We start from the raw sequence: 55671 nt of genomic DNA on the forward strand, positions 1-55671 counted from the left end.
CTTAATGGCAGAGTGCGACATCCTCATGAATGACCCGCGCCCTTAAACGCGCCGGTGCCCCGACATGGCGGCACCCCAGGCCCCCGGGGAATGGATACTTCCCCGGGGGCCGTCGCGCGCGAGGGCGGCGTCACGGTGACCCGCCGCCGGGCAGGGAGCCGTGCCAGTCCAGGCACACGACGGTGGCGTCGTCGGCCATGTGGCCCCGGCAGGCGTCCATCGCCGCGGTGACCAGGGTCTGGACGACCTGCCTGGGGTGCTGGTGGCCGGTGTCGCGCAGGAGGGCGGGAAGGTCGGCGGCCGCGGCTCCGCGTTCGTGCATGCCGTCGGTGAGCAGCAGCAGCCGGTCACCGGCGCGCGGATCCAGGTGCTGCACCCGGTAGGAGCCGGGCTCGCCGACGCCGAAGGGCAGGTCCACCTCCAGGGGCACCTCCGCGACCTTGTCCCCGCGCAGGCGCAGCGGCCAGGGATGGCCGGCGTTGACGAGTTCGACGCCGGTGCCGTTCATGCCGACGCGCAGCAGCTGCCCGGTGGCCAGACCGCCGCGACCGTGGTTCAGGACGGCCTCGTGGGCCCGGCGGGCCTGCTCGGCGATGCCGGCGCCCGAGCGCCGGGCTCCGCGCAACGCGTTGACCATGAGGGTGGCCAGCAGGGCCGCGTCGACGCTGTGGCCCATGGCATCGGTGAGGGAGACGTGCAACGTCTCACGGTCGAGGGTGTAGTCGCTGCCGTCGAGCCGGATGTGCTCGGCGTCCCGGCTGCTTCGCACGGCGCTCTGCTCGGTCACCCGCACGACTTCGCGTCCGATGAGGTCGACGATGAGGAAGGACACCCGCCGGGCTCCGAATCGCTCCCGCAGGTTGCGCGCCACGACGTCCAGGGACTCCATCGGGGCGGCGTTCTCCGCGGCCGCCAGCACCTCGGCCAGCTTCAGCCGTTCCTCAGCCATACCGCCCCCCTTCCCCCCTTTGGTCGGCCACACCCGGCGAGCGGTCCATGAGTCGACCTTCGCGCGGTCCCGTTTCCGCAGGTCCGGGCGACCGCCGAGCCGATCGGGGCCGGGCCTGCGCGGGACGGCTCCACGCCCCCACCGGTCGGGCCGGTCTCTTCGACGGTCAGTCCCGGGAGCACGAGGAGCACGAGGAGAGCGAGGAGAGCGAGCATCGGGGTTCGGCGGGCGATCGCACGATCCGTCCACGCGCCCCCGCGCGGTTCAGTCCTTCTTGCGTTGGCGGATGAGGCCCATGAAGCCCGGGCTGGGTTTGAACTTCGCCGTCCAGGTCTCGGCGATCTCCAGCGGTTCGCCGGTCTGCGGGTTGCGCCCGGTGCGTGCGGGCTTGTGCACGATCTCGAAGGATCCGAAGCCCGGGATCGCCACCTTCTCCTCGGCCGCCACGGCCATCTGGATCGTCTCCAGGATCGCATCGAGAGCCGCGGCCGTCTGCCGCCGGGTCAACCCGGCCTCGGCGGCGGCCTTCTCGATCAGCTCGCGCTTGTTCATTCGGACAGTTAACGCCATCGGGACCCGGTACATCGAGCCCCGGCCCGTCACGCGGGTCAGGACGGGCGCCCGCCGGACCCGGTCGGGGTGGCGGGCACCCGTCCTCGCTCAGCGGTCGGGCCAGGCGGCCAGCCGTTCCGCCTCGGTGTGCAGGGCCTCGACGAGGACGAGCTCCAGGCGAAGATCCTCGTCAACGAGGCCGATCAGGACATCCATCGAGCCTCCCTGATACAGGGACGCCCCGGTGGCCACGGAAGTTGACAGCCGTGACCGGCAGGACCCGGTCGTGACGCAAACTTGATCGCCGCGGTGGGACCGGCCGCGCGCGGCCGCCCCCCGTACGCCGGGCCCTACGCCGGGACCAGCTCGGCCAGGTCGACGAGCTCACCCACCTCGCGGATGCTCATGCAGTACGCCACCAGGACCCGCCGCCCGCCGACACGGCGGGTGACCAGCAGGCAGGGACCGCCGGACGCGACGATCGCCTCGACCTCGATGCCCTGGGGGCCTCGCCAGATACCCATGAGCTCGAGGCTACGGAGCGAGGGGTAAGGCCGGGGTAACCAAACGGGCATATCGTGATGCACAGTGTGAGGCCGGGATCTATCTCGCAGGCTCGTTGATGATTAATCCGATCGCCCTGGGTAACAGGACGCTGGAATTACCATCATCAGGGAGATAACACCATGGCTTTGCCCAAGCTCACCCCCGAACAGCGTCAGGCCGCACTGGTCAAGGCCGCCGAGACCAGGACGGCTCGCGCCAAGTTGCTCGCCGAGGTCAAGGCCGGCTCGCTCAGCCTGGAGCAGCTTCTTGGCCGTGAGGACGACATCGCCAAGCGCATCAAGGTCTCGCAGGCCCTGCGCGCCCTGCCCGGTGTCGGCACGGTCAAGGCCGCGCAGCTCATGGCGCAGGCGGACGTGGACGAGGCGCGCCGTCTGGGAGGCCTCGGCGCCCAGCAGCGCCGCAAGCTCATCGAGGCCGTCGGTCGCTGAGATGCGCTCCGTCGTCCCCGCGGTCCCGCTCCCGGCACGAAGGCGGGAACGGGACCGCGGGCGGGCGGGCCCCGCCGTACGGACCGGGGGGAGATCCGTGCGGCGGGGCCTTTCGTCGACGACCTGGTCAGCGGGCTCGCGCGGGGAACCGTCCCATGCCCTGGAACTCGTCCTCGCGAGCCCGGTCCGGAGAGTCAGTGAGCCTCTGCGAACTGCTCCTCCTCCGTCGACCCCTTCAGGGCCGTGGTGGAGGAGTCCGGCGCGATGGCCGTACTGACCAGGTCGAAGTATCCGGTGCCGACCTCGCGCTGGTGGCGGGTGGCGGTGTAGCCGCGCGCCTCGGAGGCGAACTCGGCCTCCTGCAGCTCGACGTAGGAGGTCATGCCGTCCTCGGCGTAGCCCCGAGCGAGGTCGAACATCGAGTGGTTCAGCGAGTGGAAGCCCGCCAGGGTGATGAACTGGAACTTGTACCCCATGTGGCCGAGCTCGCGCTGGAACTTGGCGATGGTGGAGTCGTCCAGGTGCTTCTTCCAGTTGAACGAGGGCGAGCAGTTGTAGGCGAGCATCTGGTCGGGGTATTCGGCCTTGACGGCCTCGGCGAACTCACGGGCCACGTCCAGGTCGGGGGTCGAGGTCTCCATCCACAGCAGATCGGCGTGGGGGGCGTAGGCCAGCCCGCGGGCGACGCAGGCGTCCACGCCGTTGCGGACGCGGTAGAAGCCCTCGGCGGTACGGTCGCCGGTGGTGAAGGCCCGGTCCCGGGGGTCGACGTCGGTGGTCAGCAGCGTCGCGGCCTGTGCGTCGGTCCGCGCGATGACCAGGGTCGGCACGCCCAGCACGTCCGCGGCGAGCCGCGCGGCGCTGAGGGTCTTGATGTGCTGGGAGGTGGGGACGAGCACCTTGCCGCCCAGGTGGCCGCACTTCTTCTCGGAGGCGAGCTGGTCCTCCCAGTGCACCCCGGCGGCGCCGGCGGTGATCATCCCCTTCATCAGCTCGAAGGCGTTCAGCACGCCGCCGAACCCGGCCTCGGCGTCGGCCACGATGGGCGCCAGCCAGTGCGGCGCGTTCGCGTCGCCCTCCGACCAGGTGATCTGGTCGGCGCGCAGCAGCGCGTTGTTGATGCGGCGCACCACGGCCGGGACCGAGTTGGCCGGGTACAGGCTCTGGTCGGGGTAGGTCTGGGCGCCGAGGTTGGCGTCGGCGGCGACCTGCCAGCCGGACAGGTAGATGGCCTTCAGCCCCGCCTTGACCTGCTGCACGGCCTGGTTGCCGGTGAGGGCGCCCAGCGCGTGCACGTAGTCCTCGGTGTTCAGCAGTCGCCACAGCCGCTCGGCGCCGAGCCGTGCCAGGGTGTGCTCCTCCTGGACCGAGCCCCGCAGCCGGATCACGTCCTCGGCCGTGTAGGTGCGCTCGGTGTCCTTCCAGCGAGGGTCGGTCTCCCACTCGCGCCGCAGCTCGTCTGCGGCTCCCTTGAGGCGATCATTCATCGGTGAACTCCTTTTCGTCCCCTGGGTGCCTTGCTCCGAGTGTGTGCGTCCTGCGCACACCTGAACAGTCGGATATGTCCGAAAAAAATACTATTTTTCTTTAGCGGTCAATACCGGCGGGTATTCGACAGAGAATAAAGTGGGAGTTTTCTCTATGGACTAGACCAATCAATGGACTAGACCACTGCCGGGCCCTGTCGGGGGCGGTGAACCCCACATAGTGAAATTTTCTCGAAAATTTCGTTTACCATCGTGTCATGGCATCCTTGGTCGGTGAAGAACCGCTGTCCTTGACGCAGGAGCTCGATCTCATCGCCTTCGGGCAGCGGCTCAGGCACCTGCGCAAGCAGCGTGGCCTCACCCTCGCCGACCTGGGCGGACGGGTGAACCGCGCGCCCAGCCAGCTCTCCCTGCTGGAGAACGGCAAGCGCGAGCCCAAGCTCTCGCTGCTGAAGTCGCTGGCCGCCGCGCTCAACGTGCCGGTCGAGGAGCTGCTGCGCAGGCAGGCCCCCAACCGGCGGGCCCAGCTGGAGATGGCCCTGGAGGAGGCACAGCGCGACCCGCTCTACGCCGGGCTCGGCCTGGCCCGGCTGAAGGTCTCCGCGCGCGTCCCCAACGACGTGCTCGAACACATCCTCGGCCTGTACGAGGAACTGCGCTCACGCCAGGCCAGGGGGACCGCCACCCCCGAGGAGGCGCGCGCCGCCAACGCCGAGCTCCGCCGCAAGCAGCGCGAGCAGGGCAACTACTTCGCCGAGATCGAGCAGGCCGCGGCCGAGGCGCTCGCCGCGGTCGGCTACCGCTCCGGGGCGCTCTCGCAGAGCACCGTCCAGGCGCTGGTCGCCCACTTCGGCTACACCGTGCAGACGGTCCAGGACCTGCCGCGTACGGTGCGTTCCATCTCCGACCTGCGCAACCGGCGCATCTACGTCAAGCACGAGCAGGTCGGCATGCACACCCCGCGCACGATCCTGCTGCAGACCCTCGGCCACCTGTCCCTGGGCCACCACAAGCCGCGCGACTTCGCCGACTTCCTGCGCCAGCGGACCGAGGCCAACTACTTCGCCGCCGCCGTCCTGGTGCCCGAGGCCGCGGCCGTGCCGTACCTGCGCGAGGCCAAGAAGGACCGGGCGCTGAGCGTGGAGGACCTGCGCGACGTCTTCGCCGTCTCCTACGAGATGGCCGCGCACCGCTTCACCAACCTGGCCACCCACTTCCTCGACCTGACCTGCCACTTCGTCCGCAACGACGCGGGCGGGATCATCTACAAGGCGTACGAGAACGACGGCATCGTCTTCCCCGCCGACGAGCAGGGCGCGATCGAGGGCCAGCGCATGTGCCTGCGGTGGTCGGGACGCCAGGTCTTCGCCCTGCCCGACCGGTTCTCCGTGCACTACCAGTACTCGGACTCGCCCACCGGGACCTACTTCTGCGTCGCCCACGTGGACCCCTCGCGCGAGCGCGACTTCGCCATCACCCTCGGCGTCCCCTACCGGGAGTCACGCTGGTTCCGGGGACGCGAGACCACCGCCCGGACCAGGTCGGACTGCCCCACCGGCGACTGCTGCCGCCGTCCCCCCGCCGAGCTGACCCAGCGCTGGGAGGGGTACGCCTGGCCCTCGGCGCGCGGCAACTCCCACGTCCTGGCCGCGCTGCCGCCGGGCTCCTTCCCCGGCGTGGACGAGGCCGACGTCTACACATTCCTGGAGCGTCACGCCGCCGGCTGAGCACGCCCGCCGCCCGCGCCCCTCACACCGACGGCGGGACCGTACGGTGCAGCCTCAAACCCGGGTGGCCGTGGAGCCGGTAGGGGCCGGCGTCGCCGGGCGAGCGCCCGCGCATCGAACGCAACACCTCGGCGGCGGCCTCACCGGCGAGACAGCGCCCGTAGAACTCGCGCGCCAGGTCGTCACCGCCGGCCGGCCAGAGCGGGGCGACCACCGCGCAGGCGCCCGCGAGCAGGAAGGCCTGCGCGTCCCCCGGCTCCTCCAGGAAGACGAACGGCGCACCGGCCAGGTCGCGTCCCAGCACCTCGGACGCGGGACCGCCGGCGGCGAAGTGGACGACGTCGGCCCCCTGCTCGAACACGTCCAGGACGTCACCCAGCGCGGGTGAGACCCGCGTGGCCCCGTACTCCGTCACCAGCGGGTGCGTCCGGCCCTCGTCGCACACCACCACGACGCGGTCGGCCCGGGCGGCGGCGGGAGGGGGAAGCTCGGGGCGCCGGCCACCGAGCGGCCAGCGGCCGGTCACCGCCTGGCAGCTCAGATGGCTCGGGATCGACGGGTCGTAGGGGTGTTCCAGCGCGGCCAGCTCCCAGGGCACGTGCGACTCCTGGGAGAGGAACAGCACGCTGGGGCGCCGCGGCGCCACCCGGGCGGCCACCGCGTTCAGCAGCTCCCAGAACCCCCACGGCACGCGCGAGCCGATCTCCCGCCCCAGGTCCTCCGACAGGCGCCCCTGGCCGGTCAGCCGTCGGCCGAACTCCGAGGCCCGCACGCCGAGGTCGCAGGGCTCCGCCCGGTCGGGGGTGACGAAGTGCGGCGACAGGTAGGTCCACCAGAGCCGTCCCGGCTCGTCGCCGTGCACGACGACCGCCGTGACGTCCGGCGCCTCTCCCGTCAGGGCCGGGCGGACCCGGGTGCCCGTGACCGGCCCGGGGGTCTCCTGCCGGCCGAGCCTGCCGGGCGAGTCGTGGATCGTGATCGACCCCAGGCCGAACCCGGCGACCTGGCCGCCCACCGAGCAGATCGCCTGGATCTGCCGGGTGATCTCCGGCTCCTCCTGGGCCGGTGCGACCAGGTTGACCGTCGCCCGCGGGTACGGCGACGCCGCGTCGGCGCGCAGCCGCACCCGCCACCCGCCGGGAGCGTCGAACCCCTCGGCGACGATCTGCACCTCCAGCTCGACGGGCTCGGCCGGCGTCGCGGTGCCGGCCGAGCCCTGCGCGGGGGCCACGCCGATGGAGACCTCGACGCCCCAGCCCGCGACCGCCTCGGCGGGCGCCTCGATCAGCGGGACCGCCTCCCACGGCGGCCCCGGTGTCCCCTGCGGCCCGGCGGGCGTCTCCCTGCGCCGCTTGCGGAACGCCCCGGTCAGCCGGTCCAGCACCGAGGACCCCCGGCCCCCGGCCGATGCCGGGGGAGGGCCGGACGGTCCCTGCTGTCCGGGAGGCCCCTGTCGTTCGGGAAGACCTTGCTGTCCGGGAGGTCCCTGCGGGCCGGACGGTTCGTGCGAGCCGAAGAGCCCGGCCGGCGTGGGCGACGGGGGCGGCGTGGGCGGCGTGGGCGGCGGGGGCGGCGGGGGCGCCGCGTGGGCCGGGGGTCCCGGGGGTCCCGGAGGTCCCGAGGGGTCCGTGTGCGCCGGGAACGCCGGGAACGCCGGGGGTGACGCGGGGGAGGCTCCCGGCGGGGGCGGGGAGTCCGCCGTCTGCCCGGGACGCGCCCAGTCGAAGCTCATCGCGCCGGTCGACGGCATGAGGTCCTCACCGGTGTGCCCGGGGCGGCCCCACCCCGCGGGAAGTCCGCCCGGCTCCGGGAGCCCGTACCCGCCGCTCCCGCCCGCTCCGGGCCCCGTGACGCCACCGGCCCCTGCGCCGCCCGCGCCACCGGTGTCGCCGATGCGATCGGTGCCGTCGGTGCCACCGGTGCCGTCCGTGCCGTCCGTGCCGGGGAGCAGCCAGTCGGGGGTGTAGGAGGCGGTCGAGGGCGCGTCCAGCGCGTCCGGGCCGCGCGGGGCGGCGCCGGGAGGCTCCGTTCCGCCCGCTCCCGCGCCCGCGAACCCCGAAGGGGTGAGCCCCGTGACGCCCCGTCCCGAAGGGGCGAGCCCCGTCCCGTCCGGTCCCGAAGGGGCGGGCTCCGCGCCGGGTCCGTCGCCGGGGCCGGTCCCGGCCGGACGGGAGAGCAGGGGGATCACCTGCTCGGCGGTGAGACCCCGGTCGAGGCTCAGCAGCGCGGTGAACCGGTCCCAGGCCGGGCCGTACTCGGCGATCATCAGGATGACCGCGTCGGCCAGCCGCTCGGGAGGCCGGGTCCCCGCCTCGGCCAGCAGCGGATCCAGCCGCCCGCGGAGCCCGTCGGCGGCACCGCCCATCAGACTGTCGAGCTCGTCGCGGACGGTACGCGCCGCCCGCATCACGACCACCGGGTTCATGCCGTCCCCCCTCGTTCCGGACTCGACAGATCCTCCCACCTGTACGGGGGAGGTGGGAGCCCGGTGCCCGTGCCGAATCAGGCCACATAGGGTGATACCCCTAAGGAGCCGAGGTGATGGAAAGGACGGGCCGTGCTGCCTGAGGTCGAGGCATGGCTACACGCGCGCACCTCGTCCTCGGGTGACCGGCCGCTCGCGGAGCTGCTGGAGGCCAAGGGGGGGACGACGGTCAGCGTCGTGCTGCCCGCCCGCGACGAGGAGGAGACGGTCGGGGGGATCGTCACCGCGATCCGGCGCGACCTCATGGACGCCGTGCCGCTCGTCGACGAGCTGGTGGTCATCGACTCCCGATCAGTCGACGACACCGCCCGGCGGGCCGCGCGGGCCGGGGCCACGGTGATCGCCCAGGACGAGATCCTGCCCGACCTCAAACCGCTGGACGGCAAGGGCGAGGCCCTCTGGAAGTCCCTGGCCGCCACCTCCGGGGACCTGCTGGTCTTCATCGACGCCGACCTGCTCGAGTTCCGCACGTCCTTCGTGACGGGCCTGCTCGGCCCGCTGCTCACCGACCCCTCGGTCGTCTACGTCAAGGGCTGTTACGACCGGCCCCTGCAGAACGTGCAGAGCGGGGGCGGCCGGGTCACCGAGCTGGTCGCCCGCCCTCTGATCAACCTGCACTGGCCGCTGCTGGCCGGGTTCGTACAGCCGCTGGCGGGGGAGTACGCCGGGCGCAGGTCGGTGCTGGAGGCGGTGCCGTTCGTCACCGGGTACGGGGTGGAGCTGGGCCTGCTGATCGACCTGCTGGACCTGGCCGGGCTGGACGGCCTGGCCCAGGTCGACCTGGGCCGCCGGGTCCACTCCCACCAGTCGACCGAGGCGCTCGGCCAGATGGCCGCCCAGATCCTGCAGACCTCCTGGTCGCGCCTGGAACGCCAGAACATGATGATCTCCCTGCACCGGCTCTCGACCGGCCTGGCCCAGTTCCGCCGGGGCGCGGACGGCCACCAGGTGAGCGTCCGGGACGTGGCCGTCGCCGAACGCCCGCCGATGATCACGGTTCCCGCCTACCGGCCGTCCCGCTGACCTCACGGCGAACCGTCCTCCTCGCCTCCCCCGTGCCCTCCCCGTGCCCTCGCCGCTCACCGGACACCGCCGTCCGCTCCGGTTGCGCGAGGCGCCGCGGCCGTCGGTAAAGTGAAGGTGTTACCGGCGGTAACGCACGCCAAGGAGGAACGGACGATGAGCGAGAGCGGCTTCTGCCCGGAGCTGAGTGACGACGTGCGCGAGGTGCGCGACTGGGTGCACGACTTCGCCCGTTCGGTCGTCCGCCCGGCGGGCGCCGAGTGGGACGAGCGCGAGGAGACCCCCTGGCCCGTCATCGAGGAGGCCGCGCGGATCGGGCTCTACTCCCTCGACTTCTTCGCGCAGCAGTGGTTCGAGCCGAGCGGGCTCGGCCTGGCCGTCGCCTTCGAGGAGCTCTTCTGGGGGGACGCCGGCATCGGCCTGTCCATCACCGGGACCGGCCTGGCCGCGGCCGCCCTGTCGGCGAACGGCACCCCCGAGCAACTGGGGGAGTGGCTCCCGCAGATGTTCGGCACCCCCGGCGACGTCAAGCTGGGGGCGTTCTGCGCCTCCGAGCCCGACGCCGGCTCCGACATCGGCGCCATCCGCACCCGGGCCGTCCGCTCGGGCGGCGACTGGGTCCTGAACGGTGTGAAGACCTGGGCCACCAACGGCGGCATCGCCGACGTCCACGTCATCGTCGCCTCCGTCGACCCGGCCCTGGGCACCCGCGGCCAGGCCTCCTTCGTCGTGCCGCCCGGCACCCCCGGCCTGTCGATGGGACAGAAGTTCAAGAAGCACGGCATCCGCGCCTCGCACACCGCCGAGGTGGTCCTGGACGACGTCCGCGTACCGGCCTCGTGCCTGCTCGGCGGCGAGGAGAAGCTGGAGGCCAGGCTCGCCCGCGTCCGTTCCGGCGAGCGGGCCGGGGAACAGGGCGCGCTGCGGACCTTCGAGACCACCCGCCCCTCGGTGGCGGCCATGGCCGTGGGCATCGCCCGCGCCGCCTACGAGTACTCGCGCGACTACGCCCGCGAGCGCGAGCAGTTCGGCCGCAGGATCGGCGAGAACCAGGCCATCGCCTTCCTGCTGGCCGACATGGCCACCCGGGTGGACATCGCCCGCCTGATGACCTGGCGCGCCGCCTGGATGGCCCGCAACGACCGCGCGTTCGGCCAGGCCGAGGGGTCCATGTCCAAGCTGGTCGCGGGCGAGACCGCGGTCTGGGTCACCGACCGCGCCATCCAGATCCTCGGCGGCGCCGGTTACACCCGTGAGCACCCGGTCGAGCGCTTCCACCGCGACGCCAAGATCTACACCATCTTCGAGGGCACGAGCGAGATCCAGCGCCTGATCATCGGCCGCGCGGTCACCGGGCTGCCCGTTCGCTGAGACCTCCGGTTCACGAAGGCCTGTCCCGGCCTCGACCGGCTCTGGCCGGTGCCGTCGGCCCCGCGCGTCCGGTGACCGGCGCGTCCACGCCGGTCACCGGACCGCGTCGGCCGAGTGCCGGCCGGGTGGCGGGGGCTCAGGCGATCAGCAGGCGAAGGCCGAGCTCGGCCGCGCCGAGGCCGGCGAGGTCCCGGTTGCGTTCGGCCCACCGGCCGGACGCGAGGTCGTCCCGGAGGCCGCGCACCGCGCGTCGCTCGGCGTCCGGACCGACCCTGGCCCAGACCGACACCCCGCGACGGACGTTCTCGTCCAGGTACGACTCGGGCCGGCGCCAGTGGGCCTCGAAGAAGCCGTCGGCGCAGTCCCACGGGACGGGGACGGGTTCCGTCCGGGCTCCGATCGCACCGGCCAGCTCGGTCATCGAGGGCCGGCCTGCGACGAGGTCCGCGACCTCGGGCAGGTAGTCACGGGTGAGCCAGAACCGGTGAAGCCAAGCGGCGTCGTCGGTGTCGTGCGTGAACACCACCACGCGGCGGGCGACCCGCCGCATCTCGCGCAGGCCGGCGACCGGGTCCCGCCAGTGGTGAACGGAGGAGACGGCCATCGCGGCGTCGAAGGACAGGTCGTCGAACGGCAGGCTCTCGGCGGATCCGACCAGGCACGGCGCCGCTCCGGGAGGGCGCTGGGAACGCATGAGGGCCGACGGTTCCACCGCGAGGACGTGCCGGCCGGAGGGCTCGTAGGACCCGGTGCCCGCCCCGACGTTCAGCACGGTCCGCGCGTCGCCGAGCGCCGCCCAGATCCGCGCGGCGATGCGCGGTTCGGTGCGCCGGGTCACGGTGTAGGTGGCTCCGATGGTGTCGTACAACTGCGCGCCGGACATCGAACCGCCCTTCTGGCCGTCGTGGCCTTTCCCGCGCCGCGGCCGTGACCCGGGTGGCGGGACACCGCTCGATCGTCGTCTCACCATACCGATCGGCCATGGACGAGGGTCATCGCTGTTCCCGGGGAGGGTCTTCGCCGGTCGCGTCCCGCATCCCGGTACGGTCGGTGTCCCGCATCCGGCCTTGATCGTTGCCGGCGGGACGACTAGCCTGATCGCTTCGCTGCCGGAAGGCGAGGCCGAGGCGGTCGCGTCACGCGGGAAGGGCCCGGCGGCGACAAGCCGTTCGGCCACGCAGCCATGGAGTTTGGGACCGACTGACGATGAGCGCGGAAGACGATTTCAGGCAGGTCGGCGCCGAGCTGGCCGACCTGGGGGTGCGGATCTCCGGGATGATGGGGAGCCCCGCGCTGAAGGACCAGGCGGGGAAGGTGTTCGCGAGCCTGCAGCGCGATGGCGCGATGGTGTTCCGGCTGGTCAGGGACACCCCCGAACACGCGGAGGCGCTCCAGCTGGCCGGGGCGTACCTCTTCGACCCCTCGGGGCGGGGCAGGGTGATGAAGGACTGGGTGGTCGTGCCCCACTCCTCGGCCGGGACATGGACGGATCTGGCCGAGGCCGCCCTCAGCCGCCCACGCTGAGGCGAAGGCGAGGGCTCGTACGGAGCCGCGATCCGCGTCTCGCGGAGCACGCGGGCGAACGCTTCGGCGGGGTCGAGCTGCGCGACGCCGACCTCGATCACCCGATCGTGCGGAGCGGGACGCGATCCCGTGGTCCCCACGACGGTGCGCCTCGCTGTTCCCCCGAAGCCCGGTGCAAACGAGGGTGCGCCTTCGCGTTCGGTGAAGGCCTTGAAAAACCTGCGGGCAACGGTGAAAACCATGATCAGATCAAGGTCAAGTACCTGGACGCGCCGAAAAGCCGAACCCCATGGTGGAGGGTAGCGCGTCGTCCCGGCCGGCATGCGATGCCGGAGGGCATCGCCGGCGGACGGCGACGGTAATAGAAAAGGCCGCAGCAAGACGCCCTCCTGCGATAGGGCGAGGAAGCAGGAACTCCCAAGGTTCGCCTTAACGGGGATCGGCTCTCCTGAGCCGCCCCTGGACGTCATTTCCTCGGATGGGGTTGCGGTTGCCGAGACGGCTTCATCAGGAAGGAAATGAGAATGCAGAGAGAACGTCTGATCATCGCCGGTCCGCTGATCGCCGCCCTCATGTTCGGGACGGTCGGCATCTCACAGGCCTCGGCCGTCCCCGCGTCCGTACGGGCCGGTGACGGTCAGGTGGCGGCGACTTCGAAGGTCGCGCCACCCGTGTGCACCCGCGCGTTCAACGGCGAGCTCAGGGAGCTGTGCTCGAGAGGCTGGAGCGACGGGTACGCGGACGGGTACGCCCAGTGCCGGAGGAGCGCGCAACAGCAGGGGCAGAGCTTTTCCCTCGCCCCCGATCTGCAGGACGCCGCATACGTGCACGGCTACAACGACGGCTTCCAGGCGGGCCTGTCCGCGTGCTAGTCGTTGCCGGAGCGCGACCGCACAGGGGTTCGTGATCCCGTGAGGGGTGCGCTCCGCGTGGCTGGAGGCGTATCACGAGTGGGGTCCCGGCCTCCACGAGGACGGATTCGGGCTGGGGGCACCCGGCGAGGTCGGCTCTCCGGACGGATTCGCGGTCTGGGTGGCACGACCGGCCGAGGAGTCGGATCCGGCGGAGCCGGTGGAGACCGGCCGGATGGGCTGCGTGTATCGATGGATCGTCGAGGGTGACCGGGTGCACGGCGGGATCGCGCTGCGGTACGGGCTTGACGACCACGTGCGGCGGTTCGGCCACATCGGCTGCGGCGTCCGGCCGTCTTCACGCCGGCGCGGGCCGGCCACCTGGGCGCTCGGCCGGGTGCTCGACGAGGCGCGGGCGCTCGGCCTGGACCGGATACCGATCGTCTGCGAGGCCGGCAACCTCGCCTCGGCCAGGACGATCGAGCACAACGGCGGCGTCCTCGAAGGCGTGCGGGACACCGAGCACGGTCCCGTACGACGCTACTGGATCGAGATCTAATATTCCGGCTCGCGTACCTGTGGCCCCGGGGGCCGTATTCTCGCAGGTTCACGCGCGATCTCGCCCGGCCTCACGTTCCCCGGGGCATTGTCGTGAAGATGCCTGCCCGCCCCGTTCTGTCCGCGAACGCGAATGACTAACGGCCGGGCGCACCTCCGGCATGCCGGGGCCGCGAGCGGAGATGCTCACATATCGTAATAGCGGACATGCGGAGTGTGCGGCCTATTTCATGGTCTTGACTCTGTTGGTCATGTGTGAAAATAATTGACAGTGATTTAGTCGCCGCCGAAATGTTTTAGATCGATCGAGAACCGTTTTAAAGGTCGATCGAATCGGGTGCCACCTGATTCGGGAATCCGTCCGATCCGATTCTTCTTTTCCGTGCCGCCGCGCAGGGCCCCGCTTCCCGTTCCTGTGAAGGAAATCTCCCCCATCCTGCCGTCGCACCAGACCTCGTCGCGCACTCGTGTACCGGGAATCCGCCCGTCGGAACGAGAAGCGCCGTCGCCGCCATGACGTCCCCCGCCGCCCCGGAGCGGGTTCCCGGCCTGGAATCCGGGAGTCGGCCGGCCTCCGTATTCCAGGCCGGGGGGACGGCACGGAAGATCTCACACGCCCGTGATCGGACCTCAGGTCACGCCCGCACCTCGTCGCCAGCCGAGTGTTTCTCCCGAACCAGCGCCGGAAGGGTCCCCCATGACCGAATCGATGTCGCTCTCGAATCCGCTCGTCGTCCCCGACCCGTATCCGCTCTATTCCACCCTCGCGGAACGCGAACCGGTTCACCGGTGTGAGGGCCTGAACGCCTGGGCCGTGATGCGGTACGACGACTGCGCCGACGTGCTGAAGGACGCCCGCTTCAAGGCCGAGCGTATGGAGGAGGTGCTGGGGTCCAAGTTCCCGGGCCGTCACCTGCCGCCGGACAGCATCTACCACCGGTTCACCAAGAACATCATGATGTACGCCGACCCCCCGCTCCACACCGCCCTGAGGAGGTCCACCCAGCAGGCCTTCACCCGTGCCGCGCACGACCACTACAGCCGGGTGATCAAGCGCGTCGCGTACGAACTGGTCGCGTCGATGCCCGATTCCGGCGAGATCGACGCCGTCGCCGAGCTGGCGTCCAGGCTCCCCGTGCAGGCCGCCGTCCATGCCTTCGGGGTTCCGGAGGAGGACCTGGAGTTCGTCATGCCGGTGGTGGACGTGCTCATGACCTACTGGTCGGGCCCGCAGGATCAGCCGGTGGAACTCGATCTCCTTCTCGATCGGCTCGAGAATCTGCACGTCTATTCCCTGGAACTTCTCCAGGGAAAGCGGGGGAAAGTCGTTCCGGAAACGGTCATCGCGCGTCTGGCGGCCGCCCAGGCGGAGAACGGCGACTCCACGCCGGAACAGACCCTGCACCAGCTCGTTCTGCTGATCATGGCGCTGTTCGCCCCCACCACCCCGGGTTCCCTCAGTAGCGGCATCCTTTCTTTCGCGACGAATCCAGGCCAGATCAGGCGCTTCCTGGAGGACGAGGCGTGTGCCGGGAACGCGGCCAACGAGGTGGTCCGGTACAACGCCTCCAACCAGTTCACGTGGCGCGTCGCCACGACGGACGTCGAGCTGAACGGTAAGAAGATCGAAAAAGGGCAGAACGTCGCCCTTTTCCTTGGTTCCGCGAATCGCGACCCCCGCGTCTTCGAGCGGCCGAACGAATTCGACCTCGACCGGAAGAACAGCGGGAAGCACCTTTCTTTCGGTACGGGACTGCATTCCTGCCTGGGAAGGCAGATCGCCAATCTTGAGCTCACGTGGTTCTTCACGGCACTGCTCACGCGCTTTCCGGGGATCGAGCCGGCGGGCACGCCCACATGGAACCCGAACCTGGAATTCCGGTCCCTGAGGTCCTTGCCGCTCAGGCTCGGCTGACCGGGGCGTTCGACCGCCCCGGCGCCGCGACCGATCCCCTCGGTGCCGGGGCGGCACAGACCGATCACCCGCGCCCGGCGGAGAAGGCCATGCCCATCGCCGCCTCGGCCCTGGCGATCCGGCCCGGGGTGACCGGGCCGTACAGGGTCCGCGGGCCGACCGGCGCCCGGGCGGCCGGCCGGCCGCTCGATCCGCCGCCACGTCGCGTTCACCCGTGCCACGAGACGGGCTCGCGGCCGGTCGCGCGTGCCCGCTCCGCCGGCGGGCCGATCACGGGGAGATGCGCCGGAGCGCGTCTCGCGCGAGGTCGCGTTGGCGCCGGTCCTCGTCGAACGCCCGCCAGCCGCCGTGGTGGGCGAGCCGCCGGTCGAGGGCCAGTGCCGCCCGCAGGGCGGGGATCGCGGCGGCGGCGGGCGGGCCGATCCCGGCGAGGTAGCGGGTCGCGGTCCGCATGACCGGCAGGGCCCTGCCCTCGGCGAGCGGCTCGACGACCCGGGTCAGCACCCGGACCGCGTCACGCCCGTCCCCGGTGACACGCCAGAGCGCCCAGGCGATCTCGACACGTTCGTCGTTCCACAGCGGGCGCTCGCCGGAGGCCGCCCCGTCGTGCCGCAGGAGGTCGCGCAGGTGATCCACGGCAGGGGCGGCGTCCGGGCCGATGGCGCCGAGCGCGGTCGCGGCCCAGCGGCGGGCGCCGATCCGCAGCATGCGGATCAACTCCGGTACGGCGGGCGCCGCGGCGGGACCCCATCGGGCCGGCGCCCGCATCAGGGGGATCTGCACCTGGCTGAGCCAGGTCCGCGACAGGGTGGCGCGGACGGCGGGGAGCAGCGCGTCGGACCATCCGTCCAGCCGGGCGAGCAGCTCGTCGAGCCCCGGAAGGTCGATCCCGTACGAGGACGCGTCGTAGCGCCTGGCGTCCGGCGGCCATGACGACCACCGGTCGGTGAGCCGGTCGAGCAGGCCGGCCTGGGCGCGCCGGTCGCCGGCCCAGGACAGGCCCCACACCGCCAGGTCACCGGTCAGCTGGGCCATCCCCTGGGACAGCGGTGTCCGGTCGCCGAGGAGGCCGGCCAGCCGGTCGCGGTGCGCGGACGCCGATCCACCGGCCACGATCAGGTGGACGGCGAAGGCGCGGACGATCTCGGAGGGGTCGTCGACGGACGAGACGTCCTCGAGGGCGGTGGCGTCGATGACGGTGCCGGGGTCGGAGACCGTCCGGCCGCCGCCGAACGTCGCGGCCAGCCGTATCCGGGGGTCCGGGTCGTCCCGCAGCGCGGCGAGCCGGTCGGACGGTTCGTACGCGGTCAGCCGGGCCACCGTGAGCACCAGGTCCCGGCGCGTCACCGGATCCGGTTCGACGGAGAAACGGGCGAGAAGCGCGGGAAGCACCGCGTCGGTGTGCGGGCCCGCGTGGGCCAGGGCGTACGCGGTCGCCCGCCGTACCCCGGCGTCGTCGTCGTCGAGCAACCGGACGAGCTCGAGCACGGCCGCCGCCCACGCCGAGAACCAGGCCGGATCGACGGGACACCGGTCGTGGATGAGCTCGGCCTCGGAGGCGTTCTCCGCCAGGATCGAGACGATCCGCGCCCGTACCGTGACATCCGGGTCCTCGGCCAGCTCGACGAGGAACGGCGTGGCCGCCGCCGCGGCCGTGCAGATCCGCTCGCCCGTGTGGAACAGCAGCCCGGCCAGTTCCTCGAGGGCGTCGGCCGCCTCGTGCCCCCCGGCGACGGCGCGCAGCAGGGCGGGCACGTCGCAGGCGGCCCCGTCGTTGTGCCGCAACTCCCCCCACGGGATCTCGTCCAGGCCCTCCATCACGGCCGTCCCGGCCCGGGCGGCGAGGTGCGGGGGCCGGACGCGGTCCGGCGGCTCACGACCGGGTGCGGGCGGCCGTGGTGAGGTCGCGCAGGCGGGCGAGGAACGCCTGCCCGTCCGGACCGGAGTCCAGCGGCAGCAGGTAGGAGCTCGCCTCGCCGTGCCCCAGCCACCGGGCGTGGACGAACACGCCGGCCTCGCCGCCGAACACCCGGGGGTCGGGAACCTCGATGACGGCGTCGGCCAGGCGCCCGCCCAGGCGTACTGACTCGCCGTCCACCCGGACCAGCACGATCACCACGAACGTGTCGGTGACCACGGCGGCGGCCCGGTTCTCCACCGCCATCGGCGCGGGTCCCGGCCTGCGGAAGAGGCCACGCCCCGGGCGCGGGATCGGGACGCTGTGCGTCTCGCAGCACATCCGCGCCGACTCGCGCAGGTCCCCGAGGAGGTGCTGCCCGGCGTAGCCGTCGAGGAGCACCTGCAGCCGCACGTCGAGGTCGTCGACCGCGCACAGCCGCGTCGTCCTGTCGTAGGTGGGTGTGATCATGCGGGGAGCCTAGGAGGGCGGACTTGACGGTCACTTGAATCGGGGCGGCCAGGGCGGGGACGCGCGCGGTCAGGGCGGGGGCGTGCGGGGGCGTCGCACGGCGTCGGCGACCGCCGCCGCCCCGGCGGGGCCGAGCGTGATCGTGTAGTGGTTGACGTCCTCCACCGTGGTCTCCACGACGCCGGGCAGCCACTCGGTGGCCCTGCCGGGGGAGTACAGCGGCGCGTCCGGCTGGTCCAGCATGCCTCGCGCCGCGCGCAGGAACACCGCGGGCACCGGAAGGGGCCGGGGACGTGCGCCGGGCGGCGCGTACACCTCGGGGGCGTCGGCGAGCGCGGCGTCGAGCAGGCACGCCGCCGCGAACCGCCCTCCCGTGCCCGCGGGGTCATGGCCGGGCGGGGAGTCGTCCCGCACCTGGACCAGGTCGTAGTCGGCGTAGGCCTCGCACGCCTCGGTCCAGTCGGCGAACGCCGGGTGCGCGCGCCACAGGTCCCGGTACTCGGCGCGGCTCGTGAAGGTCCGCCTCAGCCGCGCCAGCACCGGCCCCGTGGTGCGTTCGATCGCCTCCGGAACGCCGTCCGCGCCGGGCGGCAGGGGCAGGGGCGCGCCGCCGTCCACCAGGACGAGCCGGTCGACCAGGTGCCGGTGGCGCCGGGCGGTCTCGGCCACGACGAACCCGCCCATCGAGTGCCCGGCCAGCACGGCGGGCCTGCCCCCGTAGTGGTCGATCACCGCGGCGAGGTCGTCGGCGTGCGCCGCCATGCCGTACGGCGGGGGCAGGTCCCTGCTGCCCCCCCGGCCGCGCAGGTCGACCGCGACGAACCGGTGGTCGCGCCCCAGGTCCGGGCCGAGGAGCGTCCACGCCATGTGCGAGGAGGTGATGCCGTGGGCGGCCACGATCAGGGGGCCGCGGTCCCCCCACACGCCGACCCGCAGCTCACCGCCGCGGACGGGGACGCTCTCGCGCCGGTGACCCGGTTCACGCCGGAGGTGCGGTCCCTGTCCGTGGTCCGGCACGGGTCACCGTCCCGCCGTGCCGCTCGGGGCGCCGTTCTCCGCGGTCTCCACGGTACGGCGCAGCACGTCGGCGAAGTCGGTGGCGCGCTCGATGTGGGGGCTGTGCCCCACCCCGGTGTAGACGATCTCCTCGTAGGAGCCTCCGGCCTCGGCGTACCGCTCCAGCACCTCCCTGGTCTGGGCGATCATGGGCTGCGGCGGGTACAGCTCCTCGCCCGGCCAGCCGGGCACCGCGCCGAGCTTCCCGAGGTTGGCCAGGTCGAACAGGGACGCGTCCGAGACGATCACGTCGCTGTCGCCGCGCACCCAGGTCACGGGGGGCTTGACGGGGACCGCGACCAGGTCGTCGGCGACGTCGAACCAGCGCGGGGCCATGGCGTTGAGCACGCCGCGCCTGCCCGGGGCGGCGCCGGGCCACTCCTCGACGGCGACCGCGTCACCAGGGTAGTTGCCCTCGCCGGTCGCCGTGGACAGCACGGTGTCCAGCAGCATCTCCTCGTCCGCGCCCAGGCTCGCCGGGTCGGCCACGTAGCAGGTCCGCAGGATCGTCCGCGGGCTGGCCGGGGCGTCGGTGGTGCGGTCGCCGCTGGACAGGCGTTCCACGAAGTCGGGGTTGGCCGCGCCCGCCCCGCCCACGCCGAGGCCGTACGGCGACAGCGGCGCCTCCAGCACCAGGGCGGCGACCCGCTCGGGGGCGTCGACCAGCAGGTGCATCGCCACGCCGCACCCCATCGAGTGCCCGACCACCACCGGTCGCGTGCCCGCGGGGAAGAGCTCCCCGGTGTCCAGGAGCGCGATCAGGTCGTCGGAGAAGTCGCGCAGGCCCCGGGTGGCGTCGACGGGGGCGGTCTCGGTCTCGCCGTAGCCGCGCAGGTCGGGGGCGACGATGCGCCAGTGGCCGGGCAGCAGCCGTACCAGCGGCTCCCAGAACGCTCCCGACGAGCAGTTGCCGTGGACGAGCAACACGGGCGGGCCGTCGATCGGTCCGCGGACCAGCAGGTTGTGCCGGAGGCCACGCGCGGTGAGTTTCATGCAGGAAATCCTGGCAGGCGCATTCCACCGGGCAATGTGACCGGGCGCCACCTTTTCCACCGGACCTATGTCGGTCGCGGGGGCCCTGCGGGACCCCGAAGGTGCGGACCCGGTCGTCCCGCTCCCGGCTCCTTGTTCTATCTATCGATTATCGATATATTTTGATCGTTGCTCGATCGAAGGGAAGACGATGGGAAAACTGACGGTGCTGGCGTTGCGCGTCGTGCTCGTGGCGCTGATCGCGGGCTCGGTGTTCGTGCAGGTGGTGATGGTGCCGCTGCTGGCCCGCGACATGGAGGGGTTCAACGAGGAGTTCGCCTACCTGCGCACACCGCTGCTGGTGATCATCTTCCTGGGCGTGATGACGGCCCAGGTCGTCCTGGTCTGCGTGTGGCGGCTGGTGACGATGGTGCGGCGCGGGACCGTGTTCTCCCACGCCGCCTTCCGGTACGTGCACATCGTGATCGGCGCGATCGTGGTCGGCGCCCTGCTGGTGTTCGCGCTCGCGGTGCTCCTGGCGCCGGGCGAGCCGGTCGCGCCGGGTGTCGTCCTGCTGATCTGCGGGGCCTCCGTGGCGGTCCTGGGGGTCGCGCTCGTCGTGCTCGTGCTGCGGATGCTGCTCGCCCAGGCCGTCGCGCGCGACGTCGAGGCGGCGCACCTGCGGGCCGAGCTCGAAGAGGTGATCTGATGCCGATCGCCGTCGACATCGACGTGATGCTGGCCAGGCGGAAGATGTCGGTGGGCGAGCTCGCCGACCGGGTCGGGATCACGCCCGCCAACCTGGCGGTGCTCAAGAACGGCCGGGCCAAGGCGGTGCGCTTCACGACGCTCGCCGCGCTCTGCGAGGTGCTCGAATGCCAGCCGGGGGACCTGCTGCGCTGGGAGGCCGGGGAGGCCGGGGAGGCCGGGGAGTCCCGGGACGCCGTGGACGCCATGGACGGGTAAAGCCGGCCCCGGCCGGAGGCCCGGGATCGCGTTCGGCGGGACCCGGGCCCGGGATCGCGATCGGCGGGACCCGGGACCCGGGACCCGGGACCCGGGACCCGGGCCCCGGTCATGGGCGGAGGGGAGGGCGGCAGGGCGCGGCGGGCCGGTGACGGATCGCCCGCCGGTTCCGGTCTCCGATAGCGTCGAGGTCATGCGGCTTCATGTGGGGTGCGCGATGTGGACGCACAAGACCTGGCAGGGGCGCCTGCTGCCCCATCCGCTCCCCCCGGAGGAGCGCCTGAGCGCCTACGCGACCTGGTGCAACGCGGTGGAGGGCAACACGACCTTCTACGCGACCCCGGCGAGGAACACGGTGGAGTCGTGGGCGCGGCAGACCGGCCCCGACTTCCGCCTCGTGGCCAAGCTGCCCAAGACGATCACACACGGGCGTCATCTCACCGGTGCCGACGAGGAGCTCCGGTCGTTCATCGAGGCGATCGAGCCGCTCGGGCCGCGGGCCCACGCCCTCTGGGTGCAGTTGCCGGGCTCCTTCGGCCCGGCCGACCTCGGTGTTCTCGCCGCCTTCCTCCGCCGGCTCCCGGCCTCGTACCGGTACGCCGTCGAGGTGCGCCACCGCGCGTTCTTCGAGGACCCCAGGGCCGAGGGGCTCCTGGAGAGGGTGCTCTCCGACGCCGGCGCAGAGTGGATCCCGTTCGACACCACCGTCCTGTTCCGGAGCCCTCCGGTCAGCGCCGCCGAGCGGGAGGCGTGGGAGAGGAAACCGCGCATGCCCCGCCGCTCCCGCGCGCTCACCGACCGGCCGATCGTCCGCTACCTGGGCCGGGACGACACCGCGCGCACGGTCGAGGGCTGGCAGGAGTGGATCGACACGGTCGCCGGATGGCTGCGCGAGGGGCGCTCGCCGACGGTGTTCGTCCACACTCCCGACAACGCCGACGCGCCGACGCTCGCCCGCCGCTTCCACGACGAGGCGCGGGCCCGTCTGCCGGAGATCGAACCGCTGCCCGAGCCGCTGTCCGAACCGCGACCGGACGAGCCGCTGACCCTCTTCTGACCGGCCCGTCCCCCTCCCGAGCGGCCTGCCCCTTCCACCGGCCCGCCAGGGGGCGCCGCCACCGGTCGTTCACGGGCCCCGACGCCGTGCCCGCACACCCCGCCGTCGTGCTGTCGGTGGCGTCCGGCATGGTTGGGGTCCGTGACCCACTTCGTCTACCGCACCCACTACGAGGGCCCGCTCGGCAAGCGCGTCCGCCGTCTCCCCGACCCCACCGTCCTCGACTGGTTCCGCCGCGGCTGGCAGACCGTGGTGGAGGACCCGGCGGGAGACGCCCGCGCCTGGATCGAGACCGAGCTGGGAGGGGACGTCTACGGCCTGTCCTCGCTCTTCGAACGCGCCCGCGAGCACCGCGTCCCGGCGCCGCGGTCCTGGCGGGAACTCGCCGACCTGCTGCCCGAGCATCTCTACCACGAGGGCGACCTGCTGGTCGACGAGCACAGCGTGCGGGTCCACACCGACGACGACGAGGTCGAGGTGCCCTACTTCTTCTTCGACGACACCCTCGCCGCCCTGCGCCCGGAACGGGTGGCCTACCTGCTGCACGACGGCTGGCCCCTGCCCGACGAAACCGGGACGGACGGCGGAACCGCGACGGACGGCGAAACCGCGACGGACGGGGGCACCGCGACGGACGGGGGCACCGGGACGGACGGCGGGAACAGGACGGGCGGCGCCGGGACGGGCATCACCCACGCGGTCCTGCTCACCTTCTACGACAGCGAGAGCATCTGCTGGCAGCCCCCGTTCTCCTTCCCCGGCGTCAGGCTGCCCGCCCTGGCGGCGCACCTGCGCGCCACGACCGGAGGGCTCGAGGAGTGGCCGCACGAGCTGCTCGTCCTGCGGGCGCTGGTGGCGCCGGAGGAGGACGATCTCGGCCCGGCGCTGCGCCGGTGCAACCACTGGCCCTCGTACGACGAGGAGCTCCCACCCGAGCTGCTCGGCGAGCACGCCCCGGCCCACGCGTTCGCGCTCGGACGGCTGGGAGGCGGCCCGTCCGGTGACGGCCGCGACCCCGGCAGGACACTCCTGGAGAGCGGCGCCCACCTGGCCCAGATGGCGATCCACCTGAACGGCTACTTCGGGTACCAGCAGTGGTTCGTCTTCGACGACGTATGGGCCGGCCGGCACGGGGACCTCGCCGCCTCCCTGCTGCGCTACGCCACCGACTGGGACCCGTTCGGCCCCGACGAACCCGACGAACCCGACGAGTCCGACGAGAGCTGATCGGGGCGGCGTCCACGGTCCATGGCGGCCGACGGGTGCCCGGTTCCAAGGGGCCGGCCACGCCCGGTCCCTTGGAACCGGGCGTGGCCGCGTCTCAGCGGGGCACCGCGCGCACCCATTCGCGGTCGTCGTCCAGGAACCCGTCCAGGGTCAGCCCCGCCGCGTCGAGCTCGCGCCGCAGGCGGTCGTCGTGGAGGCGGCGGCTGACGAAGGTGTGGGTCCAGCGCCGCTCCCCGAGCGTGTACTCCATGGTGGCCTCCAGGACGTCGGGTTCGTGACGGACGATGTTCGTCATGCGGACGACCCGGCCGTCCTCGCCGACGCGTTCCGTCGGCTCGACGGTGTCGTACCACTCCGGGGGCTTGCGTTGCAGGACGACGAGGCCGTCGTCGGCGACGTGCGCGCGGCAGGTGCGCAGGAACGCGGCGCGCAGGTCGTCGTCGGCGGTCTCCACGACGAACGACATCAGCAGCACCAGGTCGAAGGTCCGGGGCAGGGACAGGGTCTGGATGGGGGAGCAGACCGTCTCGGCGCCGCGGATGTGGGCGAGCATCTCCGGGGACTCGTCGACGGCGACGACCTCGTGCCCGAGTTCCAGCAGGCGGTGGGTGACGCGCCCGGCGCCGGCGCCGAGCTCCAGGATGCTCGCGCCGGCGCCGATCGCGGAGTGGACGAGCTCGGGCTCGCCGCCGGGGGTGAGGGTGGCGTAGTGGTCGACCGCGGAACCGTCGGGGGTGATCGGGCCCGGTCCCGTGCCGTAGTAGATCCGTCGGGTAGTCATGTCCACATTCTGGACGATCGAGTGCGGACCTCGCCGGTTCCCGCGCAGGCCCGTCACCACCACCGACGGCCCCGCTCAGGTGCCGCAGGGGCGGTGTCGCCGTGACGTGACGGGCGCTTTTCGCCTGTTGGCGCGGTGAGCACTCGTCGCGCAGACTACGACAACCGGACATAAGTGTCCCGGTTGGGTGGAAGATCACATTCAGGGCCGTCTCCGGCAGACCGAAGGACAGCGCATGACCGACACCGATCAGTGGGACAACCTCGTCGACGTGCTCGTCGCGGGCTCGGGCGCGGCGGGACTGTCCGCAGCCATCGCAGCCGCCGATCGCGGTCTGGACGTCCTGGTCGTGGAGAGCACCCCGCGGTGGGGGGCACCACCTCCGTCTCCGGGGCGGGCTGTGGATGCCGGCCAACCCGCTCATGGCCTGCGTCGGCGTGCAGGACTCCGCCGAGGAGGCCCTGCGGTACATGGACGATGTCATCTGCGACGCAGAACCGGCCTCCTCCCGCGAGCGCAGGACGGCCTTCGTGACGACCGTCCCCGAGGTCACGGCCTTCCTCGACCGCAAGGGCGTCAGGTGGCGCAGGTCCCCCGACTACCCCGACTACTACCCGGACCGGCCGGGCGGCAAGGTGGGGCGCTCGATCGAGGCCGCGGCGTTCGACACCAGGCTGCTCGGCGAGTGGTACGCCGTCTCACGCGCCAAGGAGAGCAGTATCCCGCTCCCGCTGATGACCGATGACGTCTGGTTGCTGTCCCGGGCCTGGTCCACCCCCCGGCTTCGTCCGCGGCGCGCGCTTCGTCCTCCGCTCGCTCGGGGCGTACGGCATCGGCAAGCGGCCCGTCGGCATCGACGGCGCGCTCGCCTCGCCCCTCATGCACATCGTCCGCAACCAGCGGACCCTCGTCTGGCTGTCGGCGCCGATCGTCGACCTCGTCGTGGAGGACGGCGCCGTGGTCGGAGCGGTCGTCGAGAGGGACGGGCGGCGGCGCAGGGTCCGCACCCGGCGCGGCGTCGTCCTGGCCGCCGGGGGCTTCGCGAACAACACCGAGTGGCGCCAGAAGTACCACGGCGTACCCGGGCCGATGTGGCTGATCAGCGACGTCAGGCGCGCGCGCCGCTACCTCAACACCGCCCTCCTCGGCCACAGGAAGGAGTGGGCGAAGGCGGGTCTCCTCGTCGAGGCCCCCTCGCCGCACGCCCTGGCGACCGAGATCGGCGTCGACCCCGAGCGGCTGGACGCGACCGTCGAGCGGTTCAACGGCTTCGCCCGCATCGGTGTCGACGAGGACTTCGGCCGCGGCCGTACCGTCTACGACAACTACTACGGCGACCCCAGGGGCAAGCCCAACCCCAACCTCGGCGCGCTGGAGAGGGGTCCCTTCCGCGCCGTCCGCGTCCACCCGGGAGACCTGGGCACCAAGGGGGGCCTGCTCACCGACGAGCACGCCCGGGTGCTGCGCGAGGACGGCACGGAGATCCCGGGCCTGTACGCCGTTGGCAACACCACCGCCTCGGTCATGGGCCGCACCTACCCCGGTCCTGGGTCGACCATCGCCCCGGCCGTCGTCTTCGGCTACCGCGCCGCCCTGCACGTCGCGTCCCGATGAACTACCGACTAGTTCCACCCCAGAAGTACCGGATCAGGCACGATCAAGGCGGCCTGATCTGATTTCATTCCTGGAGGCGGCGGCAGGTCGGCTATCTTGCGCGGTTCGGCCGGACCATTAAGGGGCACCTCGAACAAGGCCACCTGCGTCCCCTGTGTCGACACGAACGCAATCTTCTCACCGTCCGGTGACGCCACGGGGGCGTAGTTGCGCCGATCGGTGTGCGGCAGGATCGCTGGCTTGCTCTCGGTCACTCTCTTCCCGTTGTCGCTGAATGTCATCGTGCTGAATTGGCCACCACCGTCGTAAGCGCACAGGAGAGTGTGACTCGAAAGCCACAGCGCGGGATACGTGCAGGGCACTACGGGCCCGCTCAGCTCCTCGCGCACGACACTGCCGTCAAGACTGCGCCACTCGGCCTGCGGTTGGTCTCTCAGCGCGAGGTACCTGCCGTTGAAATCGCCCTCGATGGCCCGCTGGCCGTCCGGGGACACCAGGGTCGAGTCGGCCTGAGTCCAGCGCGTCAGCCAGAAGCCGGAGGAATGGGGAACAGCCACCCCCGAGGATGATTCGCGAAAGGTGTGCCTGATCGTCGTCTGCCCGTTCTTGAGGTCGCGAGATTTGAGTTGCTTTGTCTCCTCGTCCCTGAACCACAGCTCGCCGGTGGCGGGGTGGAAGAAGGGATCGGTTTCGTTCGTGGCGGAGGAGAAGTCGTCCGTGGCCTGCGGTAACTGAGGCACCACCGCACCGTCGGCCAGCCGCAGGGCCATCACCCGCCTGCCTCCGGTCGCGGGGTCGGCCATGGTGACGGCGAGGTGCCGGAAGTCCCGGTCGAACAACTGGCGCACGAGGGGGCCCGCATACCTGCCGCGGCACCATTCCGTGCCCTTGGCATTTTCCGGAAGCTGCACGGAGGTTTGGGAGGTAATCTTCCCGTCGTTCACCGATATGGCCTGAAGAAGTAACGTGGGCGGTAACTGCCATTCAAGTTGGTAACAGCGCATCGCCAGCACCGTGCCAGGGGCGGCGAAAACGACAGGGGCCGTTGTCGACGGTTTTGCGGGTGGCGCGGCGGTCGATTTCGGCTCCTTCTCCGCTCCGCACCCCGCCGCCAGGGCGCAGGCGGCGATAACGCAAAGGGTGGCTCTGGCCAGATCGCGCATGTGATGGCTCCTAGGAAGTGCATTCTATTTCTTTGAGATGTTCGATCATCATCCAGTGATACTGGGGCTGGTTGCTGGGCGTACGAACGGCACGGAAAAGAATACCCTTCGTCCGTTTGTCGGAATGCTTTTCGTCATAAGTGATGAGTTGCTGCCTGGTCTTCTCTCTGAGAATTCCCGCCTGTGGATCCGGCAGGTGGTAGACGGGAGCCGAGTCGACGATCACGATGGCGCAATGCAGACGTCCCGCGACGGGCATCTGTGCGGGGTTCGGTGCTTGTGTCACCGTCTTCGGGGTCAGTGCGGCGTTGAGGAGCTGACTCACTCCGGCGGCGATCGCCGCGCTGACCGATGCGATGACGAGATGCTGCAGCCAGGGGCGGGCTGGCCGCGGTGATCGCTCCTCGGCCCGTATCCTCGCCCTGGCTCGTCGCGCCTCGCAGACCCGCTGACCCCACTCGCTCCAGTCGCCGCCCAGGTACACGATGATGTCGCGTACGGCAGGGTCTGGCGGGATGCTGCGGCCGGAAAAGAGGTCACCGACAATGGTCTTGCTGCGATGGATATCGTTAGCAATTTTGCGCATGCTGGGTGAATTGGCAGATTTGTGCAGTTCTTCGAGGTTGACATAGAATTGACGAAGAACATAGCTGTAATCGTACTCTTGTCCGGTTTGCACTGTTTGTCCGCTCTCGAAATCGCCGTACACCTGTGATTATGTCGCGATTCCGGCAATGGTGGTGATCGCCGCTGTCCGCGTCCTGTCCGCAACCCGTCCGCGGACGCGACATCCCTTGCCCGCAAGCTCGCCAGGACGTGAATATCGGGGTATGACCACACGCAGCAGAAGCAAAATCCTCTTCGCGGCTATGGCTCTGACACTCATCGCCACAGGGACAACGGCGGCGGAGGCGTCGGCGGCCACAGAAGGGGCATTCATTCCTGGATGTCGCATTTACCGGCCGGACCCGCACATAGTTGCCGACAAGCGAATCAGCGTAAGTTACTACTTCTCATGTAATAACCATAGAATTCGGTATGTAAAGGTCACATTAGTCTTGAGGCGCCACAGGGGCGGACTCCCGGACGCGGTCGAGACGTGGTACCAGTTCGACCGGTTCAAAAACCCCACGCAGGCCGGCATCAACGCGTCACTCCAGACGCCGGGCGCATGCCGGTCCGGCCAGCGATACCACGGAGACATCACCATCAACGTGTCTCTCGCCAGCGTTCAGAGCCGCACCATTTCCCTGCGCGGTCCCTCCATCACCTGCGTACATTGATCGACGCAGTCCGATGACCGCCAGGACGAGGGAGTGGCGCGGGCCGGACTTCCGCTTCGGCAAGACCCCCGAAAGCTACCCAGCGGGCATCCATCTACGTGGAGCTATCCGGTGGATCCAAAGTCATCCGAAGGCCCGAGATCCGTACAGGCCCGAGGGGATCCGGAGGGGCCGGTTCGTGGCGACGGACAGCAGCACGCTCTGCGCGCGGTGGTCGGACATGCCGCGCGGGTCCAGCAGGCCGTAGCGGTGGACCGTGACCTGGGAGGTGAAGGTCCAGTCGAGCTGCCACAGCGCCGGCCCGCCGGCGGGCCAGGAGGCGGGCAGCAGCCGTGAGGACGCGCCGTTGGCGCCGGCGAGCCGCTCGGGCAGCTTCCGCAGGTCGCCCATGGCGTAGGTGGTGTTGAAGTCGCCGGTCACGACGACCGGGTTGCGGTTGGCGTCGAGGTCGGCCCGCAGGCCCCGGAACTGCGCCCCGCGAGCGGCGTCGCGGGCCCGCAGGGCGACGTGGAACTCCGGCGTCAGCGGGTTCTCGTCCAGCATGTACTGGGTGGGGATGTGCACGTTGTAGACCGACAGGACGGACGCGCCGATCCGCAGGTCGGTGCGGAGCACCTTGGCCAGGTCGAACGTCGCCCGCCACGGCGCGGCCGGGCCCAGCGCCCTGGCCGGCCCCACCCGCGCGGTGGCCGTGACGGGGAAGCGCGAGAGCGTGACGAGCTCGCCGTCCACGGCCAGGTGGTACCCGGGGAACTCCCGGCGCAGCCGGGCCAGGTCGTCGACCCGCAGCGGCGTGTCACCGGTCCAGTTGAGGTACTCCTGCAGCGCGTAGACGTCGGCGTCGTGGGATCGGAGGAAGGCGTAGAAGCGGCCCGGGTCGTCGTGCTGGTGCCAGTACTCGGTGTTCCACGACAGCACGCGGAGCGCCCCCGCCGGTACGGGGCGGTCGCCGCGGACCGCCCCGCCGGGGTTGAGCCCGCTCTGACCGGCGCCGAGGACGAGCGAGGCGACCGTCAGGGCCGCGTACCACCGCCGTGCCCGGCCCGCGAGCGGCGTCCCGGCCAGCAGCAGGAGCGGCACCGCGAGGTAGACCAGCGGCGGCACCAGGTCCGGCAGCAGCCACAGCCAGAACCGGCCGGACAGCAGGTGGTGCAGGACGACGAACAGCAGCCAGGCCGCCGCCGCGCCGAGGAGCAGCCGGATCATCGCTCCGAGGGGCGGCCGACGGGGCGCACCGTCCCCGGACGCGGCCCGGCCCGTGTCCTCGGGGGCGGGGAACGTGGTGTCCCTCACGGTGCCGGTTCCCTCCCTGAGGTGGTGCCCGCCGTCTCCGCGCCGAGGACCCCGCCGGGCCGGACCGGCGCACGCGGCACGTCCGGCCCGGGCGGCCCCGGCACGTCGTAGATCGCGCGGAACCTCCCGGACAGCAGCCACTGCGCCACGCCGGTGATCACACCGCCCATGATGGCGAGGTTCACCAGGAAGTGCACGCCGACGAAGAACACGCCGAACAGCGGGCAGCGACGGGAGAACACGAACCGGTACATGCCCGCGTCGCAGGCGATCGAGACGGCCACCGCCAGCATCGGCACGGCGAGCGCGACGGGACCGTACACCAGGGGCAGCGGCAGGGTCGCGACCGCGAGCCCCGCCGCCACGGAGGCCCACGCCCGGGACGCGGTCTCGTACCCGCGGGCGAACCGCCGACTGCGGGCGTACAGGGGGACGCGGAACCGGCCTCGGTGGAACAGCTTGCGCAGCAGCGCCCCGAGCTCGCGGTCGTGGCCCATCCGGCCGCGCACCGCGGAGGTGATCACGATGGTGCGGCGGAGGCCCAGCCGCCGCCCGTAGTCGACCTCCTCGGTGTAGCGCAGCCTCGGGTCGAACGGCCCGGTCTCGGCGAAGACGTCCGCGCGGATCGCGAACATCGCCGACCACAGGAAGGAGACCTCGCCCTCCGAGCCGATCGACCAGTGGTGGTGCTGGAGCGCGCGGTAGTCCTCGATCCGGGTGGAGCGCAGCAGCGGTTCGGGGTCCTCGATCCCGCAGACCGCCCCCAGGCCCGGGTCGGCCTCCAGGCGCTCCACCGCGGTGGCCACGGCGTTGGGCGCAAGCGCCACGTCGGAGTCGACGAAGAACAGGATCTCGCCGGACGCGTGGGCGGCGCCGGTGTTGCGGGCCACGGCGGCGCCGCCGTTCACCGGGGTCCGCAACACGGTCACCCCCGCGGACTCGGCGATCCGCACGGAGTCGTCGGTGCTGCAGTCGTCCACGACCAGCACCTCCAGGGGGGAGTACGTCTGCTCCCGCAGGGCCGCGAGACACAGCGGCAGGAACCGCGCGTGGTTGTGGTTGGGAACGATGACGGTGACCGGTGGACGGTCCGCTTGCATGGCTCATCCCGCTTTCTGGCTCTGGTCGTGGTCGTGGTCGGGGCGCCGGTCCGGCGCCGGGTGCGGGGAGGGCGCGGCGGCCGGGGAGACGACCGTCTCCTGGAGGTGGTGGGTGGACATCCCCTCGGGCGAGCGCAGGTCGTAGCGGTGTACGCGCATGTCGTGCGAGGTGAGGGTCCAGTCCATCCGCCACAGCCGCAGTCCCGCGAAGGTGAGCGTCGCCGGGTAGGGCGACCGGCCGGCGCGCGCCGCGTCCGCCAGGTGTCCCAGCCGCCTCGCGTGCCCCGTGCCGGGGAGCATGTTGAAGTTGCCCGAGACGAGCAGCGGGTGCGGGTTGCGGCCGATGTCGGCGGCGAGCTCGTCGAGCTGGACGCGGCGCTCGGCGTCCAGCACCGCGATGGACCGGTAGAACTCCCTGCTCAGCGGGCTGGAGTCGAGGTAGAGCATGTCGTACAGGTGCACGTTGTACAGCGAGACGAGGCGCCCGCCCACGCGCAGGTCGGTGCGGAGGGCCGCGTGCCTCCACGAGGGCGCCAGCGGGTTCGGGCGCGTTCCCAGGACGGCCCGTCCCGCCACGGGAAGACGCGAGATCGTCAGCAGGCCGTCGGCGGTCACCACGTGGTGGCCGGGGAACTCGCGCCGCAGCAGGTCGCCGTCGTGGATCGGCAGCGGCGCCCCCGGCCCGCACCCCGAGTACTCCTGGAGGAGGTAGACGTCGGCGCGGAACCGCTTGAGGTAGGCGAGGAAACGGCCGGGGTCGTCGGTGGTGTTCCAGCAGTAGGTGTCCCAGGAGACGACGTGGAGCGCGTCCGCGGGGACGGGCCCGGCCGCCTCCAGCCAGACCCGGGGGGCGCGCGGGTTCAGCCCGGAGCCGTCCAGGCCGAGGACGAGGGCGGTCGCGGTGAGCAGGACCGTCCAGCGCCGCGCGGCCCGGCCGAGCCGGACGCGGCACGCCGCGAGCAGCGCGACGACGGCGAGCAGCGCGACCGGCAGCAGCGCGAACAGCAGGGGGGGCACCATCAGGTCGGGGACGGTCCACACCCAGGTCCGGCCGGTGAACGACCGGCGCAGCACCACCAGCGTCACCTGGGCCACCGCCAGGCTGACCAGCACCCGCTCCAGGCGTGAGAGGCGGGTACGGGACAGCAGCAGCAGGGGCACCGCGCCGAGCACCAGCAGCGGTCCGGCGCAGAAGACCAGCAGCGGCACCGCCCCGCCCCACCACCAGAACCCGCCCGTCGACCAGTTGACCAGGGCGGACACCGGCCACGCCAGGGCGAGCCCGAGCGCGGCCCACGTCACCGGGCGCCGGGCGCGCGCCCTCCACCCCGCCGGGCGGCGGACGGGGAGTCCCGGCGGGGCGGTGTGGCCGACGGGCCTCGGGGCGGTGGGTCCCGGGCCTGCGGGGTCGACGCGGGTCCGGTCGGGAAGGCCGGTCATGCCGCGGGGCCTCCCGTCCCCTCCGTGGCGGGCCCGCCGGTGGAGGCCGTCCTCTCGTCCGACGATCCGGCCGGACGGTCGCGGATCCGCATCCAGAACGACGCCGGGCGGTAGGACTCGGTGAGCGACAGGCGGCGCCAGAGCGGTTCCACCAGGGCGCGCAGCCGCTCGTCGCCGTCGACGAACGCGTTCGGCAGCTCGACGTCGAACCGGGCGGGGTCGGCCAGCAGGAAGGCCGCCAGCAGGTACTGCTCGGAGTAGTGCCGCCAGCGCCACTCGGGCGGGTAGTCGCGGGGCAGCAGGATGTCGTGCAGCTGGACCAGGACGCCCGGACGCAGCAGCGGCAGGACCTCGAAGAAGAAGACGGTCACGTCCGACCCCATGAAGACGCGGTGCGAGCCGTCCAGGAAGACGACGTCACCGGCCTGGAGGTCGGCGAAGAACCGCGGGTCGACGCGCTCCAGGGGGCGGCGCACCACCGTGTCGCACAACGCGTCGACGTTCGCGCGCGGCGCCGGGTCGATCGAGGTGACGTGGGTGCGCAGGCCGTGGTCGCCGATCGCGCGGCGGGCGAACTTCGTGGAGTTGCCCGAGCCGATCTCGACGTACCGGCGGGGTGCGGTCCGGGCGAGCGTGCCGTACAGCGCGAGCGCGTCCAGCGGCGGCAGCCAGCCGTTGTCCCAGTACGGCACCGTGCCGTCCGGCCGGTCCCGTACGGGGATGGCGGCGAGGTGCTCGTCCAGGGCGAGGAAGCCGGTGAGCCGGTCGGCGTAGTGGTCGCGTCCCCGCTCCAGCAGCGCCGCGATCCGCGGGTGGTCCGGCCTGCCGTAGCCGAAGCGCGGCTCGGGGTGGACGGGGTGATCGATGAAGATCGGCCGCCGCAGGCCGAAGGCGGACAGGAGCGTGCCGTGCAACGCCGGGTGCCGTTCGAGCCACCCGAAGGGGCGGTCGGCGAAGGGCAGGGCGGCGAGTGCCCGCAGCAGGGCGCCGGTCACCCGCCCGGCGGGGAACTGGCGGACCAGGTGACGGATCTGCTCACGACCGGGGGCGGGCGTGAGCGGGGCGGGGTCGAGCGGGGCGGGACCGGACGGAAGGGAGCCGAGCGGGGCCGGGTCGAGCGGCGTCGAGGTCAGCGAGGCGGAGATGGGCGGGGCGGAGCCGTTGTGCGAGGTCATGACGAGGGGAGTCCTTCTGTCCGCTGGTCGGTGGGACCCGTCCGCCGGTCACCGGCGGGCGGGACGGGACGAGGGGTGAGCCGACCGGTCAGCGCGAGCCAGCCCAGGACGACGGCGGTCGAGATCACGTCGCCCACGGTGATCAGCACCCGGCTCAGCGCCACCAGGGTGACCAGACCGGGACCGGTCAGCAGGGTGGCGACCGTGAGCCCGAGGACGGCCTCGCGCGGGCCCAGCCCCGACGGCATCACCAGGGTGACGACCCCGGCCACGGTGGAGAGCGCGAAACCGCCGATCCCCACCGTCAGCGCCCCGGCCGGTGGCGCGCCGAGCGCGACCGCGAGCACCGTGACGTGCAGGCCGCTGATCAGCCAGCCGACCGTCATCAGCCCGGTCACCGCGAACAGGGTGCGCCGTGCGGGCAGTGCCGGAGCCTCCCCGCCCCGGCGCAGGACCCGCTGGGCCACGCCCAGCAGCCTCTCCAGCAGCCGGGGGGCCGCCAGCGGAACCGACGCGGCGGCCAGCACGGGCAGCAGCGCCCACCAGACCGCGTCGGCCGCCACCAGCCAGGGCAGGGCGACCAGTCCGACCGCGAGCCCGGCGATCACCGCCAGCCCCTGCGTGGCCACGAAGGCCCCGGCCAGCCGGGCCGGGGGCTCGCCGAGCGGCCGGGCCATCGCGGCGTGCGCCACCGCCGGCCAGACGCCGCCCGGCAGGTAGCGCGTGAGCCCTGCCAGGAAGAACACCCGGATCGCCGTCGGCAGGGGCAGGCGGGTGCCCAGCCCGGCCAGCAGCATGCGCCAGCCGAAGAACCCGGGCACCCCGCCGACGGCCGTCAGCGCCATGGCGAGCAGGGCGTCGCCCCAGGCGACCAGCCGCAGGCTGTCGCCCAGGCCGTGGCGGACCCGCCACAACTGGTAGCCCAGGAACCCGAGCACCAGCAGGTAGGCGATCATCCGCAGGCCCGCGAACACCCGCCTCGCGACCGTGCGGTCCCCGTCCCGCCGGGTCCCGTCACGGACCTGGGCCGTCACGCGGGCGCCTTGGCGTACATCCGGCGGAACGAGCGCGAGGTGAGCCACTGCAGGATGCCGACCCCCGCGCCGGCCGCGATCGTCAGGTTGACCAGGAAGTGCATGCCGACGAAGAACACCCCGAAACCGGGCGTGCGGGTGGCGAACACGAACCGGTACATCCTGCGGTCGATGCCCAGCCAGGTGGCGAACAGCAGGACCGGCAGCGCCGCCGTCCACGCCGAGCCGGTCAGCAGCGGCACCGGCACGGTGACGGCGGCCAGCGCGGCGGCCAGGCTCGCCGCCGACTCCGGCGAGCCCACCACGCCGGGGGCGTACCGGGGCTGGAGGAAGAACGGCACGTGCACGCGGGTGCGGGTGAAGACCTTCCGCAGCGCGACGCGGAGCGTGGCGTCGTCGTCGTGGCGCCCGCGCACGGCCGAGGTGAGCAGCACCGTGTACCGCTCGGCGAGCCGTTCGCCCACGTCGGTGCCCTCCGACTGGGTCAGCTCGGCCGTCCACGGGCCGACCTCGGCCCACACGGCGGCGGGGAAGGCGATGATGGCGACCGGCAGGAAACCCTTGATCGGCCCCTCGGAGACCAGGTACCAGTAGTGGCGGTAGAGGGTGCGGTACTCCTTGACCAGGCTGTCGCGCCGCAGCGGGACCGGCTCGTAGTTGCCGCAGACCGCGCCGATGCCGGGGTCGGACCGCAGCAGCTCCACGGCCTGGGCCACCGCGTCGGGGGCGAGCGCCACGTCGGAGTCGAGGAAGAACAGCACCTCGCCCCGGGCGTGCGCCACGCCCAGGTTGCGCGCGACGCACACCCCGCTGTTGCGCGGCGTGCTGAGCACCCGCACCCCCATCGACTCGGCGACCCGCACGGAGTCGTCGGTGCTGCAGTCGTCCACGTAGATGATCTCGATGGGGGAGTACGTCTGCTCCTGGACGGAGCGCAGGCAGAGCGCGAGCACGTCCGCGTAGTTGTAGTTGGGGACGATGACGGAGACGAGCGGTGCCGAGGTCATGCCTCACCGGCCTTTCCAGTGGTTCGACGAGCGCGGAGGTCGGGACGTACGGGGTCGGGACGTGCGGGGGCGGGGAGCGGGGGGCGGGGCGCGCGGGATCGAGGGGCCGCGCGCCGGGACGGCCCGAACGAGGAGTCGAGCGCGGCGCGCACCACCCCCGTGGCGGCGCCCGCGAGCAGCGCCGCGTGGGTGAGGAGGTGCACCCCGGTGAAGAAGGCGAGGAACGCCGGGCCCCGCTCGCGCAGCACGAACCGCGACAGCCCGGGGTCGGAGACCGCGAACAGCGCCGGGCAGGCCACGGCCAGGGGAAGCGCGGGCCGCCAGGCCAGGCCCAGGGGCACGGCCGTCATGGTCAGCGCCGTGGCCAGCAGACCCGGCGTCCGGGTGATCTTCAAGGCGTCCCGCCGCAGCCGGTTGCGCGCCGAGAAGCGCATCAGTTGCGCGCGCCGGTACTGCTCGGCGAGCAGCGGCAGGAGCCGGTCCGCCTCGTCGTGACGGCCGGTGACCTCGGCGGAGATCCGGATGCCGTACCGGGCCAGCAGGCGTTCGCTGTACTCGTCGTCCTCGGCGCAGCGGAGGTTCTCGTCGAACGGCCCCGTCTCCTCGAAGGCCGCCCGGGGGACGGCGGCCATGGCGAAGACCGCCGTGGCCGTCGGCCCGGCCGCCCGGCTGAGGACGTGGTGCAGGTGCAGCGTCCGGTAGGTCTCCACCGGTCCGTCGTCGATGAGCGGTTCCTTGCCGTAGACGCCGTACACGCACCCGCATCCGGGGTTCCCGGCGAGCAGCCGCACCGCGCCGGCCACCGCGCCGGGGTCCAGGCCGACGTCGGAGTCGAGGAAGAACAGGATCTCGCCGCGGCTCGCGGCCGCCCCGGTGTTGCGGGCCGCGGACACGCCCCGGTTGCGGGGGTGCTCCAGGAGCCGGCAGGGGAACTCGCCCGCGATCGACCGGGAGCGGTCGGTGCTGGCGTCGTCGACGACGACGACCTCCAGGTGGGGGTACGTCTGCGCCAGCACCGAGGCCAGGCAGGCCCGCAGGGTCTTGGCCGCGTTGTGAACCGGGACGATGACCGACACCAGGGGGGACGGCCCCCGGGACGAGGGCGGTGAGGGCGGGGGGGACGGGGGAGGTGGGGGTGGTGGGGACATGCGCGTCGCCTTTCACGGGGACTCACGGGGATCCGCAGGGATGCACGAGGATTCGCGGGGTTTCACGGGGACCCGCAGGGATTCACAGGACCTCACGGCAGGATCGTTCCGGCCAGCGCGGGATGGCGGGCCAGCACGAACGTCACGCTGAGCACCACCGCCAGCGCCAGCGCCGTGACGGCCAGGGCGCGGTCGCGCAGCACCCCCCGCACCGGATCGCCGCCGCCGCCCTCGACGAGCACCACCTGCAGGTAGCGGAACAGGCCGAAGAGCACGAACGGTGTGGCCAGCACCATCGCGGGCCGTCCGTAGGGGCCGAGCGGGGACTCGGTGCACAGGTACATCAGCCCGGCGACCACGGTCAGCGCGCAGGTGAGCTGGAGCATCTGGTCGGCCAGCCCCACCGAGTAGCCGCGCAGCGCGGGCCGGTGCGCGACGCCGGGCCCCAGCAGCTCCTGGCGGCGCTTGCCGACGACCAGCATCAGCGCCACCGAGAACACCGTGACCAGCAGCCACTCCGAGGCCGGTTCCCCGATGGCCGCGTACCCCTGCACCAGGCGCAGCACGAAGCCCAGCGCCACCGCGCACACGTCGATCAACGGGACGTGCTTGAGCACCCGGCTGTAGGCGACGTTCAGCGCCAGGTAGGCCAGCACCGGCCAGTACGGCCGGCCGGGGCCGGAACCGATCACCGCGCCGAGCAGCACGAGCAGCGCGGCGCAGTACAGGTACGCCGCCACGACCGGTACCCGCCCGGCGGCGATCGGCCGCCGGCACTTGACCGGGTGCAGCCGGTCACGGTGCCGGTCGGCGATGTCGTTGCCGACGTACACGCAGGCCCCGGCCAGGACGAACCCGGCCACGGCCCAGGCCACCGCGCCGAGCGCGGCGAGGCTCCAGACGCCCGCGTCGGCGAGCGCGACGGGCACGAGCAGGATGCTCTTGGCCGAGTGCAGGGGACGTACCAGGGCCAGCAGGTCCGCGGGCAGCCCGCGCAGGGCCCGCGCCGTGCCGCCCGGAACCGGCTCGGGCGGCTCCGGTGGCCGCGCCGTCCCCCGGGACCCGGGAGGGTCGACGGAGTCGGGAGGGTCGATGACACGCATGTGAACCTCCGGCCGGGATCAGAAGAAGACCTTCGCGAGCGAGAGCGCGCCCTGCCGCCACGCGTCGCGGCTGGTGCGCCCGGTGGGGGCGGGCGCCCCGCGCCCGGCCCGCCGGTCTCGCCGCCACCACTCGTAGGTGCGCAGGATCGCGTCCCGGTTGGACAGGCGCGGTTCGAAGCCGAGGCGGTCGCGGGCCCTGTCGATGCCGACGTAGGAGTCGGCGAGCAGCTTGTACAGCAGCCGGTCGTACACCGGTGACAGCCCGGTGCGGCCCAGCAGCCGCAGGGCGGCCAGGGTCGGCCCCGCCGGGAGCCCCACCACGCGCCGGCCGTGCCCGGCCGCGTCCAGCACGGCCTGGAAGTCCTCACGCAGGGTGCCGAACTCGGCGGCGGCGATGTTGAAGGTCTCACCGGCCGCGTCCGCGGGCGCCCGGAGCGCGCGCCGGATCGCCTCCACCAGGTCGTCGACGGCGAGCATCTGGATGCGCACGTCGCCCCGGCCCAGGACAGGGAAGCCGCGGCCCTCCTCGGCCCACTCGAACAGCATCGCGAACAGGCCCATCCGGCCGGGGCCGAGAAAGGTCTTGGGCCGCAGGATCGGCACGCACATCCCCTCCTCCCGGAACCCCTCGGCCACCTCCTCGGCGGCGGCCTTGGCCCGGCTGTAGGGGTCGACCGGCCGCCGCGGGTGCGCCTCGGTCGTGGGGACCTCGTGGGGCAGGCCGTACACGGCGGTGGAGGAGATGTGCACCACGCGCGGCACGCCGGCCCGGTGCGCGGCGGTCAGCACGCCGCGGGTGCCCGCGACGATGACGTCGTGGATCTCACCGGCCCCGTGGCTCGGCAGCGCCGCGGCGCAGTGCACCACCGCGTCGGCGCCGTCCACCAGGCGGGTCATCAGCGCGGTGTCGCGGACGTCGCCGGTCGCGTACAGCGCCCCCGACGCCCCCGACGCCCCCGACGCCCCCTCTGCTCCCGGGGTGCCCGGCGTTCCCGGTTCCTCGCCGGGGGGCGGCCGCAGGTCCACGCCCAGCACCTCGTGTCCCGCCCGTGCCAGGCTCGCGGTCAGGGTGCCGCCCAGCATCCCGGAACTGCCCGTGACTACGATCCGGCCGGCCATCGCGGCGCCACCTTCTCCCGTACGAACCTGGTCAGCAGCCTGGGCAGGCCCTGGGCGAGGGTGGCGGCCAGGGCGTCGAGGAAGTACTCGACGTCGGCGGCCTCGACGACCAGCGGCGGCGCGGCCACCAGCGGGTTGTCCCCGTTCAGCGTGTAGTAGGCGTAGACGCCGTGGTCGCGGTAGAGGGCGTCGACGACCGAGCAGGTGATCAGCTTGACGCGGAGGTTGGGGTCGGCGGCCAGGCCGCCCGGGGCGAGCCTCGCGGCGAGGTCGAGGATCCTCGGCCCGCCGTCCAGGAAGATCCCGTACAGCGCGCCCGCGCCCCGCACGGCGGCCACCGTGTCCGGGTACTCCTTGCGGATGCGCTCCAGCCCCGGCTGAAGGACGCGCTCGATCTCGCGCGCCCGCCCCGGGTAGTCGTCCTCGACCGCGATGTTCACCGCCTCCAGCGCGGTGGCGGTCTCCTCGCCGAACCCGTAGTACGTCGTGCTGGTGCTCTGGATCAGCGAGTCGGCGAGGTTGTCGTAGGCCCTGCGGAACACCGGTTCGCGCGCCACGTACGCCGAGATCGACGACTTGCCGCCGCCGAACGACTTCGACGTGGTCAGGACGTCGGGGACGAGGCCGGGATGGCGCATGAAGTAGAAGAGCTCGCCGGTCTTGCCCCACCCGGTGTAGATCTCGTCGAAGATCAGGACGATCCCCTCGGCGTCGCACAGCTCCCGCAGGCCGCGCAGGAACTCCTCCGAGCAGTGCCGCATCGTCGACGCGCTGAACGGCTCGATGATGATCGCGTACACGTCGCAGCCGCCGTCGCGGGTGCGCGCCGCGGTCGTGGCCGCGCGCACCGCCTCCAGGTCGCCGTAGGGAAAGGTGACCACCCCGGGGATGCCGGGGAAGCGGAAGCGCTCACCGCCGCCGGTGAGACTGCCGGAGCCCAGCAGCTTGCCGTGGAAGGCGATGTCGGCGCGGAGGATCCGCCCGCGCCGCCCGCCGTGGTACTTGTAGGCGAGCTTGACCGCGCCCTCGACCGCCTCGGCGCCGGAGTTGGGGAAGAACGACATGGTCAGGTCGCCGGGGAGCAGCCGGGCGAGGTTGTGGCCGAGCGCCGCGACGTAGGGGGAGAAGTAGGTCTTGTGCACCTCCATCCTGCGCGCCTCCTGGAAGCGCCGGCGGGCGGCCAGGATGCGGGGGTGGTTGTGGCCGTGGTTGAGCACGCCGACCCCGCCGGTGAAGTCGAGGATCCTGCGGCCGTCCCGCGTCCGGATCCAGGCGCCCTCGGCGCTCTCGACGAGCTCCCGGCCGAAGCCGAAGGACGTCATCAGCGACACCTGGCTCCGGCTGACGTGTTTTCGGTACAGGTCGTGAACGCCTTTCGCGGTGAGCCGTTCGCATTCTTCGAGACCGATCAGTTCGGACACGCGCTCTCCCTTCCCCTCGGCGGGGAAATCGGTGGTCGTCGGAAATTCGCCGTCCGCCCCGGACCGGGGCGCGGGCTCCGGCGGACGCCGGGGCGCGCCCGTTCCGGAACCCCTTCAGGGGCACCCTCCGGGGGGCAGGTCACAGCGATGATGTGCCCGGGGTGTCAAGGCCGGGTAAAGGCCCGGCTTGACGCGACGGCCCCGCTTTTCCGGCATTCCGGGACCGGAAAGCCCCGGGAGGACTTTTGGGGGTGGGGGAAAGGAGGTGGAAGGGGCGCGAGGAGGGCGTGGACCGGGGTGGGGCCGGATGCCCGGGTGCGCGGGGCGGTACCTGCGCGGGCGGGGCCGACGGCACGTGCCGTCTCACGATCCGAGAATCCTCCGGGCCGGTGCGGGCGGGGCGGAGCCGGGCGGGGAGGTGGGCCGGGCCGCCATGGCGGGGCGGAGCCGGGCGTGGGAGCGGGCCCACGACGTGTCGTCCGGGGAGGGTTTCGCCTCTCCCGGGCGCGGGACGCTTTCGCCGCCATTATGAATACAGCCGAAATCGTGATTCTGGATGGCGTGAAAGGGGGCATCGTCATATTCATGGAATGGTCTAGTGGATAAGTCTGATATCGACATCACAAGACATTTGTGGCTATATGACCATAATGATGTGTCGTTATCGTGCGCCGGCGGATCAGGCGGCCCCGGCCGCCGTGATGTCCGCGGACCGGGACCCGCCACGGGGCGGGCGATGTCCGGCGGTGCCGCCCCATGCGCTTTAGCGTCCTCGGCACGCTCGAGGTCCGCTCCGCCGACCACCGGCTGGTCCGGCTGGGCGCCGCCAAGCAGCGCACCCTGCTGGCCGTCCTGCTCCTGAACGTCAACCGGCCCGTCCCGGTGGACCGGCTCGTCGAGGCGCTGTGGCAGCAACGACCGCCCCGCACCGCCGCGGTCGCGCTGCGCACCTACGTCTCCGCCCTCCGGCGCGCCCTGGGCCACGCCGACCGGGCCGAGCCCTCGCCGCTGTGCACCGTGCCCGGCGGGTACCAGATCCGGCTCCGCCCCGCCGAGCTGGACCTGCTGGCCTTCGAGGAACTCGCGGCCCAGGGCCGCCAGGCACTGGCCGACGGCCGGCCGGGGCTGGCGGGCGAACGGCTGCGGCGGGCGCTCGGCCTGTGGCGCGGCCGGCCGTTCGAGGACGTCGCGCTGGACCCGTTGCCGGGCGCGGAGCTGGTCCGCCTGGAAGAGCGCAGGCTCGCCGCCCAGGAGACGTGGATCGACTCCCAGCTCGCCCTGGGGCACCACCGCGACCTGCTCGCCGAGCTGGGGGCGCTGGTCGTCGAGCAGCCGCTGCGGGAACGCCTGCAGGCCCAGTGGATGATCGCCCTGTACCGCTCGGGACGTCAGGCCGAGGCGATGCGGGCCTACCGGGACCTGCGTCTGCGGCTCGTCCGCGAACTCGGCGTCGAGCCGAGCCCGCCGCTGCAACGGCTGCACCGCCAGATCCTCGCGGGTCACGCCGACCTGGCGCTGCCGCCGGGAACCTCCGGCGCCCCGCCGGGCACCGCGTCAGCCGTCGCCTCCGGTACGGCGCCCGCCACGGCGCCCGCCGCATCCGTCGCGGCGCCCGGTGTCCCCGCGCCGCCCCGGCAACTTCCCCGCGACATCGCCAGCTTCACCGGCCGGGCCGCCGAGCTCTCCCGCCTGATGGCGCTGGCCCGTCCGGGCGAGCCCGTCCTGGAGCGACCACCGGACCGCCCCGACGACCCCGTCCAGGACGCCCCGGCGGACAGGCCCGCTCCGGTCCCACCCGGCCCGGTCCCACCCGATCCGGTCCCACCCGGCCCGGTCACATCCGGCCCGGTCCCGCCCGGCCCGGACTCGTCCGATCCGGCCACGCCGGTGATCGGCGCCGTTCACGGTATGGCCGGGGTCGGGAAGACCACCCTCGCCGTGCACGCCGCGCACCTGCTGGCCGGTCGTTTCACCGACGGGCAGCTCTTCGTCGACCTGCACGGCTTCACCCAGGGCGTGTCGCCGGTCGATCCCGCCGACGCCCTCGACCAGATGCTGCGCTCCCTGGGCGTACCCGGGGAGCAGATCCCGGTCGGCCTCGACGCCCGCGCCGCCCTCTACCGCAGCCGGCTCGCGGGCAGGCGCGTACTGATCCTGCTGGACAACGCGGGCGGCGAGGCACAGGTACGGCCCCTGCTGCCGGGCGCGCCCGGTTGCCTGACCCTGATCACCAGCCGCAGGCGCCTGGCCGGTCTCGACGACGTACGGCCGCTCTGCCTGGACGTCCTCTCGCCCGGCGACGCCCTCACGCTGTTCACCCGCACCGCCGGCGCGCGGCGCGTCACGGCCCAGCCGCCCGGCCTCCTCACCGAGATCGTCGAGCTGTGCGGCCGGCTGCCGCTGGCGATCCGCATCGCCGCCGCCCGCCTGCGCACCCGATCCGGCTGGACCCCCGCCGACCTGGCCGACCGGTTGCGCGACCACCAGAACCGGCTCGGCGAGCTCGAGGTCGGCCAGCTCAGCATCACGGCCACCATGGACCTGTCGTACCACCATCTCAGCCCCGGCCGGCAGGGCATGTACCGGCTGCTCGGCCTGCACCCGGGGCCCGACATCGAGCCGCACGCGGCCGCCGCCCTGGCGGGCACCACCCTCAAGCACGCCGGTCACCTCCTCGACGACCTGGTCGACGCCCACCTGCTGCAGGAACCGCTCCCGGGCCGCTACCGCTTCCACGACCTGGTGCGCACGCACGCCACCGCGACCGTGGCCGACGAGGACACCGAGGCCGACCGGCACACCGCGCTGACGCGCCTGTTCGACCACTACATCCGCGCCGCCTCGGCCGCAGCGGACCACGCGGACGTGCCCGGAGGGGGACCGGCGGGCCGCCCCGGGAACCCCGCCACCCGGGCGGGCGCGCCCGGGTGGCCGGACACCGAGCCGCCCGGACGGGCGGCGGAGTGCTTCGAGAGGGCACTGGAGATCGCCAGGATGACCGGGGACCGGGACGGCGAGCTGCGCGCGCTGTGCGGGCTCGGCCGGATCCACTGCCGCGGCGGGCGCCACGACCAGGCGGCCGAGCATTTCGAGCAGGCCCTGAAGATCGCCGACGCCACCGGCGGCCACGACGGCGAGCTGTGCGCGCTGATCGGTCTCGGTGTCGTCCACCTCATGCGGGGGGAGCACCGGCAGGCAGCCGACCGCTACCGCCGCGCCCTGCGGCTCGCGCGCCGGATCGGCGACCGAGACGCCCGGTTCGAGGGGCTGCACGGTCTCGGCCGCGCCCACCAGGCCGCCGGCCACCCCGACCGGGCCCTCACCTGCCACCGGGCGGCCCTCGCCCTCGCCCGTGATCTCGGCCGTCCCGCCGCCCAGGTCCGCGCCCTGCACGGCCTGGCCGGCGCCCATCGGGACCTGGGCCGGCACGACGAGGCGCGCGAGCAGTGGCGGCGCGCCCTGGACATCCTCACCGGCCTCGGGGACCCGGCGCCGGGGACGGCCCATCCCTCCCCGCGCGGCCCGGACCGCTCGCCCTAGGTCCTGATCGATCCCGGCGGGAACCGGATCAGGATCACGGTCGCCGCGGCCGGTCCCCGACGGCCCCGGACCGGCCCCGGACCGGCCACGGGCGGGCTCGCCGCGTCCCCGCGCGGCGCCGTGGTCGTGGGCGACTTCCCGCGGCGAGGAGCGCCGGGCCGCCCCGTACCCCCGGAACGTTCCAGGGGGCAGCGGCACCGTGCGGGCTTGCGGACGGTGGGGATAACCGTTAGACATGGGGGCTAACGGTTATAGAGAGGGGGCCCGTGCAACAGGAAGTCGTGCTGGCGATGCTGGCCAAGGAACCCTCGTACGGCTACCAGTTGCGCGCGCGGCTGCGCGACGCGCTCGGCCCGCTCGGCGAGGCGATGAACGCCGGGCAGGTCTACGTCACGCTGACCCGGCTGGAGAAGGCCGGCCTGCTGGCGGTCGAGAGGTCCGCCGACGGCGCCGACCGGTCGGATCGCAAGGTGTACGCGCTCACCCCCGGCGGCCAGCGGCGCGTCGCCGAGTGGATCGCCGAGGTGGGCTGGCCACGGCCCGACCTCGCGGAGTTCCACCTCAAGCTGATCGCGGCCGCGTCGGCCCGGCTGGCCGACCCGATCACCATCGTCGACGCCCAGCGCCGCGAGCTGCTGCGCCGGTTGCGTGACGCCCAGCGCGCCGCCATGGCCGAGCCGGATCACTCGGACGCGGCGCTGCTGCTGGAGGGCGTCGTGCTCCGCCTCCAGGCCGACCTGCGCTGGCTCGAGGCATGTGAGAAGAACTGGACCCACCGAAGGAGTGGATCGTGAGCGACACCGCCGACACGCCCGTGCTTCGCGCCCGCGGGCTGCGAAAGGAGTACGGCACGGGGGAAGGGCTGGTGCGCGCCGTCGACGAGGTCGACCTCGACGTCGGCGCGGGGGAGACGGTGGCGATCATGGGTCCGAGCGGCTGCGGGAAGTCCACGCTGCTGCACCTGCTCGGAGGGCTGGACCGGCCCTCGGGCGGAGAGGTGTCGCTGAACGGCCGCCGCGTCGACGACATCGGCGAGAAGGCCCTGGCCCGGATGCGGCGGACGGCCGTCGGCTTCGTCTTCCAGTCCTTCCACCTGATGGAGGAGCTCACCGCCGTGGAGAACGTCGAGCTGCCGGCACTGCTGTCCGGGCGCCCGCCGCGGGCCGCCAGACGGCGCGCGGAGGAACTGCTGGAGCGGGTCGGGCTGGCGGACCGGGCGCGTTTCCTGCCCTCCGCGCTGTCCGGTGGCCAGCGGCAGCGGGTCGCGGTCGCCCGGGCGCTGAGCAACGAGCCGTCGGTCGTCCTCGCCGACGAACCGACCGGGAACCTGGACAGCGCCGCCACCCTGGACGTCCTGCGGCTCTTCGAGGGCCTGCACGAGTCCGGCCAGACGCTGGTCGTCGTCACCCACGACGCGCGGATCGCGGCCACCGCGGACCGGCTGATCTCGATGCGCGACGGCGCGTTCGTGGACGAGACCCGGCTGACCGGCGGCACCACCGGCCGGCTCGGCGCCCTCGCCGGGCCGGAGGACTGACGGCGATGGGCCGCATCCTGCTCGTGTGCCGCCTCGCCGTGCGCGACCTGCGGCGGCGCCGCGCCGAGGCCGCGCTCCTGCTGCTCACCGTCATGGCGGCCACCACGACGCTGACGCTCGGGCTCGTCCTGCGCGACGCGGCCGCCGACCCGTACCGCAGCACCCGGGAGGCGACCGGCGGGCCCGACGTGGTCGTCGTCGGCGGCGACCGGACCGGAAGGCTTCCCGGTCCCGCGGAGCTCGCGGAGCTGGCCGGCGCCCCCGGCGTCGTCGGCCACAGCGGACCGTACCCGGTCGTCCCCGCGAAGCTCAGGGCGGCCGATCGGACCTCGGACGTGCAGGTCGTGGGACGCGACACCGCGCCCGCGCCGGGCGACCAGCCCGAGATCGTACAGGGAGGCTGGGTCGGCGACGGGCGCTGACACGCGCCCTCGGCGCGACCCCCGGGCAGGTGAGCGCGGCACTGGCGGCCGCGCAGGTGCTGCCCGCGCTCGCCGGCGCCGCCGTGGGCGTCTTCCCGGGAGGTGTCGCGTTGTTCGCCGCGATCAACGCGATCACCGGCGGCGACGGCGGCAGGGCGGCGCCTCCCCCGCCCTGGCAGCTGCTCGCCCTGGTGTCGGCGACCGTGCTCGTGGTGGCGGCGCTCACCTGCGTTCCCGTCCGCCTCGGCGGCCGTCGTCCCGTGGCCGAGGCCCTCTAGGTTCCGTTCCGTGGATCACCGAACGCCGAGCGTGGGCCGCGCCGGTCCTGTGCCGCGTGCGGCTCGTGCGCGGGCGTGCCTCGAGGACTCGGCCCGACGTCGAGCGCCGCCTCGACCGGATCGGACCTGGCGGGACCGTGTCCGGCCCCCCCGCTCACGGCGATCGGGCGAGCCGGAACCCGAGGTCGTCGATGCGGAGGGTCGGGTGACTCTTGCGGCGGCACGAGGCCCGGCATCCCCGGGGCGGGTCGTACGCGCTCCCGCCGCGGAAGACCCGGTACGGGCCGTAGACGCCGGGATCGTAGAGGTCCCAGCACCACTCCCACACGTTGCCGATCATGTCGTACAGGCCCCACGCGTTGGGCGCCCTGGTCGCGACGTCGTGTACCTCGCCGCCGGAGTTCTCCCGGTACCAGGCGATCTCGTCCAGTTCCCCGTAGCGGACGCCGGAGGTCCCGGCCCGGCACGCGTACTCCCACTCCGCCTCGGTGGGAAGGCGGTACCCGCCGGCCGTCTCGTCACGGACCACGTCGAGCCCGTCGGGGTCGTCGCCCGTCGAGTAGCAGGGGTCGAGGCCGCCGGCCCGCGAGAGCAGGTTGCAGAACAGGACGGCGTCCTTCCAGGAGACCTCGGTCACCGGCGTCCGGGGGCCCGCCGCGCTCGCCGGGGCCTCCCCCAGAACGGCGCGGTACAGCTCACGCGTCACCGGGTGCGGCGCCATCCGGAAGGACTCGACCCCGACCTTCCAGGTCGCCTTCGTGCCCTCGTCCCGCAGGAAGACGTTCCCGGCGGGGATCTCGACCATGTGCTCGGTGATCGCCTGGGGCGGCATCGGTTCGGGGCTCATCGCGGGCCTCACCCTACATGATCGACATCGATCGCCGGCGGGGGTCCCCGTGCGGGGTCCGGCGCTCGGACGAGGACTCGCGCCGGAATCCGTCCCGGTCGGGAGGCGGGGTCCCTCGGAGCGGCGGGCCCTCGGAGCGGCACGACCACCGAAGAGGGATCTTGTCCCTTTTGGTGGTTCGCGGAGGTGGGCGGTGGTCGTCGCCGGGTATCCGGCGGTCATGAGCGACGAACGCGAGCCCGACCGGCCCGAGGTCGGGGACGCCGTCACCTGGCGGAGCCACGGGACCACCGTCTCCGGCCGGGTGGAGGAGAAGATCACGAAGCGGACCGAGAAGGCCGGGCGCACGGTCGACGCCTCGGCCGACGATCCCCGGTACCTCGTCCGCAGCGACGAGAGCGGCAGGACCGCCGTGCACAAGCCGGCGGCGCTGCGGAAGAAGGATCATGAAGACTGACGACGGGGAACGGATCGCCGCGGATTTCGGCGAGGCGGTGAACATGACGGCCGCCGAGCTGGAGGGCTGGCTCGGTACCGAGGAGTCGAGGGCGGTGGGGGACAGGTCCGGCGGCGGGGAGTCGACGGGCCACCGGTCCGGCCGCCACATCATCGAGATCCTGCGCAAGAACCGGGGTGACCTGGACGAGGACGACTACGCCCACATGCGCAAGGTCGTCGGGTACGTCCGCCGCCACCTGGCGCAGCGCCCGGACGGCGACGTCGCGGACACCCCCTGGCGGCGCTCGCTGATGAACTGGGGACACGACCCGCTCAGGTGAGGCCGGCACACCGGCGGGCGAGCGGACGCCCCGCGGCGGGACGCCGGTGCCCCGCGAGAAAATGATCTCCAAAGGGGTGGTCCTGGACCCCTTCCGGAGGTATCGCCCCAGCTCAGGAAGGGTGTGTTGGTTTCGGTGGAGACGCCAGGGGTAATGCACATAATGCATTAATTCAGACCCCAGCACCTCAAGAGAGCAGGGGAGACGAGACATATGAGTAACCCTCAGACCGTCCCGAGCCAGTCGACCGGCCGTCCGAACGTGGCGCGCCACGACGACCAGGCGACGGAGACACGACCGGCGTTCAGGACGACCGAGTTCATCGTCTACATCGCCGCGGTGGTCGCGGTGGTCATCACGGCCCTGGTGGTCGGCGACGACGGCCGCGCCGGGAGCATCGACCCCTTCGGGGCCGAGCAGGCCATCCGGTACATCGCCTTCCTGACCATCGGCTACATGGTGGCCCGAGGTCTGGCGAAGGCCGGGAGCTGGGCGCGGCACGACGACCGCCGCTGAGGGCGGCCGCCGTACCGGCTCGAACACACCGGGCACGTCCCGGCACCGTGAACGCGCCTCGGCGGTTCAGGGAGGCCCGGAAGGGGGCCTCGGGGGAGAAGATCCTCGCGAGGACGTCGCGTGAGCCCCGCACGGGCCGCGCGGCGATCCCACGGACCGCCCGAGGTCGACGACGGCCGTGAGACGGCGCGGACGGGGGTCACCGCCCCGCGCCGTGCCGCTCACGCGCCGCTCCCACATCACCGGAAAGGGCGGCCGACGTCCTGGTCACCGATGTCCTCGCGACGGACGTTCCCGTGACCGGTGTCCTCGTGACCGGCGTTCCCGTGACGGGACGCCCTGGGAACGGACGACGGCCGGGCCCGCGCTTCGCCTCAGGACGTCAACAGCGCCGCGTAACGGGCGAGGTCGACGTTGCCTCCGCTGACGACGACCCCGACCCGCCGCCCGCGCACCCGCTCCGGGCTCTTCCTGGCGGCGGCGAGGCCCAGGCAGCCGGTGGGCTCGACGACGATCTTCATGACGGTGCCGAAGGTCCGCATGCCCTCGACCAGCTCGGCGTCGGTCGCGGTGAGGATGTCGTCCACCTCACGACGGATGATCTCGAACGTGTGGACGCCCAGGTGCTGGGTCTGCGCGCCGTCCGCGATCGTCCGCGGGGTGTCGATGTGGACGATGGACCCCTGGATCAGCGATCGCCGGCCGTCGTCGCCCGCTTCCGGCTCGACGCCGTACAGGGCGCAGCCGGGAGAGAGGGCGCGCGCCGACAGCGTCGTGCCCGACAGCAGTCCCCCGCCGCCCAACGGGACGAAGAGCGCGTCGAGATCACCCACCTCCTCGAAGAGCTCCGCGGCCGCGGTGCCCTGACCGGCGATCACGTCCGGGTGGTCGTAGGGCGGGATCAGGGTGAGACCCCGCTCGGCGGCCAGGGCGCGGCCGATCTCCTCGCGGTCCTCGGTGTAGCGGTCGTAGACGACGACCTGCCCGCCGTAGCCCCTGGTGGCCTCGACCTTCGAGGACGGCGCGTCGTGCGGCATGACGATCGTGGCCGGGATGTCCAGCAGCCGGGCCGCCAGGGCGATCGCCTGGGCGTGGTTGCCCGAGGAGTAGGTGACCACGCCCGCGCGGCGCTGTTCCGGGGTGAACAAGGAGAGGGCGTTGAGGGCGCCGCGGAACTTGAAGGCGCCCATGCGCTGGAAGTTCTCGCACTTGAACACCACGTCGGCGCCGAGCTCCTCGTTGATCCGCCTCGAGCGCAGCACCGGGGTGCGGTTGGCGTGGGACGCGATGCGCACGGCGGCGTCCCGTACGTCCTCGTAGGTCGGTGATCGGAGCATCGGTCCGCCTTTCCCGGGGTCTGGTGGGGGGAAATCGTACGGTGGCGGGAGCGCCACGTCAGCGGAAGGAACGCCGGTAGGCGGCGGGCGTGGTGTTCAGCGCGTTGTGGAAGCGGCGGCGCAGGTTCACCGCCGAGGACAGCCCGACGCGCTGGGCGATCGTCTCGACGGGCAGGTCGGTCTCCTCCAGCAGGGCGCGGGCGCCGACGATACGGCGGTCCAGCAGCCAGCGTCCCGGGGAGACGCCGAGCTGGTCGGTGAAGTGACGGCTGAGGGTGCGGCGGGAGAGGCCGGAGCGGGCCGCCATCTCCTCCACCCTCAGCGGCCGTTCCAGGTTGGCGGTGATCCAGTCGAGCAGCGGGGCGAGCGAGTCGGGGACCGGGCCGGCGGTGGGCAGCTCGGGGTACTGGCGCTGGCCGCCCTCCCGGTGCGGCGCGGCCGACAACTGCCGGCCGATCCGCATCGCCAGGGCCGCGCCGTGGTCGCGCCGGACCTGGTTCAGGCAGAGGTCGACGGTCGTGGCCGAGGCGCCGGCCGTCGCCACGTCACCGTGGTCCACGTACAGTACGGACGCGTCCGGACGGATCCGGGGGAAGCGGGCGGCGAGCTCGTCGGCCAGCTCCCAGTGGGTGGCGGCGGCGCGGCCGTCCAGGAGGCCGAGGCTCGCCGGGACGTAGATCCCCGAGCAGATGGCCATGATCCGCATGCCGCGGGCATGCGCCGAGAGGACCGCCGCGCCGAGCTCGGGGGAGACCTCCGGGCCCGCGCACCAGCCGGAGACGAGAAGGGTGTCGGCCTCGGCGAGGGCCTCCAGCCCGCGCTCGACGATCACGTCGACACCCATGGTCGTCCGGACCGGTCCCGGACGCTCGGCGCAGAGCGCGAACGCGTAGTGCTCGGGGATGTCGGGGCCGTGATAGCCGAAGACGGCGGAGGCGCTGGTCACCGGGTACATCTCCTGGACCGGGCTGATCAGGGTGACCACGCGGTGTCTCATGGCACGAATGTACCTAATGATGTCATTGTGGACGCCTGTGGCGGGCTTACGGGATGTCCAGGATGGGAGCTCATGGAGCTCAGGACATGACCGCGCTCGTCGGTCGAGACCCGTCCCTCACCGTGCCGGACAGACTCTGGACCAGGGACTTCACGCTGTACTTCGGTGCCCGGACGGTGTCGCTGCTCGGTGACGCGATGATGCCCGTCGCGGCGGCGCTGGCGGTCGGCGCGATCTACGGGGTGTCCGGCGTCGGCTACGTGCTGGCCGTCTGGACCACCCCCTTCGTGATCTTCGTGTTGTTCGGCGGGGTGTTCGCCGACCGGGTGGGCGCCCGGACCATGATGGTCGGCGCGGACGTCGTCCGGATCTTCACGCAGACCGCGGTGGCCGTCGCCTTCCTCACCGGCGTCCCGCCGCTGTGGTTGCTGATGTCGGCCTCGTTCCTGTCCGGGGTGGCCGCCGCGATGTTCCAGCCCGGCGTCAACGGCATGGTCCCTCTCGTGGCCAGGGACCCGCAGCGTGCCAACGGCGTCCTGAAGATCGCCGACGCGGCCACCCAGCTCGGCGGGCCCGTCCTGGCGGGCCTGCTGATGGCGCTGACCGGCGCGGGCGCCGTCTACCTCGTGGACGCCGGGACCTTCCTGCTCAGCGGCCTGTGCCTGGTCCTCGTCCGGCTCACCCCGGCCGCCGGGAGGGTCGGGCCCGCCGGGAGGGTCGGGCCCGCCGGGGCCGCCGGGGCCGCCGGGGTGGTGAAGCGCTCGACGGTCATGCTCGACCTGCGCCGGGGCTGGACGGAGTTCCGCTCCCGGAGCTGGATGTGGTCCGTGATCCTCATCTGGGTGTTCTTCGGCGTCCTGGTCTTCGGCCCGTACATCCCGCTGAGCTCGCGCCTGATCGGTGACCGCCTCGGCGACGCCGCCTACGGCTGGGTGATGGCGGGCCTCGGCGCGGGTACCGTCCTCGGCGGGCTGATCGCGATCCGGTTCCGGCCCTCGCGGCCTCTCGCCGCGGGCGGAGCGGCCATGATCGGATTCGCGTTCATCCCGCTGTCGGTGACACTGGAGTCGCCGCTGCCGCTCCTGATGGCGGGCCACCTGCTGGGCGGGACGGCCTGGGCGTTCTGGTCGGTGATGTGGTCGACGAGCGTCCAGACGCAGGTCGCCCCCGACGTCCTCAACCGGGTCACCGCCTACGAGGTGGCCGGGTCGGTGGTCGGGGTCGCCGTCGGGCAGGCGCTGGTGGGACCGGTCTCGGAGCTCGTCGATCCCCGGGACCTGCTGCTCGTGTCCACCGGCGTCAGCGTCGCGGTCTGCGCGGCCCTGCTGCTGTCGCCACCGGTCCGCCGGCTGCGCCGGGCCTGACCCCCGGCCCAGCGGCCGCGCCGGATCCGTACCGCCCGCACGGCCGGTCACCGCGCGCCTTCGCCGGATCCTCGCGTGACGGACGTCTGCCGGGCGGATCCGCGGGCTACCATCGGACGGTCCGGCGCGGCAGGCGTGCCGGGCCCTCGTCCGGGCGGTTCCGGCGAGGCCGGGTAGGGCGTTGTCATTCTCTGTGCAGGTGGTGTCGTGGTGGCAGTCGGTACGATTCTCCGTTTCGACGAGGTGCGCGGGTACGGTTTCATCGCCGCTCCGGGCGGGGGCGAGGATGTCTTCTTCCACGCCAACGACTTCGGTGAGAACCGGCATGTGGTCCAGCCCGGTCTCCGGGTGGAGTACGAGGTCATGGAAGGCGAACGAGGGCTGAAGGTGTCGACCGTCAGCCTGCTGGACCCGCCGCCGGCCCGGCGGCCGGCCGTGGTGGCGCCGATCTCGGCGGCGACGGCGCAGGCGTCGCCCTCAGCGGGGGCCTCCGGGCAGCTCGGCGACGACGACGGCGTGTGCGACGTGCTGTCGGCGAAGTCCTTCGGCGGCGCGGTGACCGAGCTGCTCATCGAGCACGCGCCCACGCTGACCGGTGCGCAGATCGCCCAGGTCAGGCAGCGCTTCCTCGCGTTCGCCCGCTCCCACGGCTGGGTCGACGACTGACGCGGATCGCGGCGGCGTGCCGTCCGCGGCGGCGCGGCCGCCGGGCTGCCCAGGCGCACCTGCACCAGCCCGCTGACCCCGCCCCCCGCCCCGGAGGCGACACGGGCCCTGAACTGCGTGGCGGCCGCGGAGCCGAAGTTCATCCCGTCGAAGCGCAGCCGGTCGCCGTTGCCGATCCGCGCGACGTTCTGCCCGCCGCGGGCGTCCGTCGTGGTCTCCACCGACGTGCCCGACTGGGCCTGGTGACGCTCGGCCTGGATGGTCGAGCGGGCGTCCACGCCCCCCGGAGGGGGAGTGACCGTCGGGCTCGGGCCGGGGCCGTTCCCTGAGCCGCTCTGCCAGACCGCCACGTGGTCGACGAGCATCGGGCGGCCGGAGACGGTGGCGGCGGTCGGGGTCTGCCCGGCCAGGGCGTTGGGGAAGGCCCCGCCCATGGCCACGTTGAACAGCAGGAAGTAGCCCTGGTGGCCGGTCATGTTGTTCCACGTCGTGGCGTCGAACTGTGCCTGGCTGACGCTGTGGAACCGCTGGCCGTCGACGTACCAGCGCAACTGGTTCGGGCCGACGCTGCGATCCCACTCGAAGCGGTAGGTGTGGAACGCCGACTGGCAGGTGGAGCCGGGACACGCCCTGCTGGCGCCCAGGCCGGTGGTCTCGTTGCAGGGCCCGCCGGGGTTCACGCCGCAGTGCAGCACGCCCCAGACGGAGTTGATGCCGTTGGCGTTCTCCATGATGTCGAACTCGCCGATACCGGGCCAGTTCCAGTAGCTGCCCCGGTAGGGCGCGCCCAGCGCCCAGAAGGCGGGCCAGTAGCCCAGCGCGGCGTCACCGGTGACGTTGGGCATCTGGATGCGGCCCTCGATGCGCAGGACGCGGCCGTCGGCCGGCTTGAAGCCCGCCCGCCGGGACTCGATGCGGGCCGACGTCCACTCGCCGCCGTTCTTCAGCGGGGTGATCCGCAGGTTCCCGCCGCCGTCGAGGCTCAGGTTGGCGGGGCTGTCGGTGTAGCGCTGGATCTCACCGGTGCCCCAGTTGGCGGGGCCACCCGGGTAGGCGTGATCGAGGTCGACGATCCAGTCGGCGGACGACGGCGGTGACCCGGCACCGCCGTCGAAGTCGTCGCTCCAGACCAGAGACCAGCCCGAGGGCGGTGGCGGGACGGAGGCGTGCGCGGCGATGGCGAGCACCGTCGGCACCCCGCGGCGGCGCGGTCTCCGGTCGCGCGGCCGCGCGGTCTCCGTTCCCGCGGCCGTCCGGCCCGCCGCCCGGCGGTGGGGAGGGTCCTCCGCCGCCGGGCGGCGGGCTACCGGGCCGTCCCGGTGGAGGTCGCGGTCAGCAGGGTCAGGTCGTAGGCGGAGAGGATCCTCCCGATCGGCTGGAAATAGGTGACGCCGCCGACGCCGCAGTCGCCCGCGCCACCGGATGTGATGCCCTGGGCCTGGTCGATCGAGATGAACGGGCCGCCGGAGTCGCCGCGCTCCGCGCAGACGTTCGTGCGCACCGCCCCGAAGATCTTGCCGCCGGGATACACGGCGCTGACGTCGCGCTGCTGGATGGTGCCGCAGTGCCATCCGGTGGTCGAACCGGATCGGCAGACCGAGGCTCCCTCGATCACGGCCCGGGCGCCGTTCACGGCGGTGGTGGCGCCGCTCGCCGCCTCGGACACGGCATGGATCACGTCGTCGATCTCGGCGGTGGTCGTGGGGGTCACGGTCGGCAGGGCGCCCGCGACGGGTGCGGTGGGCCGGACGCCGCCGGCGAGCGGCGCGCCGCCGGACCCGGTGCTGCCGTCGCCCACCACCCCCTTGGGGACCCACGTGTCGTTCACCGCCACCCACGCGTAGTCGCCGACCGGGAAGGTCGACTCCTGGAAGACGCCCTGGGCGGTCCGGTTGAAGCCGACGGTGAGAGCTCCCTTCCTCCCGCAGTGGCCGGAGGTGACGAACCCCCTCCTGGCGCCCTTGGCCACGGAGAAACCGATCGAGCAACGGCCCTTGGGCAGGAGGTGGTAGGCGTCACCGCCCCGCACGTCGTACAGGAGCCGCGGGGTCTCCGCCGAGGCGACCACCTGGACCTCGGCCGTGTCCACGCCGATGCTCTTGATGATGTTCTGCGTCACGGCGGCCCGCCCGGACAGGACGACGACCCTGTTGCTCCGCACGTCGACGTAGCGGACCCTGCCCCCGATCGAACGTGTCGGCAGGGCCTCGTCGAGCTTTCGTTTCACCTCCTGCAACCGCGACAGCGGTGTGGTGACGATCTCGGCCTGGGCCCCCGCGGCGATGATCGCGGGGATGTCGGCGGGGCTGGTCGTGGCCACCACCAGCTTCCGCGCGGTGATCCCGGTGAACCAGGACCCGCCGAAACGACCGCCCAGGCTCTTGCGCAGCCGCTCCTCGATCGGTGCCAGCCGGGCCTCGTTGGCCAGCCTGATCCTCACCTGTTCCCCGTTCAGCTTCAGGTCGCGCTGAAGCGCCTCGAACATGGTCGGGGGCGCCTTCCTGGGCGGTGGCGCGCTCGTGACGGACGGAGGCGGCGCGCTCGTCCCGGACAGGGCGCCAGCCGGTACGGCCGTCGTGGTCAGCGTGACGATCGCCAGTACGTACCCCGTGGTGACGGTACGGCTGCGGGACATGTGCTCTCCTCGGCCTCGGCTCTCAAAGCGGGAGGGGGGAGACACTTCGTATCGCCGGTCGCTCGTGCGATACGGACGGACACCACCTTAATTCAGCGGTCCCCGGTCACGGCCGCAAAGATGAGGCGCCACGCGGGCGACGTGGTCCCGGCCCGGTCCCGGCCCGGTCCCGGCCCGGTCCCGGCGTGGCGGTTCCCGCGCGTGCTCCCGCTGTAGCGTGGTGCCGAGATCAGGCAACCCACGCTGGGAGCACGCCGCATGCGCTGGCAGGTCAACTCCGAAGAACCCCTCTACACCGACCGGTGGCTCGACCTCCGGGTGGCGGACGTGGAACTCCCCGACGGCAGGCACCTGGACCACCGGCTGATCCGTACCGTGGCGGGAGCGGGCGCCGTCGTCACCGACGACCGGCACCGGGTGCTGATGATCTGGCGGCACCGCTTCATCACCGACTCGTGGGGCTGGGAGATCCCCATCGGCAGGGTCGAGGACGGCGAGGAGCCGATGGCGGCCGCCGCCCGGGAGGCCGAGGAGGAGACCGGCTGGAGGCCAGGGCCGCTGCGCCCGCTGCTGAGCGTCCAGCCGAGCAACGGCATCTCGGACTCGGTCCACCACATCTTCCGTGCCGACCACGCCGTCCACATCGGCCCGCCCACCGACCCCTGGGAGGCCGAGCGCGTCGAGTGGGTCCCCCTCGCCGACGTCCGCGAGCTGATCGTCAAAGGTGACATGGTGAGCGGCACCTGCATGGCCGCGCTGCTCTACGTCCTCACCGAGCCGCGCCGCCCCTGACCGGCCCCGGCGGGGCGGAGCGCGGACGCAACCGGCGGGGGGGCGGGCCGGTCCCGCGAACCGGCGGGCGGGCGGCCGGTCCCGTGGGGAGCGGCCGTGCCCCTCGCCCCGGCCTCGGCTCCGGGGAGGGGGCCGGGGGCCACGGTGGAGGATCCCTCCGAAAGGGGAATCGGAACGGCCGTCCCCAGGCGCCGGAC

At 72.7% G+C, this 55671-nt stretch carries 52 protein-coding genes and 3 pseudogenes; 26 read left to right on the forward strand and 29 right to left on the reverse strand.

Features of this window, described 5'->3' with window-relative positions; genetic code table 11:
- Positions 1-130 precede the first annotated feature (130 nt).
- The 3 genes from AB0G16_RS11620 to AB0G16_RS11630 form a co-directional block, all read right to left on the reverse strand.
- Positions 131-949 carry a PP2C family protein-serine/threonine phosphatase gene (locus AB0G16_RS11620; protein ID WP_362802501.1) on the reverse strand — a complete coding sequence of 273 codons (819 nt, stop codon included), beginning with the start codon at positions 947-949 and terminating at the stop codon, positions 131-133.
- Between the two features lie 264 nt (positions 950-1213).
- Positions 1214-1501 carry an HU family DNA-binding protein gene (locus AB0G16_RS11625; RefSeq protein WP_362802504.1) on the reverse strand — a complete coding sequence of 96 codons (288 nt, stop codon included), beginning with the start codon at positions 1499-1501 and terminating at the stop codon, positions 1214-1216.
- A 350-nt stretch (positions 1502-1851) separates the two neighbouring features.
- Complete coding sequence (locus tag AB0G16_RS11630; protein WP_362802507.1) at positions 1852-2025, reverse strand: hypothetical protein; 174 nt, start codon at positions 2023-2025, stop codon at positions 1852-1854.
- Positions 2026-2187: 162 nt separating this feature from the next.
- On the opposite strand from AB0G16_RS11630, the gene mihF reads away from it, so the two are divergent.
- Positions 2188-2496 (forward strand): integration host factor, actinobacterial type, encoded by a 309-nt coding sequence (gene mihF / locus AB0G16_RS11635; RefSeq protein WP_362802510.1) that lies wholly within the window; start codon positions 2188-2190, stop codon positions 2494-2496.
- Positions 2497-2690: 194 nt separating this feature from the next.
- On the opposite strand, the gene aceA is transcribed toward mihF, so the two are convergent.
- On the reverse strand, positions 2691-3983 hold the full coding sequence (gene aceA / locus AB0G16_RS11640) for an isocitrate lyase (RefSeq protein WP_362802512.1): 1293 nt from the start codon (positions 3981-3983) through the stop codon (positions 2691-2693).
- A gap of 257 nt (positions 3984-4240) precedes the next feature.
- On the opposite strand from aceA, the gene AB0G16_RS11645 reads away from it, so the two are divergent.
- Positions 4241-5710, forward strand: coding sequence for a helix-turn-helix domain-containing protein (locus tag AB0G16_RS11645; RefSeq protein ID WP_362802515.1), 1470 nt, complete (start codon positions 4241-4243; stop codon positions 5708-5710).
- A 22-nt stretch (positions 5711-5732) separates the two neighbouring features.
- On the opposite strand, the gene AB0G16_RS11650 is transcribed toward AB0G16_RS11645, so the two are convergent.
- On the reverse strand, positions 5733-8135 hold the full coding sequence (locus AB0G16_RS11650) for a hypothetical protein (RefSeq protein WP_362802518.1): 2403 nt from the start codon (positions 8133-8135) through the stop codon (positions 5733-5735).
- Between the two features lie 132 nt (positions 8136-8267).
- Here AB0G16_RS11650 and AB0G16_RS11655 point away from each other — a divergent pair, with 132 nt between their 5' ends.
- Both AB0G16_RS11655 and AB0G16_RS11660 read left to right on the forward strand, forming a co-directional pair.
- Positions 8268-9218, forward strand: coding sequence for a glucosyl-3-phosphoglycerate synthase (locus AB0G16_RS11655; RefSeq protein WP_362802521.1), 951 nt, complete (start codon positions 8268-8270; stop codon positions 9216-9218).
- A 156-nt stretch (positions 9219-9374) separates the two neighbouring features.
- A complete protein-coding gene (locus AB0G16_RS11660; protein WP_362802525.1) occupies positions 9375-10589 on the forward strand; it encodes an acyl-CoA dehydrogenase family protein in 1215 nt (404 codons plus the stop codon).
- Positions 10590-10725: 136 nt separating this feature from the next.
- On the opposite strand, the gene AB0G16_RS11665 is transcribed toward AB0G16_RS11660, so the two are convergent.
- Positions 10726-11472: a class I SAM-dependent methyltransferase gene (locus AB0G16_RS11665; RefSeq protein WP_362802528.1), complete on the reverse strand. Its 747-nt coding sequence runs from the start codon at positions 11470-11472 to the stop codon at positions 10726-10728.
- Between the two features lie 323 nt (positions 11473-11795).
- Here AB0G16_RS11665 and AB0G16_RS11670 point away from each other — a divergent pair, with 323 nt between their 5' ends.
- The 3 genes from AB0G16_RS11670 to AB0G16_RS11680 all read left to right on the forward strand — a co-directional run bounded on the left by AB0G16_RS11670 (position 11796) and on the right by AB0G16_RS11680 (position 13523).
- Entirely contained in the window at positions 11796-12113 is a 318-nt protein-coding gene (locus AB0G16_RS11670; protein WP_362802531.1) for a hypothetical protein, read from the forward strand.
- Positions 12114-12637: 524 nt separating this feature from the next.
- Positions 12638-12985, forward strand: coding sequence for a hypothetical protein (locus AB0G16_RS11675; protein WP_362802533.1), 348 nt, complete (start codon positions 12638-12640; stop codon positions 12983-12985).
- A gap of 46 nt (positions 12986-13031) precedes the next feature.
- The gene (locus AB0G16_RS11680) at positions 13032-13523 is read left to right on the forward strand and encodes a GNAT family N-acetyltransferase (RefSeq protein WP_362802536.1); all 492 of its coding nucleotides are present in this window, start codon (positions 13032-13034) and stop codon (positions 13521-13523) included.
- 275 nt (positions 13524-13798) lie between these two features.
- Here AB0G16_RS11680 and AB0G16_RS11685 read toward each other — a convergent pair whose 3' ends face one another.
- Complete coding sequence (locus AB0G16_RS11685; RefSeq protein ID WP_362802539.1) at positions 13799-13987, reverse strand: hypothetical protein; 189 nt, start codon at positions 13985-13987, stop codon at positions 13799-13801.
- 232 nt (positions 13988-14219) lie between these two features.
- On the opposite strand from AB0G16_RS11685, the gene txtE reads away from it, so the two are divergent.
- Positions 14220-15437, forward strand: coding sequence for a 4-nitrotryptophan synthase (gene txtE / locus AB0G16_RS11690; protein WP_362802542.1), 1218 nt, complete (start codon positions 14220-14222; stop codon positions 15435-15437).
- Positions 15438-15707: 270 nt separating this feature from the next.
- Here the strand turns inward: txtE and AB0G16_RS11695 are convergent, their stop codons facing one another.
- From AB0G16_RS11695 to AB0G16_RS11710, 4 genes are all read right to left on the reverse strand, one after another.
- Positions 15708-17255: a HEAT repeat domain-containing protein gene (locus tag AB0G16_RS11695; RefSeq protein WP_362802544.1), complete on the reverse strand. Its 1548-nt coding sequence runs from the start codon at positions 17253-17255 to the stop codon at positions 15708-15710.
- 55 nt (positions 17256-17310) lie between these two features.
- Positions 17311-17805 (reverse strand): hypothetical protein, encoded by a 495-nt coding sequence (locus AB0G16_RS11700; RefSeq protein WP_362802546.1) that lies wholly within the window; start codon positions 17803-17805, stop codon positions 17311-17313.
- 69 nt (positions 17806-17874) lie between these two features.
- On the reverse strand, positions 17875-18822 hold the full coding sequence (locus tag AB0G16_RS11705; RefSeq protein WP_362802549.1) for an alpha/beta hydrolase: 948 nt from the start codon (positions 18820-18822) through the stop codon (positions 17875-17877).
- Between the two features lie 3 nt (positions 18823-18825).
- The gene (locus tag AB0G16_RS11710) at positions 18826-19854 is read right to left on the reverse strand and encodes an alpha/beta hydrolase (RefSeq protein ID WP_362802552.1); all 1029 of its coding nucleotides are present in this window, start codon (positions 19852-19854) and stop codon (positions 18826-18828) included.
- Between the two features lie 190 nt (positions 19855-20044).
- On the opposite strand from AB0G16_RS11710, the gene AB0G16_RS11715 reads away from it, so the two are divergent.
- From AB0G16_RS11715 to AB0G16_RS11730, 4 genes are all read left to right on the forward strand, one after another.
- On the forward strand, positions 20045-20542 hold the full coding sequence (locus AB0G16_RS11715) for a DUF2975 domain-containing protein (RefSeq protein WP_362802555.1): 498 nt from the start codon (positions 20045-20047) through the stop codon (positions 20540-20542).
- On the forward strand, positions 20542-20799 hold the full coding sequence (locus AB0G16_RS11720) for a helix-turn-helix transcriptional regulator (RefSeq protein WP_362802558.1): 258 nt from the start codon (positions 20542-20544) through the stop codon (positions 20797-20799). The genes AB0G16_RS11715 and AB0G16_RS11720 overlap by 1 nt, the downstream gene beginning before the upstream one ends.
- A gap of 193 nt (positions 20800-20992) precedes the next feature.
- Complete coding sequence (locus AB0G16_RS11725; protein ID WP_362802561.1) at positions 20993-21856, forward strand: DUF72 domain-containing protein; 864 nt, start codon at positions 20993-20995, stop codon at positions 21854-21856.
- 141 nt (positions 21857-21997) lie between these two features.
- Positions 21998-23083, forward strand: coding sequence for a hypothetical protein (locus AB0G16_RS11730; RefSeq protein ID WP_362802564.1), 1086 nt, complete (start codon positions 21998-22000; stop codon positions 23081-23083).
- A gap of 94 nt (positions 23084-23177) precedes the next feature.
- Here AB0G16_RS11730 and AB0G16_RS11735 read toward each other — a convergent pair whose 3' ends face one another.
- Positions 23178-23864: a class I SAM-dependent methyltransferase gene (locus AB0G16_RS11735; protein WP_362802566.1), complete on the reverse strand. Its 687-nt coding sequence runs from the start codon at positions 23862-23864 to the stop codon at positions 23178-23180.
- A 235-nt stretch (positions 23865-24099) separates the two neighbouring features.
- Here AB0G16_RS11735 and AB0G16_RS11740 point away from each other — a divergent pair.
- The 3 genes and pseudogenes from AB0G16_RS11740 to AB0G16_RS11750 form a co-directional block, all read left to right on the forward strand.
- Positions 24100-24192: pseudogene (locus AB0G16_RS11740) on the forward strand (hypothetical protein); the annotation flags it as partial.
- 94 nt (positions 24193-24286) lie between these two features.
- Positions 24287-24556 (forward strand): annotated as a pseudogene (locus AB0G16_RS11745) (3-oxosteroid 1-dehydrogenase); the annotation flags it as partial.
- A 49-nt stretch (positions 24557-24605) separates the two neighbouring features.
- Entirely contained in the window at positions 24606-25478 is an 873-nt protein-coding gene (locus AB0G16_RS11750) for an FAD-binding protein (protein WP_362802569.1), read from the forward strand.
- A gap of 8 nt (positions 25479-25486) precedes the next feature.
- On the opposite strand, the gene AB0G16_RS11755 is transcribed toward AB0G16_RS11750, so the two are convergent.
- The 12 genes from AB0G16_RS11755 to AB0G16_RS11810 all read right to left on the reverse strand — a co-directional run bounded on the left by AB0G16_RS11755 (position 25487) and on the right by AB0G16_RS11810 (position 39764).
- On the reverse strand, positions 25487-26641 hold the full coding sequence (locus tag AB0G16_RS11755) for a hypothetical protein (RefSeq protein WP_362802572.1): 1155 nt from the start codon (positions 26639-26641) through the stop codon (positions 25487-25489).
- 10 nt (positions 26642-26651) lie between these two features.
- Complete coding sequence (locus AB0G16_RS11760) at positions 26652-27350, reverse strand: hypothetical protein (protein ID WP_362802575.1); 699 nt, start codon at positions 27348-27350, stop codon at positions 26652-26654.
- 697 nt (positions 27351-28047) lie between these two features.
- A complete protein-coding gene (locus AB0G16_RS11765) occupies positions 28048-29217 on the reverse strand; it encodes an endonuclease/exonuclease/phosphatase family protein (RefSeq protein WP_362802578.1) in 1170 nt (389 codons plus the stop codon).
- The gene (locus tag AB0G16_RS11770) at positions 29214-30317 is read right to left on the reverse strand and encodes a glycosyltransferase family A protein (protein WP_362802581.1); all 1104 of its coding nucleotides are present in this window, start codon (positions 30315-30317) and stop codon (positions 29214-29216) included. The genes AB0G16_RS11765 and AB0G16_RS11770 overlap by 4 nt, the downstream gene beginning before the upstream one ends.
- A gap of 3 nt (positions 30318-30320) precedes the next feature.
- Entirely contained in the window at positions 30321-31757 is a 1437-nt protein-coding gene (locus AB0G16_RS11775; RefSeq protein ID WP_362802584.1) for an endonuclease/exonuclease/phosphatase family protein, read from the reverse strand.
- Entirely contained in the window at positions 31754-32932 is a 1179-nt protein-coding gene (locus tag AB0G16_RS11780) for a class I SAM-dependent methyltransferase (protein WP_362802587.1), read from the reverse strand. Before AB0G16_RS11780 ends, AB0G16_RS11775 begins: the two co-directional genes overlap by 4 nt.
- Positions 32929-33966: a hypothetical protein gene (locus tag AB0G16_RS11785; RefSeq protein WP_362802590.1), complete on the reverse strand. Its 1038-nt coding sequence runs from the start codon at positions 33964-33966 to the stop codon at positions 32929-32931. Before AB0G16_RS11785 ends, AB0G16_RS11780 begins: the two co-directional genes overlap by 4 nt.
- Positions 33963-34973: a glycosyltransferase gene (locus tag AB0G16_RS11790; RefSeq protein ID WP_362802593.1), complete on the reverse strand. Its 1011-nt coding sequence runs from the start codon at positions 34971-34973 to the stop codon at positions 33963-33965. The genes AB0G16_RS11785 and AB0G16_RS11790 overlap by 4 nt, the downstream gene beginning before the upstream one ends.
- Positions 34970-36049 carry a glycosyltransferase family A protein gene (locus tag AB0G16_RS11795; RefSeq protein WP_362802596.1) on the reverse strand — a complete coding sequence of 360 codons (1080 nt, stop codon included), beginning with the start codon at positions 36047-36049 and terminating at the stop codon, positions 34970-34972. The genes AB0G16_RS11790 and AB0G16_RS11795 overlap by 4 nt, the downstream gene beginning before the upstream one ends.
- Before the next feature lie 164 nt (positions 36050-36213).
- The gene (locus tag AB0G16_RS11800) at positions 36214-37224 is read right to left on the reverse strand and encodes a UbiA prenyltransferase family protein (RefSeq protein ID WP_362802599.1); all 1011 of its coding nucleotides are present in this window, start codon (positions 37222-37224) and stop codon (positions 36214-36216) included.
- 18 nt (positions 37225-37242) lie between these two features.
- The gene (locus AB0G16_RS11805; protein WP_362802602.1) at positions 37243-38343 is read right to left on the reverse strand and encodes an NAD-dependent epimerase/dehydratase family protein; all 1101 of its coding nucleotides are present in this window, start codon (positions 38341-38343) and stop codon (positions 37243-37245) included.
- Complete coding sequence (locus AB0G16_RS11810) at positions 38325-39764, reverse strand: aminotransferase class III-fold pyridoxal phosphate-dependent enzyme (RefSeq protein WP_362802605.1); 1440 nt, start codon at positions 39762-39764, stop codon at positions 38325-38327. The genes AB0G16_RS11805 and AB0G16_RS11810 overlap by 19 nt, the downstream gene beginning before the upstream one ends.
- Positions 39765-40520: 756 nt before the next feature.
- Between AB0G16_RS11810 and AB0G16_RS11815 the strand changes: the two genes are divergently transcribed.
- From AB0G16_RS11815 to AB0G16_RS11835, 5 genes are all read left to right on the forward strand, one after another.
- Positions 40521-43304 (forward strand): BTAD domain-containing putative transcriptional regulator, encoded by a 2784-nt coding sequence (locus AB0G16_RS11815; protein WP_362802608.1) that lies wholly within the window; start codon positions 40521-40523, stop codon positions 43302-43304.
- A gap of 266 nt (positions 43305-43570) precedes the next feature.
- The gene (locus AB0G16_RS11820) at positions 43571-44098 is read left to right on the forward strand and encodes a PadR family transcriptional regulator (protein WP_362802611.1); all 528 of its coding nucleotides are present in this window, start codon (positions 43571-43573) and stop codon (positions 44096-44098) included.
- Complete coding sequence (locus AB0G16_RS11825; protein WP_362802613.1) at positions 44095-44841, forward strand: ABC transporter ATP-binding protein; 747 nt, start codon at positions 44095-44097, stop codon at positions 44839-44841. Before AB0G16_RS11820 ends, AB0G16_RS11825 begins: the two co-directional genes overlap by 4 nt.
- A gap of 5 nt (positions 44842-44846) precedes the next feature.
- On the forward strand, positions 44847-45263 hold the full coding sequence (locus AB0G16_RS11830) for a hypothetical protein (RefSeq protein WP_362802616.1): 417 nt from the start codon (positions 44847-44849) through the stop codon (positions 45261-45263).
- A 29-nt stretch (positions 45264-45292) separates the two neighbouring features.
- Positions 45293-45541 carry a hypothetical protein gene (locus AB0G16_RS11835; protein ID WP_362802618.1) on the forward strand — a complete coding sequence of 83 codons (249 nt, stop codon included), beginning with the start codon at positions 45293-45295 and terminating at the stop codon, positions 45539-45541.
- A gap of 154 nt (positions 45542-45695) precedes the next feature.
- Here the strand turns inward: AB0G16_RS11835 and AB0G16_RS11840 are convergent, their stop codons facing one another.
- The gene (locus AB0G16_RS11840) at positions 45696-46388 is read right to left on the reverse strand and encodes an SUMF1/EgtB/PvdO family nonheme iron enzyme (RefSeq protein WP_362802621.1); all 693 of its coding nucleotides are present in this window, start codon (positions 46386-46388) and stop codon (positions 45696-45698) included.
- 220 nt (positions 46389-46608) lie between these two features.
- On the opposite strand from AB0G16_RS11840, the gene AB0G16_RS11845 reads away from it, so the two are divergent.
- The 3 genes from AB0G16_RS11845 (at position 46609) to AB0G16_RS11855 (ending at position 47683) form a co-directional block, all read left to right on the forward strand.
- On the forward strand, positions 46609-46845 hold the full coding sequence (locus tag AB0G16_RS11845; RefSeq protein WP_362802624.1) for a DUF2945 domain-containing protein: 237 nt from the start codon (positions 46609-46611) through the stop codon (positions 46843-46845).
- Positions 46835-47167 carry a DUF3140 domain-containing protein gene (locus AB0G16_RS11850; protein ID WP_362802627.1) on the forward strand — a complete coding sequence of 111 codons (333 nt, stop codon included), beginning with the start codon at positions 46835-46837 and terminating at the stop codon, positions 47165-47167. Before AB0G16_RS11845 ends, AB0G16_RS11850 begins: the two co-directional genes overlap by 11 nt.
- A gap of 213 nt (positions 47168-47380) precedes the next feature.
- Positions 47381-47683 carry a hypothetical protein gene (locus AB0G16_RS11855; protein ID WP_362802630.1) on the forward strand — a complete coding sequence of 101 codons (303 nt, stop codon included), beginning with the start codon at positions 47381-47383 and terminating at the stop codon, positions 47681-47683.
- Between the two features lie 374 nt (positions 47684-48057).
- Here the strand turns inward: AB0G16_RS11855 and AB0G16_RS11860 are convergent, their stop codons facing one another.
- Together AB0G16_RS11860 and AB0G16_RS11865 are read right to left on the reverse strand one after the other, a co-directional pair.
- Positions 48058-49020: a threo-3-hydroxy-L-aspartate ammonia-lyase gene (locus AB0G16_RS11860; RefSeq protein ID WP_362802634.1), complete on the reverse strand. Its 963-nt coding sequence runs from the start codon at positions 49018-49020 to the stop codon at positions 48058-48060.
- Between the two features lie 58 nt (positions 49021-49078).
- A complete protein-coding gene (locus AB0G16_RS11865) occupies positions 49079-50017 on the reverse strand; it encodes a helix-turn-helix domain-containing protein (RefSeq protein ID WP_362802637.1) in 939 nt (312 codons plus the stop codon).
- Positions 50018-50103: 86 nt separating this feature from the next.
- On the opposite strand from AB0G16_RS11865, the gene AB0G16_RS11870 reads away from it, so the two are divergent.
- Together AB0G16_RS11870 and AB0G16_RS11875 are read left to right on the forward strand one after the other, a co-directional pair.
- Entirely contained in the window at positions 50104-51381 is a 1278-nt protein-coding gene (locus AB0G16_RS11870) for an MFS transporter (protein ID WP_362802640.1), read from the forward strand.
- Between the two features lie 243 nt (positions 51382-51624).
- Positions 51625-52047 (forward strand): cold shock domain-containing protein, encoded by a 423-nt coding sequence (locus AB0G16_RS11875; protein WP_362802744.1) that lies wholly within the window; start codon positions 51625-51627, stop codon positions 52045-52047.
- 35 nt (positions 52048-52082) lie between these two features.
- On the opposite strand, the pseudogene AB0G16_RS11880 reads toward AB0G16_RS11875, so the two are convergent.
- Both AB0G16_RS11880 and AB0G16_RS11885 read right to left on the reverse strand, forming a co-directional pair.
- Positions 52083-52892 (reverse strand): annotated as a pseudogene (locus AB0G16_RS11880) (carbohydrate-binding protein); the annotation flags it as partial.
- Between the two features lie 458 nt (positions 52893-53350).
- The gene (locus tag AB0G16_RS11885; RefSeq protein WP_362802643.1) at positions 53351-54682 is read right to left on the reverse strand and encodes a S1 family peptidase; all 1332 of its coding nucleotides are present in this window, start codon (positions 54680-54682) and stop codon (positions 53351-53353) included.
- A 258-nt stretch (positions 54683-54940) separates the two neighbouring features.
- Between AB0G16_RS11885 and AB0G16_RS11890 the strand changes: the two genes are divergently transcribed.
- Positions 54941-55474, forward strand: coding sequence for an NUDIX domain-containing protein (locus AB0G16_RS11890; protein WP_362802646.1), 534 nt, complete (start codon positions 54941-54943; stop codon positions 55472-55474).
- Positions 55475-55671: the final 197 nt, after the last annotated feature.

The organism is Streptosporangium sp. NPDC023615 (assembly GCF_040640155.1).
Classification (GTDB): domain Bacteria; phylum Actinomycetota; class Actinomycetes; order Streptosporangiales; family Streptosporangiaceae; genus Streptosporangium.

Coding starts and splice junctions, on each gene's coding strand:
- AB0G16_RS11630 (WP_362802507.1), bottom strand. CDS start 2,025: ATGGGTATCTGGCGAGGCCCCCAGGGCATCGAGGTCGAGGCGATCGTC.
- AB0G16_RS11885 (WP_362802643.1), bottom strand. CDS start 54,682: ATGTCCCGCAGCCGTACCGTCACCACGGGGTACGTACTGGCGATCGTC.
- aceA (WP_362802512.1), bottom strand. CDS start 3,983: ATGAATGATCGCCTCAAGGGAGCCGCAGACGAGCTGCGGCGCGAGTGG.
- AB0G16_RS11775 (WP_362802584.1), bottom strand. CDS start 31,757: ATGACCGGCCTTCCCGACCGGACCCGCGTCGACCCCGCAGGCCCGGGA.
- AB0G16_RS11865 (WP_362802637.1), bottom strand. CDS start 50,017: ATGAGACACCGCGTGGTCACCCTGATCAGCCCGGTCCAGGAGATGTAC.
- mihF (WP_362802510.1), top strand. CDS start 2,188: ATGGCTTTGCCCAAGCTCACCCCCGAACAGCGTCAGGCCGCACTGGTC.
- AB0G16_RS11845 (WP_362802624.1), top strand. CDS start 46,609: ATGAGCGACGAACGCGAGCCCGACCGGCCCGAGGTCGGGGACGCCGTC.
- AB0G16_RS11675 (WP_362802533.1), top strand. CDS start 12,638: ATGCAGAGAGAACGTCTGATCATCGCCGGTCCGCTGATCGCCGCCCTC.
- AB0G16_RS11620 (WP_362802501.1), bottom strand. CDS start 949: ATGGCTGAGGAACGGCTGAAGCTGGCCGAGGTGCTGGCGGCCGCGGAG.
- AB0G16_RS11800 (WP_362802599.1), bottom strand. CDS start 37,224: ATGCGTGTCATCGACCCTCCCGACTCCGTCGACCCTCCCGGGTCCCGG.
- AB0G16_RS11710 (WP_362802552.1), bottom strand. CDS start 19,854: ATGAAACTCACCGCGCGTGGCCTCCGGCACAACCTGCTGGTCCGCGGA.
- AB0G16_RS11735 (WP_362802566.1), bottom strand. CDS start 23,864: ATGACTACCCGACGGATCTACTACGGCACGGGACCGGGCCCGATCACC.
- AB0G16_RS11840 (WP_362802621.1), bottom strand. CDS start 46,388: ATGAGCCCCGAACCGATGCCGCCCCAGGCGATCACCGAGCACATGGTC.
- AB0G16_RS11850 (WP_362802627.1), top strand. CDS start 46,835: ATGAAGACTGACGACGGGGAACGGATCGCCGCGGATTTCGGCGAGGCG.
- AB0G16_RS11670 (WP_362802531.1), top strand. CDS start 11,796: ATGAGCGCGGAAGACGATTTCAGGCAGGTCGGCGCCGAGCTGGCCGAC.
- AB0G16_RS11665 (WP_362802528.1), bottom strand. CDS start 11,472: ATGTCCGGCGCGCAGTTGTACGACACCATCGGAGCCACCTACACCGTG.
- AB0G16_RS11650 (WP_362802518.1), bottom strand. CDS start 8,135: ATGAACCCGGTGGTCGTGATGCGGGCGGCGCGTACCGTCCGCGACGAG.
- AB0G16_RS11725 (WP_362802561.1), top strand. CDS start 20,993: ATGCGGCTTCATGTGGGGTGCGCGATGTGGACGCACAAGACCTGGCAG.
- AB0G16_RS11780 (WP_362802587.1), bottom strand. CDS start 32,932: ATGACCTCGCACAACGGCTCCGCCCCGCCCATCTCCGCCTCGCTGACC.
- AB0G16_RS11860 (WP_362802634.1), bottom strand. CDS start 49,020: ATGCTCCGATCACCGACCTACGAGGACGTACGGGACGCCGCCGTGCGC.
- AB0G16_RS11805 (WP_362802602.1), bottom strand. CDS start 38,343: ATGGCCGGCCGGATCGTAGTCACGGGCAGTTCCGGGATGCTGGGCGGC.
- AB0G16_RS11755 (WP_362802572.1), bottom strand. CDS start 26,641: ATGCGCGATCTGGCCAGAGCCACCCTTTGCGTTATCGCCGCCTGCGCC.
- AB0G16_RS11855 (WP_362802630.1), top strand. CDS start 47,381: ATGAGTAACCCTCAGACCGTCCCGAGCCAGTCGACCGGCCGTCCGAAC.
- AB0G16_RS11770 (WP_362802581.1), bottom strand. CDS start 30,317: ATGCAAGCGGACCGTCCACCGGTCACCGTCATCGTTCCCAACCACAAC.
- AB0G16_RS11660 (WP_362802525.1), top strand. CDS start 9,375: ATGAGCGAGAGCGGCTTCTGCCCGGAGCTGAGTGACGACGTGCGCGAG.
- AB0G16_RS11695 (WP_362802544.1), bottom strand. CDS start 17,255: ATGGAGGGCCTGGACGAGATCCCGTGGGGGGAGTTGCGGCACAACGAC.
- txtE (WP_362802542.1), top strand. CDS start 14,220: ATGACCGAATCGATGTCGCTCTCGAATCCGCTCGTCGTCCCCGACCCG.
- AB0G16_RS11700 (WP_362802546.1), bottom strand. CDS start 17,805: ATGATCACACCCACCTACGACAGGACGACGCGGCTGTGCGCGGTCGAC.
- AB0G16_RS11645 (WP_362802515.1), top strand. CDS start 4,241: ATGGCATCCTTGGTCGGTGAAGAACCGCTGTCCTTGACGCAGGAGCTC.
- AB0G16_RS11815 (WP_362802608.1), top strand. CDS start 40,521: ATGCGCTTTAGCGTCCTCGGCACGCTCGAGGTCCGCTCCGCCGACCAC.
- AB0G16_RS11715 (WP_362802555.1), top strand. CDS start 20,045: ATGGGAAAACTGACGGTGCTGGCGTTGCGCGTCGTGCTCGTGGCGCTG.
- AB0G16_RS11625 (WP_362802504.1), bottom strand. CDS start 1,501: ATGAACAAGCGCGAGCTGATCGAGAAGGCCGCCGCCGAGGCCGGGTTG.
- AB0G16_RS11890 (WP_362802646.1), top strand. CDS start 54,941: ATGCGCTGGCAGGTCAACTCCGAAGAACCCCTCTACACCGACCGGTGG.
- AB0G16_RS11830 (WP_362802616.1), top strand. CDS start 44,847: ATGGGCCGCATCCTGCTCGTGTGCCGCCTCGCCGTGCGCGACCTGCGG.
- AB0G16_RS11720 (WP_362802558.1), top strand. CDS start 20,542: ATGCCGATCGCCGTCGACATCGACGTGATGCTGGCCAGGCGGAAGATG.
- AB0G16_RS11790 (WP_362802593.1), bottom strand. CDS start 34,973: ATGACCTCGGCACCGCTCGTCTCCGTCATCGTCCCCAACTACAACTAC.
- AB0G16_RS11750 (WP_362802569.1), top strand. CDS start 24,606: ATGACGTCTGGTTGCTGTCCCGGGCCTGGTCCACCCCCCGGCTTCGTC.
- AB0G16_RS11870 (WP_362802640.1), top strand. CDS start 50,104: ATGACCGCGCTCGTCGGTCGAGACCCGTCCCTCACCGTGCCGGACAGA.